Below are 55,172 nucleotides of genomic sequence, written 5' to 3'. Positions count from 1 at the left end.
CCATGCCTATTCGGCTGCCGAACGCCTCGTTGGCAACTCGCGCAGGCGGCCGAGACAAAAGCTTTCCCAACGAGAGCGTGAAATCCTGCAGTGGGTCGCGGGAGGAAAAACCGCATGGGAGGTTTCCCGAATACTTGGCATCTCGGAAAACACTGTGACGACCCACCTGCGCAACATCAAGCAGAAACTCAGCACCGCCAACGTTGTGCACGCGATCGTGGAGGCGTTTCGCAGGCACGAAATCGAACTTTGATCCATCCCCAGATCTGGGTATTTCCCGGGCAATCGTCGCGTGGTCGGATGGGGTTCCATCGCGAGGAACCGCAATGATTCAGGTCCATGTCGTTGACGCGTCAAACAGCTTTGCCTATCGAGGGGATCTCGACAGCTACTTCCGCCTGCGGCATGAAATCTATGTCGATGAACGTGGATGGCAGGACCTGAGACGCCCCGACGGTCGCGAGATCGACGCGTTCGATACTCCAGAAGCGATTCATCTGCTCGGCATCCAGCCAGGAAGAGGCGTCGTTGCCGGATCCCGTTTCGTGCCGAGCCTTCGGCCACATCTGATGAGCGAAACCTTTCCGCAACTCGCCGACGGCGGCGTTCCGCGCCGACCCAATATCTTTGAATGGACCAGGTTCTTCGTGGCGCGGGATCTTCGTGAGCCCGGCCGACCTTGCCAGGCAGCCGGCGTGATCTACTGCGGAATTTTGGAATTCTGTATCCAGCGACATATCAGCAATCTGACAATCGTGTGCGAGGAGTACTGGTTCGACCGCCTCGCATCGATTGGCTGGAATCCGAAGCAGCTTGGGCCTGCGCTCGCACATGGTGATATGACGATCATCGGTCTGATGGTTGATGTCAGCCCGTCAGCCTTGATCGCGACGCGACAATTCTACCGCATAACGGAGCCTGTGATTTGGGCCGAAACGCCATTCAAGCGGCTGGCCTGACCGCGGGCCGTCCGCTTTTGGGCGTCACGCCTCGAACGAACATGCTGCCTGGCACTCGCAGAGGGCGGCGAGGTACTATCGCGTGCAAATCGGCTGTCTGCCTCGCGCCATAACAGCCATTCAAAGGCGGAGGTGTCCAAAGACGGGCGCTCCGGGGCAAGCGGTACCAGCCTTGGCATCGAAATCGAAGAAGAAGGTCTGGGAAAAGGACACACCGGATCTTGGAGCGTACGACTTCTCCTTCGATCCAATTTCTTTTTTTGGGCAGTTCACGCCCGAGAGCCTGGTGAAGGCGACGGACACAATTCTTGAGGGCCTGGCCAAATTTCCCGATGCGTCGCTGTGATCGTGCGGACTGGCTTGGGACCCACTGGCCGCATCCTCGCAGGCCTCCACGTGACCGCCAAGGGTCGCGGTGCGGCAGTGCTCGATCGCCATGATGGACAACACAGACATCAAGGCAGGTGAAGCCAAGATCGGCGAGCTGAAGCGCAACATGGACGCGATCAACGCAGCCCGACGAAAGGGCGGCTGTGTTGCCGGCACTCTGTAAGCCGCTCCAACGTTAAAATTGTCGGCTTGCTTCCCGCCCTCGCGACTGCGGAGTGGTCGTTCCATCGATTGACTCCCGTAATGCACAGGCAGTTAATCTCCCCGCAAGGGCAAAAGAGGGGCTATGAAACTGGGAGAAAACGATGACTGTCCAAAAAGAAGACTATCGAACCAACAGAGCCGACTTCGCCATAGCTGCCATGCATAGCCGAGCGACCCCTGAGGGCGATCGTGACGATTTGGTGGCGAGGAAAAAGTCCCTGTGGGTAACAGATCGGCGATCTGCAAAATTGGCTGCAAACCCGTCCGAAAGCTCGCCAGAACCCAAGGCAAAGGCGCGCGGTAAGTGAATCGTGCCAGTCAATTTCTTGCCGCCGAGTACTTCGTTCACATTGTTCGATTACATTACATTTATCTAATGTACTAACCAGCCAGTCGGGCATTCCCGAAGGCTCGCTGGTCAGGCTCAGCGGCCCCCCTAACCCAAGCTGCTGGGCCGCCTGCTAAGGAAGTGCGTGTATCGCTGATACGGTCGTCGGTGACCCCCCTCCGTACCGCGGCCGGGATCGCAACCACGTCACCGACCGGACTGGGCGCTCAGGACGCCTGCCGGCGCTCGCGGCATCACGTCGACATTGTCATGTACCTCCGCGCAATCCGTAGATCCATTCGATGAGTCCGTTTGCGTGACGCGGTTCGCGAACGAACCCAGTCCACCTTATATTCGGTCAGGCGCATACACCTGTTCCATGATCCCGCTTGCGGCGGATTCGGACCCAAGAGACGAAACCATTCTTCAGCGGCGGCTGTTTGAGGCCATGAGTTTCGTCGGTTCGTCTACCGAGGATCTGCCAGGCCTGATCGGTCCTGGAGATTGTTAGAATCGATTGGCGTCTACGCTGATGGTTCCGTCAGGAAAGCTCCTTCTATAACGACTCCGGCGTTCACGTATTTCCACAGCGCAACAAGCAGTTTCCGAGCGAGGGCGATGATGGCCACTGGCTGAGTGCGGAATTGGGTTGATGGCGCACCCAGAGCCACGCAACCTGGACAAGCGTCGACCGGAGCCTAGGATTGCCGGACTTCGAGACTCCCTGCTCGCAATTAATCTGCCCACTTTGCCAGGGCGTTGGCACCAAACCAGCGTAGGCGGCAACCTGTCGTCGATTGTCAAACTTGCGCGACAATCCCTCAGACCACAGGACGGCCGCGAACTCCGGACCTATTCCCTTGAGGCTGAGCAGCAGGGCCGGTGTTGGCTCATCTGCCGCGACGAGCAAGGCGTCGCGTGCCTCTTCAACATCCTTGATCTGCTGGATCAGCAACTCGATGCGATCAAGCTCGCGGCTGATCTGCGCCATGAGCGCTGGCGGCAGTGGACGCCCATCTGCGGTAATGAGCGCGTCGAGGCATTTGCGTCGATCGCCTTTCAACGGTTCGTATCCGGACACACCTTGGCTGAACAAAAGGCCCTTTCTCCTGTTGACGTGCCTGATCCGCTCGTTCGTCAGCGCCTTCCGCTCCCGCACCAACCGGCGACGGTCTTCCTCCTCCGGCGTTGGCACTCGCAACATCGCGCAAACCCGAGGCTCGCCGCGGTTGTAGGCCAACAACGCTCGAACCAGTGCTTCCCGTCAATCCTGTCGGTCTTGGCCCGCCGGCGGCGACGCGATGTGGCAGTGGATGCCGGGTCCACGACATAACTCTCGATGCCTTCGCGTTCGAGGACCCGATGTATCCAGAATCCATCCAGACCAGCTTCCTGGATTGATATGACCCGGAAACGCTGCCCTGTCCGCACTTCCGCCTTTCGTTGCAGCTCTGCGAAGTGATCGAGCAAACCCGGAATGTCGCCCCCGGCACGAGGTGTCTCGACATTCTCTCGCCCCCACCTGGCGAAAGCGAAGTCACGAGCCATTTTGAACGAGACAGTTCTAACGAGACAAATATTGCGGCAAGATCGACGCGGATAGCGGTCGGGGGCTTCCCCAAAATGTGCGCGGCGAGCATGCGTTGAGGGCGAGACGAGTCTATGTGCCTTGACGGGATGCAGAATATATTCCTATTTTGCGGGATGCCGCACCGTCGCCGCCATGAACAGATTTCCGAGTATCATGCTTGCCAAGATCGAACGGCAGGCTTGACTACTGACGAAGGAACTGTGGGTCGCGCAGTTGTCCCCAAGGCCGTTCTGTCCGCACTACGACGCCATCGACAATTTGCATCGGGACCTAAAGCGGGCGCTCAACTTGCTGCATGACCGCCCGGCGGATTACGAAGAACCGCATTTCGCGCCCATGTCGCGAGGGTGAAGAACTAGCCTGTCAGTTTAGTGAAGTCGTGGCGCCGCGCGCGAACATGTGCCAGCAAATTCGTTTCGTTTACGACCCCTGATTGAAAGAGATTCAGCGTGGTCGAGGCCAGAATCTGACCGTCTATCGGGGTGCTGTACCATTTCGCGTCGGCGGTTACCTGGTCGACAACCCGCTGGCAGATCGCCCGATCTTTAGGTCTAAGGAACTGACTTTTCAGTGCTCGTAGCATCTCGACGCCTTGAAACCGAGAGTCACCTGTCTCCGCGCGATACCCATGCGTGGTCTGCGAGCATGGACCCTAAACGCATTCAGACAGAAAATTGCCATTCGTTTGAGTGGTACCGATGTCGCGTGGATAAGCGGCGGTCCGCGAGCTAATCCACCATGTCGCGCAGCGGCTTCTTGCGCTTTGGCGTCCTGTACTTCTCGACCAGCCTGACCTTGTCGATGTCGATCGTCACCAGCGGTCCCAGATCGACAGTCACCCTGCCGCCTTCCTCGTCTACGCGCGTGATCTCTCCGGTAAGCTCGATCTGCTGCCCCTTCTTCACCTTGGTATGATCGATGACCGAATGCGGAAAGCTATAGCTCGGAATCGAGACGTTTACGCAATGCTGAGTGACCCGTTTGCGAAGGCGGCCGGGATCGCCACCTCGTCACGAATGGAAATTCCGCGCGCCGTTCCATGAGTCTGGTGCGCTCGGCGCCTTACTCAAGATATTGCTAATTATGGATGAGCCCGCTTCCTCCAATCGATGGATGAAGCCGATCGTGGGCCGGTGCTACTTGATGCATCGCGCGACTTACCCGACAAGAGCTGGCTCCAGGGGCAAAATATGAGCAAGACGACTCTCATTGCTATCGCAATCCTCGCGATCGGTGTCGGCTGTGCCGAAGCCAAGGACCGTAAGGTCGAAACCGCGACCGACCGTAAGGTCGAAACCGCGACCCTCGGCACGCACGCCAATTCGAAGAACCTGCCGGTTTGTACCGCGGCAAGCTCACTCTTCGAAGTCCTCGGTGATAAATGTTTTCTCGTCACAGGTTCGATGATCTATGGCGACATCGCCGAACTCTCCCGGACAATCACTTTGAGTTGGTAGCCGAAGCAACAACCTCCCAGCGCGGCCTCCATTCTCCGGTATGAAGTTGCGTCGCAGGGGCTGCCTTCGCCCAGATATCGACCCAGTCTTCGCGCGTCGCCAATACCGGCGCAATCCCCAGTCACCACGGGCCTCTTCAAAATTCTTATGCCGTCCGCACCTGCGGTCGAGCTTGTCGCGCCAACAGCAGCGCCTCTGCATCGTTTGGGCAACCCAACGCATAGCTTCCGGTCCGGAAACTCGCTTACGCGTTTCATCGTCCATTCGGCAGTGGAAATTTAGGCCGATTTGGCAGTGCTCAGAATCGCGTAGCTGTCCTGCGATCCGCTCGGAGAGGATGGCGAGTGGTTGCGGCAACTGCGCCTCAAGCTGGCTGGCGACCGCCGTCTGCAGCCGCTGCTGCGGAGCAGCGCTGACGCTGCGTTCGTCCGGACCGTCGCAAGACCGCTTGATTGTATCCGGCCTGGAGACAGACAAACGCCGGCGCAACCTCACCCTGAAACCAAAAGACAATATCGATGCCCTTCAACAGCTATGCTCCCAAGGGTTCAAGCGCCTGCAAACATTCACCATGCCAATTTCGCCATCGCCGCTTCGATAATGACGGCGCCATCAATTTCATGGAGCAACCTTTGCCGCCAAGGGGTTCTGCCCGATGGCGGCGACCAGGCTCGTGCATACCTTGATCACCATCACCAGGACCCTGCGAGACGCAGAAGAGGCGAGCCGCTTCATGAACCGGCTAGAAGCCCCAAACCCAAAAGCCGCTGATCGATTTGAGCCGCAGTAACGAAGTGTAACCGCGTTCGCACTACAAGAAGCTTAAACGGCGCAAGACCGCTGATCGATACGACCACGATGTTCAACGGTATTGCCCAATGGAAGCCGCCCCAATGGAAATCGCCAAGAACGGCCATACGACTAGCCATCTGATGACGTCACGGCGCTTTGCGCCTCTCTTCTGGACGCAGTTCCTTTCCGCCTTCAACGACAATTTCCTCAAGAACACGCTGGTGTTCCTTATTCTGTTCACCCTGGCGGCGGACAAGGCTGCATCACTGGTTACGCTGGCGGGTGCCGTCTTCATGGCTCCTTTCCTGCTCCTGTCCGCCGTTGGTGGCGAGATCGCCGACCGGTTCGACAAGGCGCTCATCGCCCGTCGGCTGAAATTCACCGAGATCGCCGCTGCGGCTGTCGCTGTCGTTGGAATCACCCTGTCGTCGATCCCGGTGCTGATGATCGCGTTGCTCATGTTCGGCATAATCTCGGCACTGTTCGGACCGATCAAGTACGGCATCCTGCCGGATCACCTCGAGCGCAAGGAATTGCCCCGCGCCAATGCCTGGATCGAATCGGCAACCTTCGCCGCCATCCTCGGCGGCACTATCGCCGGAGGCGTCGTCTCGGCCGATGGCATTGGGGTCTCGGTGTTCGGGCCGATCATGATGGTCCTTGCCGTGGCCTGTTGGTTTGTCAGCCGCTACATCCCGTCCACCGGTTCTGCGGCTCCCGACCTAGTCATCGACAAAAACATCTTTCGCTCGACCTGGCGACAGGTGAACGGTTTGCGTGCCGACAAGCGGATCTGGCGCGCCGGACTGATGACGTCGTGGTTCTGGCTGATCGGGGCCATTGTCCTTTCGATCCTGCCTACACTGGTCAAGGATTCGCTCGGTGGCGGAGAAATCGCGGTCACCGCCTATCTCGCGGTGTTCGCCGTGTCGATCGCCATTGGCTCTGCCATAGCCGCATGGATGTCGCAGGGCCGCATCGTGCTCTTGCCAGCCCCGGTTGGCACTGCGTTGATGGCACTGTTCGGCATGGACCTGGCCTGGACCATCTGGAGCATGCAGCCTTCGATCGGGGCCGAAACGCTCGCAATATTCTTAGCCAGGCCAAACACGGTCCATGTTGCGATCGACCTTGCCGGCATGGCTATTGCCAGCGCCTTTCTTGTCGTACCAACCTTCGCCGCCGTACAAGCCTGGGCGCCCGAAGCCAGCCGCGCTCGCGTCGTCGCCGCGGTGAGCATCGTCAATGCAGGCTTTATGACGGTGGGCGGCATACTTGTCGCCGCGATTCAAGCAGTGGGCGTCTCCACTGGAGGTATCCTGTTCGGCCTCGCCGCACTCAACGTGGTCGCCGCCTGGCTGATGCTGAGATATCTGCCAACCAACGCCTTCCGCGACTTCGTTTCCATTCTGTTCCGAGCCTTCCATCGTCTGGAGGTGGAGGGGCTGGAAAACCTTAAGGCGGCCGGCCCGGCACCCATCCTGGCGCTCAACCATGTCAGTTTCCTCGACGGCCCATTGGCTTTGACGCTGACGGATGAGGAGCCGGTGTTTGCCATCGACTACACCATCGCCCAAGCCTGGTGGATGAAGCCGTTCATGAAACTTGCGCGCGCCCTGCCGCTCAATCCGGCCAAGCCGATGTCGACCCGCACGCTTATCAAGGCCGTGCAAGGCGGCGATCCGCTTGTCATCTTCCCCGAAGGCCGGATCACCGTGACCGGCGGCCTAATGAAGGTCTATGACGGTGGCGCCATGGTGGCCGACAAGACCGGCTCGATGATCGTGCCAGTGCGCATCGACGGCCTGGAGAAGAGCTATTTTTCGCGGCTGAGTTCGCTGCATGTGCGCCGCCAGCTGTTCCCAAAGGTCAGGGTGACGATACTAGAACCGGCCAAACTTGAAGTACCGCCGGACCTCAAGGGCCGGAAGCGCCGCGCAGCGGCGGGTGCTGCCCTCTACCAGGTCATGTCGGATCTCGTCTTCCGCACCCAAGACATCGACAAGACTGTGCTGGAGAAGATCATCCAGACGGCGAGCGAACGCGGCATGAAGCAACTGGCCGTGCAGGACCCCGTCACCGGTTCGCTGAGCTACGGCAAGCTGCTGACAGCCGCCGCCGTGCTTGGAGAGAAATTCAAGAGCCTCTATTCCGGCCAGCAGACGCTCGGCATCATGCTGCCCAATGCCAACGGCGCCTGTGCGACGCTGCTCGGCGTCATGTCCGCCGGCAAGGTTCCGGCGATGATGAACTTCACTGCCGGTGCGGCCAACATCCTCTCCGCTTGCAAGGCCGCCGAGGTGCGCACCGTGCTGACTTCACGCGCCTTTGTCGAACAAGCGAAACTTGGCGCCGTGGTCGAGGAACTCGGCCGCTCGGTCGATATTGTGTGGCTTGATGATCTGAGGGCCACCATTGGCCTCAAGGACAAGCTGCTCGGCCTATTGCGCAAAAATACACCGCGGGTCGCCCGCAAGCCCGGCCAACCGGCGGTGATCCTGTTCACCTCAGGTTCTGAAGGCACGCCTAAGGGCGTGGTGCTCACCCATCGCAACATCCTGGCTAATGCCGCCCAGGCCGCCTCGCGTATCGACTTCCATTCGGGCGACAAGGTCTTCAACGTGCTGCCGATCTTCCACTCGTTCGGCATGACAGCAGGTACGGTGCTGCCGCTGATATCGGGCGTGCCGGTCTATTTCTATCCCTCCCCGCTGCACTATCGCATGGTGCCGGAGTTGGTCTACGCATCGAACGCGACGATCATCTTCGGCACCGATACGTTCCTCAGCGGCTATGCGCGTACGGCACACCCTTACGACTTCCGCTCAGTGCGCTATTGCTTTGCCGGCGCGGAACCGGTCAAGGCTTCTACGCGCGCGACCTATATGGAAAAGTTCGGCCTGCGCATCCTCGAAGGCTATGGCGTGACCGAAACCGCGCCCGTGATCTCCATCAACACGCCGATGTACAACCGCTCCGGCAGTGTCGGCAAAATCATGCCGGGTATGGAGTACCGCCTGGACCCGGTGCCTGGCGTCGAGGATGGCGGACGGCTTTTCGTGCGCGGGCCCAATGTCATGGCGGGCTATCTGCGCACCGAGAAGCCGGGCGTGCTCGAGCCGCTCGAAGACGGCTGGCATGACACCGGTGACGTGGTCGCCGTCGACGACGTCGGCTTCATCACCATTCGAGGCCGCGCGAAGCGCTTTGCCAAGATCGGTGGCGAGATGGTTTCGCTGGCCGCCGTCGAGGCACTGGCGGGCGAATTGTGGAAAGGCTCGCTCTCGGCAGTCGCCGCCGTGCCAGATGCGCGCAAGGGCGAAAAGCTGGTCCTCATTACCGAGGCGGTCAACGCCACGCGTGCCGAATTCCTGGCCTTCGCCAGGGCCAACGGCGCCATGGACCTGATGGTGCCGGCCGAAGTGCGCGTCGTTGCGAAAGTGCCTGTCCTCGGCTCAGGCAAGCTCGATTTCTCCGCTGTGACCAAAATGGTGAGCGGCGAAGACATGAAAACCCAAGCGGCTTGAACGGCTCGCTTTTACGGGTCGCTTTTGTGTATCTCGGTTGAGAACACGGGACCGCCGCGAAAGTTCGGTGCACGCAGCGCCATGCGAACGAGCTGCAGCTGGCGAAAAACGATGGTGCAGGGTCGATGCGCTCATTTGCACATGTGCCGCGAGCTCGTCGATGCTGAACTGTCGAGGCGGCGGTCATAGAACTGGCAAGCGAGGACCATTGGCTTGTCCGACTATCGTTGCGCCTTCAGCAGACGCTCGAGCGTTGAAAAGTCACTCATGTCGCGGTAGGGCGTCAGGTCAAGATCCTTGGGGATCTTCTTGAGCTTCTCTTCGGAGATCGGTTTTTCGTTCTTTTTGTTGAAGGCCTGGTAAGCGGACCAGCCAACACCCGCCGCCTTCACTGCATCGCGTTCGGCTCGAAGGGCGATTTGATGCGCGTGCAGATAATGAAGCCCGAGTTCGTCTAGGAGCGCCTTTTCAACGATTTCGTGCGTTAGCAGAAATGGGGCAAGCCGGACCTTGGCCGATTTCCAATCCATAGTGCGAGGCATATGGCGATCGATATAAATCGTCCTGCCATCTTTGCTGTATCCAGCAATGTAGGGGATATCGAAATCATGAACGATCTTCACCCGACGATGCAGCGCCCGCACAGCGTCACTCAGTACATCATCGTCCAAGTCTTCGGAAACGTGGCGGACTTCATCTTCAAGCTTCATTTTTTCCACACTGAGACCAGCGGCGCTTTGCTCCCATAGACCGGATCCTTGCGTTGACGGCCAACTTGGGAATCGCTCGTAATGCCCGCTCATGTTCCTGGGCTGTCGTGCATTCGTCATAAGCGTCGGATGCGGGATAAGCGCCGACTACCAGGAAACCAGCAGACTCGGAGAGACATTGGTGACCGGTGCCGGCCGGAAGAACTGCCATGTCGTCGGCCTTCAAGGACAATGTACGGCCCCTGTTGCCCCCGAACCGAACCTTGCCGGTTCCGCCCGAAACCCCAAGCACTTCATTTTTGCGGGAATGGTAATGGACGTAGTGGTAGATGCCGTCCCGCCAGCCGCTACTCCAGCCATTGGACTCGAAAAGCTCTTCCAGCACGGCTGCGGAATCAAATTGTTCCACCGACCTTACGGCGCCGCGATAGACGACAAACGGCCAGAAGGGGTGGTTCGGCACGAGGCCGTCATCCTTGAACCGAAATTCGAGTGGCTTCTTCATCTTCACGAATTCGGCGAGTTCTTGCTTTCTCGGTCGCGCGATACCCGTCGCCTGCTCGGTAGCTTTCTTCAGGCTCTCGAGAATGCCCACGGCGAATCCTTGCGCTGGATGAGACAGCGGCGAAAGCCTCCGCTCTGGTCTCAACAAATCTCAACCAGCGACACCGCACTTTGTTCCTTTTGCCGAATGGCCGCTATTAAGCTGCGGCCCGCGAGGAGAACTGAAACTCAGAGAAGCGCCCGCATGTCGGCCGCTCAGCTTGTGCCTGCCGGAGTTGACGAGAATTGCCTTGGCGGTGCTGCGCCAGAAGGCATTCGCGTCCTCCAGGTTTTTGGATTCTGGGACCCGGGCGATACCTTCGACCAATTTCCGCCGCCGATTCAGCGGAAACGCGCTTATGTTGAATGATCGATCACCTCACCCGGATCGCCCAAGCTTCGAAGGCCGCAACCTGTTGCTGATCGCTTTCCTGATCATCACCGTGCAAGGCAGCGACGTACTGCAATTTATCTTCGGCAAGCTGTTCGGCCGGCATCTTCTGGCGCGGTGGAGGAAGCGAAACTCACCGCCGTGCCGTACTTTACCTGGGACGATCGCGACCCCGGCGAGATGCTGGTCTGGCTCAGAAGCGCGCGGTAGCTCTATCGCCATCTGAGCCGCGTTGCATGCCTTGAATTCGCCCGGGCGCGCGTCATCTAGCTTTGAGTGGCGCCAGCCACTTGAACGGGTGGAGGCAGATTGTGGCGCTCGAAGCTGTCGCGCGTCCGAACGCCGGTGGCCGCTTTATTGCGGTCGTGGTGGTGCCGCTGCTATTCGTCGTCGGTGGACTGGCCATTCGCTATGCGGCATTTGCCTCGATCTCGGCGGAACCAGGCTTCGCAGCCTATGCCCACGCGCTCTGCCGGTGGGATTGCGCGTGGTATGTCGACATTTCCGAACACGGTTATGAGCGCTTTCCCATTCCAAACCAGAGCAATGTCGGACGCTGGGGCTTCTTCCCGCTCTATCCGATAGTGGTGGCGGCAATCCGGTCTGTTTTCCCTTTCCCGACGATACTGCTCGCATCGATCACATCGGTTGCGTGCAGCTACGCGGCCTGTCTGGTGGCGTGGCCGGTGCTCGAGAAGAACATGCGCGCTTATGTGCTATATTGCGCCTTTCTGCTCAGCGGCCCGTTCTCCTTTCATTTTACGACTTTCCTGACCGAACCTCTTTTCGTGCTCGTGACGTCGTGCGTTTTTCTGGCACTCAAACGCTCCAGCTATCTGACCGCGGGGCTGTCATCGGCTCTGCTGTCGGCAACCAGGCTCGTCGGAGTGCTTGTTGTATTTGCGACCGTCATTCAGATGTTCAGGGATTACCGCGCAAAGGGCGGATCAGCGCTTTCTTTCCCACGTTGGGTGCTTGGCCGACCGGATCTGCTCGTTGCAATTCTCATCTCGCCTGCCGGCTTGTTCGCCTACATCCTGTTCCTCTATCTGACGGTCGGGGACGGCTTTGCCTTCCTGCACGTCCAGCGCGCGTTTGGACGGGTGGTGGGCAATCCGCTCGCCTTCATATGGGATGGACTCTCGGCCGTTCCGACGACTGGATGGCTGCCTACGGCGCCGCAATGGAGCGCGCTCGCCGCACTCATAGGACTGGCACTATCGGCGGTTCTGGCGGTTCGCAGGCAATATGGCGCCGCGTTGTTCTGCGCCTGCTGCATCATCCTGCCGCTGATCACGAACCTGGCCTCGATGGTCAGATACGTCATTGGGCTTGCGCCTCTGACAATGTTGCTGACCACGTTGTTGTCGGCGTCGAAGCTGACTTTTCTTGCGGCTCTGGGTCTCTTCCTGGGCGCCTGCTATTTCATGACCGTCGCGTGGATCGGGGGCTATCTTGCCCTGGTCTAGCACTCCGGGCCCGCATCGGCGCGCGGCCTCGCTTGGCGGCTACACGCTGGCGGCGGTTCTGGCCGGGGCGGAAATCATGATCCTTGCGCTTGCTCTCAATCCAGACGTCAATTCCGACTATCGCGCCTATTACATCGGCCGGACGACGACCTGCCTCAATCGCGATGCGGTCGGCAGCTACACACTTGGCGAGACGGTGTCGTTCCGGTCCGATGGAGCCAAAAAGGCAACCGGCATGATGGTCTGTGGCTGGTCGGGGCCGGTAGCCGACGGCACCCATTCGCTGGGCGAGACCTCGCGGCTTCGCCTGGACATACCGCCGCTTCGCGACGGCCTGACTGCCACGCTGCAAATGGCCGCCGTCATTCGTCCGCCCCAGATCATGCAAAGGGTTGTGATCTCGGTGAACGGCGTTCGGGTGCATGCGGTGACGCTGTCCGGCAAAGAGCCACGCACCGTCTCGTTCGTCATCCCACCGGCTCTCGCCGAGGCCAAGACACTCGACATCGCCTTCGACTACCTCGACGGCATTCCGCAAACTCCTGCCGCCAGCAACATCTATAATCGCTCCATCAAATTGTTGTCGCTCCGGCTCGATCCCACTGATGCGGATTAGGGCGGGCGATCGCGCTGCCGGCCGCGTCTTCGCTGCGCAAAAACCCATCGGTCGAGCATGAGGAGATTGACCGCTGGAACAAGCAAGCATGTAACCAGGATGGCAATGATCGGCGGCAGACTGAGTTTCGCAGTCAAAAGCGCCGGCGCCGCGTAAGCCACCGCGAAGCCGGTTGCCGTCAGCAAGAGAAAACGCGGAGCCTCCGATCGATGCGATCCGCTCGACGCGAAGGTCACGAACTTATGCGCGAGATAAGAAAACAGGGCGGCGGCGGTATAAGCTGCGAGCGAGGCACCGACCGGCGAGAGGCCGAACCGTTGCCATTCGACCAAAGCGGTGGCCATCACTGCATATAGGATCGTTGCAGCGATGCCGACCGACCCGAAACGCACCAGCAGTTTCAGGCCGGCGTCGCTGGTCGAGGGGCCCTCAGACTTGCGCACTGCAGGCATACTGCGCTCCAAGCGGCAGCGACGCGAGCGCGCGCTCGACTCTTCTGGCGAAAGGCCTTGCCGACGGCAGCAGCAGGAAATGCTCGGATCGGATGTCCCGGAACCCGGTCTCCCGAAAGAGGGACGCTGCGTTGGCAGCGTTGAGGAGGACCGCGTCGTGGTCGAACGGACACCGGAACACCGCAAGACGCGTCAGCGGATTATAGGGATTGTGCTCGATGATGCAGGCGACGCCACCTGGCCGCACGACACGCCGCAATTCCAGCAAGAAATCGGACCAGGAGGAGGGCGGAACGTGATGGACGACGCAACTGGCGAAAGCCAGATCGAACGCGCCATCCTCATAGGGCAGACTCGGCGACGTGCAGGCCCTGTAGGTCACACCTGGATTGTCCTGGCCAGCGCGCAAAATTGATTGCTCCGACACGTCGCAGCCATCGAGGCTGTCAAAAGCGCCGTCGAGGTAGGGGTGGAGCGAACCGACGCCGCAGCCGATATCCAGCGCCCTTACAGCCGCCCCACCCCGCCGAAGCTTTCGCTCGACCACCAGACGCCGCAGCAGGTCCGCCTTGGCGACAAGGAAGAAGTCGTGCCCGAGTCCGGAAAATCGGATGGACCCTTCGACCGCCTCGCCATAGTTGGAATTATAGCTGTCGAAGAGTTCGGCCATTGGCGGGGACTCCACTCCTGGGCTTGTGAAACGATAGGCGGCGCTTACCAGAGACGGTACGCATCGCCTCGTCGAAGCCGGTGAGCCGATTAATCACATAAAGCGGGCGGCGTTTCACCTCGGCGTGGATGCTGCCAACGTAGAGCCCGACCACACCGGTCATGAAAAGATTGATGCCGCACAGGAGCGACACGATCACCACCGTGGATGTCCACCCGGCAATGATGCCGGTTTCAAAAAACGAGGCAAAGATGGCATAGGCGCCAAAGACCACCGCAAGCGCGGAAATGGCCAATCCGCCCCAGAGCGCCAGGCGTAAGGGCTTCTCGGAGAAACTGACGATGCCGTGAACCGCAAGGTGCACCATCTTCCAGAATGGGTATTTGGTCTGGCCCAGGGTTCGCGCGTGGCGCTCAAATGGCACGGTCGTTTGCTTGAAGCCCATCCAGCCGAACATGCCCCTGACGAAGCGGTCATGTTCGGGCATGCGCTTGAAGGTTTCTAGCGGCTTGCGGCCGACCAGGCGGAAGTCGCCGACGTCGCGCGGAATATCGACCGACGTCATTTTCTCCAGCAGGCGATAGAAAAGACTTGCCGTAAAGCGCTTGAACCAGGATTCGCCCTCGCGCTTGACCCGGCGGGCATAGACGATCTCGAAGCCTTCCTTCCACTTGGCCACCAGATCGAGAACGACTTCCGGCGGATCCTGCAGGTCGGCATCCATGACGATGACGGCATCGCCCGCAGCGGCGTCCATACCGGCGGTAATCGCCACTTGGTGGCCGAAATTGCGGGAAAATTCGATCAGCCGAAAGCGCGGCTCGGCGGCAACCACTTTTTGGAGGTATTCGACGCTTCCATCAAGGCTTCCGTCATCGACGAAGATGGCCTCGGTCTCGCCGTCCAGCCGGTCGATAAGCGAACTGATCCGCTCGATCAGCCGAGGCAGCACCTGTTCTTCATTGTATATGGGCAGGACGAGCGAGTAGCGAGGCGGTGATCTGTTCACCGTCATTCCAGGGCCGTGGACCACAGAGTCTCGCATGCGGTTGAAAATGTAACGAAAGCTACAAAGTTCCAAAGGTGTGCAAGAAAGTGCTAATTTAGCTAGTTCTTGATTGAATGCCGGTTCTCAGTGAGAGATGAGCGTCCGCACCGAGGCGCGAACTCGATAGGTCGCCAGCGAGGTTCGTCTGGCGATACGCCAGCACAAAGCTGTTTGACCGCCCTGAAGATCGCTGCACGCCCTCCTTCGCGCGCTCCACGTAGGCGCCATCCGCAGTCATCACCACGACGCGGGTGCCGGTGCTGATGTATAGCGGTACCAGGGTGCGCACGCCGTTGGACAGCGTTGCCGGTTTCGCGACGAACCTCTGCCGCTGTTTGCGGCCGCTGCTTGCCGTGAGAAGAAGACTTTGCCTGAGATCCACCAGCCTGTTGTTGCGTTCAGGCCCATGACGGCCGGCCGCGACGTTGTCGAGGATTATGGCCATGTTGGGCTGACCTTGCGCAGCCATCCGGCGTCGTTTCTGCGTGCCGATCTTCGCCGGCGCAGCATCGTGACCTGTCAGGAGACCATGCAGGCGCGAGACAGAAGCTGGCTCGAGGCTGCCGGCCTGGTTCTGGTCCGGCAACGGCCAGGCTCGGCCAAAGGCCTCATGTTCCTCACCGTGGAGGATGAGACGGGCGCCGCCAACGTCGTCGTCTGGGTCAAGCTATTCGAGAAATTCCGTCGCGTGCTTCTTTCGTCGGCCATGCTCGGCGTGCGCGGCCGCATCCAGCGGGAAGGGGAGGTGGTGCATCTCGTCTCCCATTAGTTGACCGACCTGTCGGCCGAGCTGGCCAGCCTGGGAAACCGCGAGACGCCGTTTCCCGTGCCGCATGGCCGCGGTGACGAAGCCCATCACGACGCGCCGGGTGTCGATCCAGCGGAGCCTGCCGAAGGGCCGAAACATCGTCGATCCATACGAGCACATCGACGGCATCAAGGTGAAGACGCGGGATTTCCGATAGAAGCTGCAGCGGATATACCGTCATCATGTGGTAGTCTGGCCCGCATGACGGCGCTTTATCTCAATTGACGCGGAAGACGGTGGATCCCTCAGCCGAATAAAACGCATCCGCCGAAATGGATCGAGCCTCAGCTGACGCGCCTGGTCGACGAAGCGCCCGACGGCGCCGATTGGCTTCACGAGATCACACGATGCTCGCCGGCCTGGCCCGAAGCGGCAGCCGGGCTCCAGTCGTCCGTGCCCGGCTGTGCCGGCCTGGCAAGCACCGGCGGCGCCATGAGCCGGTCCTTGAAACGGCGATCCTCGTAGCGCGCCTTCTTCGCGCGGATCGGCGGCGTGCCCGCCACCATGACGATCTCGTCGGCTGGCGGGAGCTGCATGATCTCGCCCGGGTTAGCAGCGGTCAGGCGGTCTCGGAGCGCGACACCATCAGATGGCCAAGCCAGGGCGAGAGCCGATGGCCCGCATAGTTGCGCATGGCGCGCATCTCGGGAGCACCTCGGCACGGTTCCGTTCGCGCGATAGAAGCAGCGGTTGGCGATTGAGCAGCATGGAATCGCCGAATTCATGCGCGCGGTATCGATACGCGATGAAGGCTGCGGAGGCCTTGGCGAGCAGAGCATCGTCGGCAAAGGCGCGCAAGAGCTCGAAATGGCTTTCGCCGGGCTGGTGGACGCCCGTGAGAACCGCATCGACCACGCGAAGCCGCGTGCCCCGCGCGATGCGCCCTGTCGCAATGCCATTTCCGGCACGCACATTGCCGCCGGGATTGGCAGCTGCCTCAAGTGCGCGCACTACGCTCGTGCCGATCGCAATGATGCGGCCGCCGCGCAGCTTCGCCCACGCGACCTGCGCCGCGGTGCGCCCAGGGATGCGGTATGGCTCGTCGAAGGGAAGGCGCGAGTCGAGCGCGGGATCGCCGGTAGAAGAGACGCCCGCAGCATGCGTGAGTGTTGCAAAGCCAATGTCGTGCCGACGCCAGGCTTGGAGCGTGCGCCAGTCGAGCGCGAAGCCTGCCGATGGCGCCTCGAACGCGACCGGCCCGGCGGCAATCTTCGTCCAAACATCCCACAGTGCCAACGGCTCGGGAACATGCGCGTATTGGATCGGCCGGCCGTGCTGCGCCAGTCCTGCAAGCACCGCTGCGCGATTGCCTGGGAAGTGCAATTCGAGAAGGCGTGGATGGTCGAGAAGGCGCTCGACGACGGCGTCAAGCGAGCCGAGCCGGAGGCGATCGCCTGGTGACAGCGGAGGTGGAGGCAGCCGGTCTTCCGTGCGCGTGCGGTGATCGCCCGAGCCGAAGGCAATCGCCACGAAACGGGTTGGATCGGGAAGTGATAGCCAGCCCGCCAGGCGGATCTCGATCGCCTCACCGCTTGGGACATGCGTGCCGTGCAAGCTGGCAGGCAAGGTCGCGGCGTCATTGGCGACGACCAGATCGCCGGGGTTGAACAGCGTCGCGAGTCCAGCTCGCGGCAGGTCGCGCATCGTGCCGTCCGCCTCGACGACGAACAGCCTGGCGGAGCGCTGATCGGGACGATCGGCGGCAATCATGCATGTGCTCCGGCGAGACGCGTAGAGCGGACCGGCAACGCGTCGAGCATCTTTTCGATGATCTCGGCAGCTGCCTCCTCGGGGCGCTTCAAGGTCGCCGGATCAGCATCAGGGATCGCGAGCGCGTGCAGTGGGGTGTCCATATCGCCGGGGTCAAGTGCGAGGAGCCGGATGCCGTCTGCTTTCGCCTCCTCGTCCCAAATCGCCGTCAGATGGGCAAGAGCGGCCTTGCTCGCGCCGTATGCTCCCCAGCCGGGATAGGCGTTCACCGCGGCGTCGCTGGAAATGTTGATCGCCATCGCGCCACGGCCGCCGCGCGCGGACGCCGCAAGCGCACCGAAAAGAGCCTTCGTCAGCCGGAACGCGCCGACCAGGTTGACGGCGAGCGCTGTTTCCAGCTCCTCGCACTCAGTATCGGCGAGGAGCGCCAGAGGGACAGGGCCGAGGCTCGAGGCATTGTTGATCAGGACGTCGAGCCCGCCGAGGCTCGCGGTTACCTGTAGCGCGATCGAGTAGGTGTCCTCCTTCTTGCCGACGTCGCCGACAACGCCGTGCGCGCCCGTCTCGTCAGCGATGCGTGCGACGTTCGCGGCGGTGCGGGCGACGAAGGCGACGCACGCATCCTGTGCGGCAAGCTGCCGCACAAGCGCCAGTCCGAGACCGGACGTGCCGCCCGTGACCGCCACGCGAAGTCCCTGAAGTTCGATATTCGTCTGCATTGCCAGTGCTCCCTTAATCCGTATGCCTCTTGCTACAAGTTAAAGTTAACTTGAAGTCAAGCGGGAATTGTGCTTTGGTTCGTGCATGGATTCCATGCTGACCATCACCGACGTGTCACGGCGCAGCGGCGTCGCCTCATCGGCCCTGCGCTTCTACGAGGAGCGCGGGCTGATCGCGTCCGAGCGGGCCGGCTCGGGACACAGACGCTACCCGCGATCCGTGCTGCGCCGGATAGCCTTCATCGTCTTCGCGCAGCGAATTGGGCTGACACTTGAGGAGATCGGCGCCGAGCTGGCCAAGTTGCCGGCCGATCGCGTGCCGTCGCGTCGGGATTGGTCGCGGTTGTCGGGCCAGTGGACCAAGCGCATCGACCAGCGCATCGCCGAGTTGCAGCGCCTGAGGTCGGGGCTTACCGAGTGCATCGGTTGCGGCTGCCTGTCGATGGACCGGTGTAGCCTTGCGAACCCTGCCGATATGGCAGGACGCAAGGGGCCGGGGCCGAGGTATTGGCTGGGGTGAGTTGACAGCCTGCCTGTCCCTATTGCAGAACTCGGCAGCGCAAGACTTCGCCAAGTGCGAGACGCTGCGGCCCCGGTAAGGTCAGGGCGCGGCGGCCCTGATGTCAATTCAGGAATCGCGCTGAACCGGACAGCTCCTGCATTTGTCTCAAAACCGCGGTCAACAAAGGGTCAGAACAAGAGCTGCTCAAAATCGATGCGATGGAAGGCTCCCGCTCCGCCGGGGTTGGCATCGTTAGGATGGACAAACCGGGAGCGTAAGACTCCTGCGGCGGATTTGATTCGTGATCGTCGCGCAGCCGTACCAGCAGTGCCGCCCGCAGGCCCGCTGCATCTCTTCCGGCGATCCGATCGCCTGTCGCGAGCGACTCAGGTGCTCTTCAGGGTCCCGTTCATCCCTTCCGGATAGAAGCCGCCCTTGCTTACGCCGTCCTTATCGGTGAGATAGACGATCCGCAGCACTTCCTGCGGCGTCCTGGTGAACGCGATCGCGTCGGGCGTCGAAGGAACGAAATTGGCCTTGCCATTCACCTGGATGCCCTGGTCCTTGTCTTCCGGCCCGTCGATCTTGTCTCGTGCATCGGAGACGGCGTTGGCGGCCTTCCAGGCTTTCTCTCCCTTCCGGTATAGAGTGGAGCGCGCCATTCCCATGTGATAGGCCTCGACCGCCAATATGCCGGCGGCGGCTGCGAGGAAGTCCTTGTCCTTCAGAACCGTCGCAGCACCGGCATAGGCGGTGACGCCGACATCCTCGAACAGCATGCCGCCCAGAACGAAGTTCGTTTCGTTGCCGAAGGGATCGAAGTCCCGCCCGAGGCCCGCTGCCTCCGCGACCGCCTTGAACCCCGCATCGAAATCGATGGCCGGCCTGTCGACTGCGTTCTTTGCAAGCGTCTTGCGGTAGAACCGGACATGCGCGAGTTCGTTTTCAGCAACCTCCTGCATGAATTCGCCGATGGCGGGTGTCTCGAAGGACACTTTCTTTCCGCCGACGACATCGCCGGGTTTGGAACCGGCATCGGCGGCGTCGATGCCTTTTCCGGTGGTGCCGCGAAGATAATATTCGGCCTCCATGTATTCCAGGTTGAGCGCAAAGCGGAAAATGTCCTCGTCCTGCACTTCTTCCTTGGCATAGGCGCGAGAAACCGGCGCCAGGCCCGTCGTGGCGGCGAGGCTGGCTCCCAGCCCAAATTGCAATGCGCGGCGACGGGAAAGGTGGAGTGAAGGGATGGCACGTATCATGGCTTCCTCCCAAAAGTCCGCCGGGACCACCGTTGGCACCTTATCGCGGGCAACGCGCCCAACTCCGCCATAGGCGAAATGTTCCTGTAAAGGTCGGACTTTGCAGGGGTCGTGCTCCGGATCAATGGCTTTTTGGGCGCGTAACGTCGGAGTTGGCATCGACTATTTGTGACCAAGCCTCGAGTCTAGACATTGAGGTGACACATTATGAGCCGGATAAGCTACGCCCGCGTCGGAACTGGGAGAAACGTCCGCTATCGAACGACCACTTTTCATTCGCGCGGTGAAGCTGCGGAACATCAAAAAGCTGCTCAAGCTCGATCGCAGAAAAGCGCTGCACTTGGTGCTGCACTTGGTTTGGACCGAACGAGATTGCCGGGTGTGATGCCAGATAAAGCGGGCAGAGGTGCAGTCGCCTCGACGCTGTTGTTTTCGTCGCGTTATCAAGCCGGTCCGCGATCCCGGTTGCACTCGCCGCCAAACCGGAACCCTGGCCACGGACGAGACAGGCAAGCCTAGCTGGCGGGCCGCCAAGGCAAGCGAAAACCGCCAAATAGAGCCGGATCTAATGTGGGTATCGAGTTTGACCCAGCTTCACAAAACCCAGAAAGGCCGGCGTATTCTGCAGATGATTGACCTCAGTCGCCGGCCCCCGATCCAGCTGTTCCAGTTCGTGAAGAATATCGACAGGAGGACCAACCGTGACGTTCATGATGACCGCCGTTCCGGCCGAGCTCGATAGAGGATGATCCGTCCCGTCGGCAGAACCTGGGTGAGGAAATCAAAATCGCGGACGTTGCCGGTCAGCACGCTCGCACCCAACTGACGCGCCTGCAGGAACACGAGGGCGTCATTTAGGAAGCGCCGCTCGTGCCCCTCCCTCTTGGGCAGATTGCTCAGCCGGAAGAGCAAGCCAGCCAAGACCCCGGCCTGTCCCCAGATCGCATCGTCCGGTGCATGAAGTCGGTAGTCCGGAATGTCCTCTACCGTGGCTTCAATCGTCTCGAGGACAGCTTTTGTGGATGCATGCTTAGGGTCCAGCCGACCAAAGGCTTGGGTCAGCTCAGACAGGCAGGCAGCGGAATGGTGGCATCGGCGATAGGTAAGCAGCGTATCGACTTCAACCGGCGATCGTCCCTGCAGGACATCCAGATAGACGCTCGTATCCAGAAACAGCGGTCCCCCGATCGCAGGTTCGTCAGCAACCCATGGGAGATCGTCGTCGGCCCTGCGCTTCAGCGTTCCGTTGTGCTTTTGGGGCTTTAGCGATCGGAGCGTTTCGGAAAGATCAAACCCCAAGATCTATGTCCGCCGGGATACTGCCCTTACGTCCGACCAGGCGGGCGCCAAAGTCATCTTCGAGGGCCAGGCGCGACAGCGCCAGTTCCAACAGCTCCGTGTCCGAGGTGACATGGGCGCGCTTCTTGGCCGCCTCGATCAACTCCGCGGGCACCCGCGCCGAAAGACGGGTATTCTTCGCGGCGCCGAGGAGGCCGGCGGCTTTCGCTTGCTCCAGTACAAGTTTATTGCGGGTCGATGCGACCGTTGCTTCGCTTTCTGCAGCCGTCCGTGTCTGCGCAGCCATGAGAACCTCCTGTGTTGAACAGAATATAGATTGCGTTGAACGCATAGGCAAGGCTTAGTAGCCGCTGGCCGTCGGGACCATCGCTCCGGCATGATCAAACGGACATCTGATGCTTTCGCACTTATCGCGCGCGGTCAGTATTCGGGGCTTGCGACCCAACCCGTGAAGGGCGGAGAAGTCCTCATCGCTTTGCAGCGCGACGGGCAGTCCAAGGTCGCCGACGCGCTCTCAAAGGGTGCGCGTTTTCAGCTCTAGCTGGCCCTGCGGCTTGCCGGATATTACGAGTTCGCCCAGTTTCGACCCCTCTGTGCCATTCATTGCCGACGAGATCATGACCTTCGACCATTTCCGGTCCGAGGAGGTTTTCAGGTTGTTTGGTCAGATGGCAAGCGCTGGCCAGGTGATTTATCTGACGCATCACCAGCACCTGTGCGAGATCGCCAAGACTGTTGTTCCCGGCGTTACAATTCACGAGCTCACGTAGTTGGCTGCTGCGGCGTGGGATGAGTTGAGGCTGCAAACTGAAGTAAACGGCCGGGCCGTCAGAAACACACCGCGAAAGGACGGCGAGTGCCCGGCGTCGGGGAACGCATTCCCATCCTCCGCCGGCAAGTCGAAAGCTCCAAGCTGGGCAGCCCGTGCGAAGCCTGGACGGCTCCGGCGCCGAAAAGCCGTTCAAAATGAGCGATGCCCCGCTGGCGCGGATTTGAAATCATTTCAGCTCTCCTCCTGGAGTTCCTTTTCCTGACGAAAATGGTTTGCAATGAAGAGGGCTTTGGCGCTCGCCGGCTCAAACGAGGAACGCGCCTGGCTGATGTCGGTAGGCCTCGTGCGTTCCGGGTGGACCAATCGGAAGCCGACAGCGAGACGGTCCCAGAGATTGGTGGTGCCGGTGAGAAAGGTCAGCTGGGCGAGCTCTTCGTCACTAAAGGGCCGCTGTCCAGGCGAGGGCGGCGTTCGCGCTCGCTGTACAGCGAATCTGCCCTGCGCCAGCCATCGAGCAGATAGAGCCCGCTCTTCCGTCTCGCCGAGCGCGCGAGCGTCCTTGTGTGCATATGAATGCAGTAGGCGCAGCCATTGATCTGGGATGCGTGCATCCTTACGAGCGCGATCAGACTCGGTTCGAGGCAACAGTTGCGGATCGCGTGTTCAAGCGCCCAAAGCGCATTCATAGCGTCAGAAGCTGCCTGTTTCGTTTTCTTGGGTTCAACTCGCATTGTCCTTGTCCCTTCCGGGTTGACGTTCCGCCGTCGCACCGGAAAGACGGCGTTCTTCGTTGCGCAAAATCTGCAGACCCCTCCAGTGCCATGGCGCGCTATGTCGAGCGGCACCGGCGCTTTTCTGATCGCCTCTGACCGGTTTTCCCGGAACAGGACCGCCACATGTGGACGTCCCGCGCCATTGCAGCCTGGTTGGCTTTGGCGGTCAGCCAGGTTCTTGAGCAATCCGCGCGGCGGCGGCTGATGCGCCGGAAGGCAGACGATGCTCGCCAGGCGCAACAAAAATTCTTTATCTAATCGCCGCAATCATGACGCATAAGCTCCAATTGCAGCCGGCGGAAATACCAGAAATCACAGTCAGTATTGAGGCGTGCCGAACCCATATTGCCCACTTGCTGCAAGACCTGCGACACGCGGGTCCGTCCAAAAAATCATGGCTCTACCGGCAACCGGTTCGATCGCTTGATCTGGGCAAGCGCGAAGCTGGACTCGATCGAGGAGACGCCATCGAGCCGCGTCAGCTTTTCCTTCAGGAAGCGCTCATAGGCGTGCAGGTCGCGCACCACCACACGCAGCAAATAATCGCGCTGGCCAGTCATCAGATAGCAATCGACCACCTCCGGCCAGCGCGCGATTGCCGCGTTGAACCGGTTCAGCTCGCTCTCGCGCTGGCGCTCAAGCTTGATCGAGGCAAACACCGAGATCGGCAGATCGACCATATCCTGGTCGATCAGTGCGGCATAGCCGGTGATCACCCCCATATCCTCCATCAGGCGGACCCGGCGGGCGCAGGGCGAGGCCGAAAGGCCGACCCGCTCGGCAAGCTGCTGCGCCGTCATCCTGCCATCGACCTGCAGCGCGGCAATGATCTTTCGGTCGATATTGTCCAGTCGACCTTTTGGCATCGAACGTTACTCCATTGGCTGATATTGGCACAACCAGCTAACGCGGCTGCCAATCTCATGCAAGTTTAGCGACAATTGGCTTTTGCTCAGCCCTAGGATTGAGACATCGCAACCGGGAGTCTTGCAGCATGGACAAACAAAAACTGGAGGCACTTTCGGCACTGGAGAAAAAGGTGCTCTGGCTGTCGACATGGATGATCCATAACGCCAATCACCTGCGGGAAAATACGGACGGCTTGAAGGTTGGCGGACACCAGGCATCCTCGGCGTCGCTGGTGACGATCATGACCGCGCTCTATTTCTCGGTGCTGAGGCCACACGACCGGGTCGCGGTGAAGCCGCATGCCTCGCCAGTGTTTCACGCCATCCAGTATCTTCTCGGCAATCAGACGAGGGAGAAGCTCGAAGGGTTTCGCGCCTTCGGTGGCGCGCAAAGCTATCCGTCGCGGACCAAGGATGTCGACGACGTCGATTTCTCCACCGGCTCAGTTGGCCTCGGCGTCGCGCAGACACTGTTTGCCTCGCTTGTGCAGGATTATCTCGGCGCCCGCGACGAAAGCATGCCCGAGGGCCGCATGGTGGCGCTGATCGGCGATGCCGAGATGGACGAAGGCAACATCTTCGAGGCGCTGCTCGAAGGGTGGAAACACGGCCTGCGCAACTGCTGGTGGATCGTCGACTACAACCGACAGAGCCTCGATGCCGTGGTTCGCGAAGGCCTTTGGGAACGCTTCGAAAACATTTTCCGGAATTTCGGCTGGAACGTCGTGATCCTGAAATATGGCTCGCTGCTCGAAGCCTCCTTCACCGAACCCGGCGGCGAGGCGCTAAAGGCCTGGATCGAGGCCTGCCCGAACCAGCTCTATGCGGCGCTGACGTTTCAAGGCGGCGGCGCCTGGCGCAAGCGCCTGGTCGCCGACATCGGAGACAAGCCGGGCCTGGCATCGCTTCTCGACCGGCGCTCCGATGCCGAGCTCGCCGGGCTGATGACCAATCTCGGCGGCCACGACCTGCCATGCCTGATCGAGGCCTTCGGGACGGCACGCGGCAACGATCGACCGACATGCTTCATTGCATATACGATCAAGGGCTTCGGCCTGCCGCTCGCCGGCCACAAGGACAACCACGCCGGCTTGATGACCAGGGATCAGATGGCGGTCCTTCGTGCCTCGATGTCGGTCGGCGACGGGCGGGAGTGGGACGCCTTCGAGGGATTGGCTGTTGGAGATCTGGAGCTGCAACGGTTCCTCGACGCCGTTCCGTTCGCGGCAAAGGGCCAGCGGCGCCGGCACGCCCAGCGCATCGTGGTCCCCGGTCGTCTCGTTGCGGAAGCCAAAGGCAGCGTCTCCACGCAGGTCGGCTTCGGCAGAATTCTGGATGAGATTGCGCGCGCTGGCGGGCCGCTCGCCGACGCGATCGTCACGGCATCGCCCGATGTCACGGTCTCGACCAATCTCGGTCCCTGGGTCAACCGGCGCGGCCTGTTCGCGCGTCAGTCACTTGCGGACACTTTCCGCAGCGAACGCATCGCCTCGGCGCAGAAATGGGAATTCGGCCCCTCCGGCCAGCACATCGAACTGGGTATCGCCGAGAACAATCTGTTCATCCTGCTGTCGGCACTTGGGCTGTCGCATTCGATTTTCGGCAAACGGCTGCTGCCGATCGGCACGCTCTACGATCCGTTCATCCAGCGCGGTCTCGATGCGCTCAACTATGCCTGCTATCAGGATGCGCGCTTCCTGCTGGTCGCCACGCCATCCGGGGTCACATTGGCTCCGGAAGGTGGAGCGCATCAGTCGATCGCCACACCGTTGATCGGGATGGCACAGGACGGGCTTGCGGCCTACGAGCCGGCCTTCGTCGACGAGCTCGCCGTCATCATGCGCTTTGCGCTGGATTATATGCAGCGCGACGGCGACGCCGTGCAGTCGGAGCGCACCTGGCTGCGCGACGAGACCGGCGGCTCGGTCTATCTGCGGCTCTCGACGCGCCCGGTCGAGCAGATCATTCGTCCCATGATGCCACAGCTCGAGCAGGACATCATCGACGGGGGCTACTGGCTGCGGGCTCCGGGTCCCAATGCCGAAGTGATTGTTGCCTATACCGGCGCGGTTGCGCCGGAGGCCATCGAAGCTATCGGCATGATGGCAGAGGACCGTCGCGACGTCGGTCTTTTGGCCGTGACTTCGGCCGATCGCTTGAACGCAGGCTGGACAGCGGCAAGTCGCGCGCGCGAACGCGGCCTCGTTCACGCCAGGAGTCATATCGAAAGGCTGTTTGCCGATCTCCCTGCGCATTGCACCATCGTCTCCGTCACCGACGGTCATCCGGCGGTACTCGGCTGGCTGGGTTCGGTGTACGGCCATCGCACGCGCAGTCTCGGCGTCGAGCATTTTGGCCAGTCAGGGACTATCGGCGACCTTTACCGCCACTTCGGCATCGACGCCAATTCCATAGCCACAGCCGCCGACCGGATTGCTGGTGGGCGCCCCATCCGCCATCTGCGCGCGCTGGATTGATGCTGACGACATTCTGTGGCCGAGGCCTGATCGTGGATCTGAAATCATGCCACTCGCTGCTCGGGTAACGCAATATCTGAACGGCGCGCCTCTGTCGGACCGGGCTAGTGCTGAAGCCCGGTGATCATGGCGACGATCTCGTTCTTGTCGGTCTCGCTGGTCTTGCGCACGCCGATCTGTTTGCCACGTCGCAGAACACAGATCCGATCTGAGAGCCTGAACACCTGGTCGAGGCTGTGGCTGATGATCAGCACGCCGATATTGCGCTGCTTCAGCGACAGAACAATCGTCTCGACCTTGGCGGTCTCGGCAACGCCGAGCGCGGCGGTTGGCTCGTCGAGCAGGATCAGCTTGCTTGCCCAGTGCGTGGCGCGCGCGATCGCCACGCCCTGGCGCTGGCCGCCCGAAAGATCGCGGATGGTGGCGTGAGCCGATGGGATGCGAACGTCGAGATCCTTCACCAGCTTTTCGGTGTCGTCGATCATCCGGCGTCGGTCGAGCAGGCCGAAGCGGTTCACCGGCTCGCGGCCAAGAAACATATTCATGTAGACGGTCTGCTGATCGGCGAGCGCCAAGTCCTGATAGACCACCTCAATTCCGTGGGCGCGCGCCATGGTGGCGCTCGACATTGCCACCGCCTGCCCCTCGATGATGATCGTCCCGGATGTCGGAGCATGCACCCCCGTCACGATCTTGACCAGCGTCGACTTGCCGGCACCGTTATCGCCGACCAACGCCACTATCTCGCCGGGATAGAGCTCGAGCGAGAAATTTTCGATTGCCGTGAGGCCACCGAAATTCTTGCGGATGTCGCGCAGCTGCAAAACAGGGGGCGTGCCGGTCGTGGTCGCGTTCATCACTTGCTCCTAGACAGGCCAGGCAGCGGTTTCGCCAAAACCGTTTTCGATCGTTTCGACCTGGGGCGCCCCCTTTGAGACACCGGAGATGCCGACCACGTAGGCGCGGGTCACGAACGCCTGGCCGCGAAAGCCGAACACCGCCGTGTCGCCGGGGCGTGGCGCATTGGCGCCGCTAGCGTCAATCATTGCGTAATAGTCGATTGCCGCAGGCGGCGGCACCTCGACGCTTCTGAGCGCGGCGGCAGCCGTGGTGGGTTCTGCGGACACGATTGCCTTCACCTCATAGTCCGGAAAGATCGGATCGATATAGAAGCCGCCACCCAGGCAGTAGGCTTTGCCGCCAGACAAATGCGAGACCTCAGTCAAATACAGAACGGCAGGGAGCTCCGGCAGATCCTCCATGACGTGCAGCGCGGTGGTGCCGGCCAACCCATTGCCCGGTTCACATTGCGTGGCGCCGGTTTCGGCCAGCGCGCCAAGCAGGACACTCGACGTTGTGCCGGGCGCGTTCACCTCTATGTCGCTGCGGCCGGACTTGGCGAGCGCTTCGGCAGCTCTGCCCAGTGTCGCCAGATTGTGTGTCGGCAGGACCGTTCGCGTGGTCTGGTCGAACAACAGCGCCGGGAAGGTGGTGATACCAGCGAACCGTGCGCCGTCGAGACCATCCAGTTTTTCGGCGACCGCGGCGATATCGGCCGCCTCAAAACCACCTTCGTGGCCGCGGTAGAAAACGTCACCATCGGCGCGGATGCGGGCAAGCAGGTTTTGCGTGTACCCGGCGAGCCTTGCGCCGGCAGCGGCTTCTTCAGCCTTGGTGTCGTTGAAGACGGTCCAATAGTCCGGCCTGAACGTTTTGGCCGCCGCATTGGCCTCGTGCCTTGCGATCTGCTGCAGGTGGCCAAGATGACCGAGCCTCAGGCCTGCTCTGTGCGTTGCCCGCGCGCAGGCCATGTCGACGGCGACGGCCTGATCGATGCCACCACGCTTGAGCGCATGGCAGAACGAACTGGCGCGGCCGACCTGCTTGGTCATGGCGAAAATCTTCAGGCCGAACCGGTCGGCCTCGCGCTTCAGGACCCGGGCATTGCTTTCGACGGCATCGAGGTCGAGCACATAGGAATTAGCCGGCAGCTTTCCTTCCTGGTGCAGGCGCATGGCGCTTTCTATAAAGCTCGGATTGCGGCGCCGCAGAACATCGAGGAACATGACAAAACTCCTTCAACGGGACTTTTCGCGCAGCGATACGGCGACGGCCGCAAGAATGATCAAGCCGCGCACGATCATCTGGTCGGAGACGGACAGGCCCATCAGGATGAGGCCGTTGTTCAGCATGCCCATCATCAGCGAGCCCACCAGCGCACCGACAATCGATCCCTTGCCGCCGTTAAGCAGGGTTCCGCCGACGATGACCGCCGCTATCACCGTCATAAGGTCGGTTTCGCCGAGCGTGTATTTCGCAGCCTGCAGCCGGCCCGCATAGAGCAGCCCGGCAAGGCCGGCGAGCCCGCCGCTTGTGGTCAGAACGGCAAGCCTTATCTGCGCCACGCTGATGCCGGAAACACTGGCGGCACGGCTGTTGTCGCCGGTGGCCAGCACATGGGCGCCGAAGCGCGTCTCGCGAAAGATGAGATGCGCGATCGCAACGGCAATTACCGTCCACCAGATCAAAGACGGAACACCCAGCAAAGAACCCGAGCCGAAGAAACCGGTGAAGGCGTCGTTGGTGACCGGGATCGACCGCAAATCGGTCATCGAGCGAGATACGCCGGCAAACAGCCCGAGCGTCGCCAGCGTTACCAGGAATGAAGGCAACTTGACGTAAGCCACGAGGGCGCCGTTGAGAAGGCCGATCAGCAGGCCGGCGCCGAGGCCGGCCAGCACCCCAGCCACCAAGCCGTAGGCGTTTATCGCCACCGCGGCGGCAAGGGCTGCCACGGCAACGATCGAACCTATCGAAAGATCAATCTCGCCAGCCGACATGACAAAGACAAGGCCGATCGCCATGATCGTCACGGGTGCCGTCTGCAGCACGATGTTCGACAGGTTGCGGACCGTCAGAAAACCGCTGTCCTTCAGTACGATCGCGAAGAACAGAAAGATCGCCAGAAATCCGAGATAGACGGCATATTGCTGCAGGTTGAAGCGGCTGACCAAGCTCGCTGCCCGGCCGGGGCTGGTGTTGACACTCGACATTCTCACTTCCTCCGGCGGGGCGCCATTGTCCGCCGCTATTTCATGGCGGCCGCGATGGTCGCGGGCACGTCCTTGTTGAGGGACCGCTTCCACCCGTCCTTGACAGTGTCCTTGGTGACGGCGAGGGAATCGACCACGATGAACGGCGCGGCTTTCTTGCCGATCAACGAGGCGGCCGTGGCGCGCGCCAGCGTCACGCCGATGTCGTAGGCTTCGTCTGCGATGAGTGCCGCAACGTTGCCGCCTTTCACCATGTCCAGTGCCGCCGGTTCGTTCAGGTCGAGCGTGACGATCTTGGTGTGGCTGTTGCCGGCCGCCCGCAAAGTGGACAGCACGCTAAGCGCCGGCTCAGCCCAGGTGACATAGATACCGTCGAGGTCCGGGTGCTGTGTGATCATCGCCTGCGCGATTTCCTCGCTGCGCGCGGGGTCGGCCATTCCGGCCTCGGCCACGATCTTCATGTCGGGATAGTCCTGCTCGATCGTGTGCTTGAATGCTCCGTCACGCTGGTTGGTGACGTAGAAATCGGCATCGTGAAAGATGTAGCCGACCTTGCCCTGCTTGCCGAGCGCGTCGGCCATTGCGATCCCGGCCTTGTTGCCCATCTGGAAAAGGTCGTCCGAAACGATGGTCACATAATCCTTGTCGTGAACGTAGCCTGCCGGCGAATTGTCGACGAATCCCAATTTCACGCCGGCCTGGCGCGCAGGATCATAGACGGTGGCCGCACTTGCGGGATCGACCGGTAGGGACAGTATAATAGAGGGCCTTTTGGCGAGTACTGTCTCGACGTCGGATTTCTGACGGGCCGCATCAAAGCCGGCGTCGGTCTGAGCGACGACCGTGATGCCGAGCCGCTTCAACTCGTCCTGGGCGCCGCTGTTCACCGCGTTGGTGTATTCGCTCATCTCATGCCAGACCAGCGCGGCGGTGTATTTGCCGTCCTTGATCTGCTGCTCCTCAGCTGGTGTGAGCACGACGCTCTTTGCCGGCGTCGGCTTTTCCCCGTTCGGTCCCGTGGTGGTGCCCTCGGCTGCGAAGGCGTTGGCAGCGACGAGTGCTACCAGTGCCGACAACATTCCAATTGCTATGCGCATGTCGGTTCCCCTTGTTTTTATGATGTCGGCGGCCCTGATTGGCCGCCGGGCATTGCCCTGTCATTTGGCCGCGTCGAGCACCGATTGCGGCGCGTCGCGGTTCAACGAATCCTTCCAGCCCTGCGCAACGTTCTGCTTGGTCACGGTAAGCGCCGGGGCAACGACGAAGGCCGGGGTCTCCTGGCCGAGCAGCGCCTTGACGCCGACAGCGGCCATGGCGCGGCCGAGCTCATAGGCCTTGTCGGCCACCAGTGCGGTCACATTGCCGCCCTTGACCATATCGAGCGCCACCGGTTCGGCGAGGTCGAGCGTGACAATCTTGGTCTTGGTGTTTCCGCTTGCCCGCAAGGCCGACAGCACGCCGTCGGCCGGTTCGGCCCAGGTGACGTAGATGCCGTCAAGATCGGGATGCTGCACGAGCATCGCGCTGGCCAGCTCTTCTGCCCGCGCCGGATCGGAGATCCCCTGCTCGGCGACGATCTTGATGCCGGGATAATCCTTCTCGATCGTTGTCTTGAAAGCCTGGTCGCGCTGGTTCGTCACATAGTAACTGGCGTCGTGGAAGATGTAGCCGACCTTGCCCTTGCCATCGAGCGCCTTGGCCAGTGCATCGGCCGCCTGCTTGCCCATCTGGAACAGGTCGTCAGTGACGATGGCTGCATAGTCGGTTCCGTGCTTGTAGCCTTTCGGCAGATTGGAAAGGAATACCAGCTTGGTGCCGTCGGTGAGCGCCTGACGGAACGCCTCGGCCGAAGTGACCGGATCGAGGGGCAGTGACAGGATGACGTTTGGCTTCGCCGCGAGCGCGGTTTCGATGTCGCTGCGCTGGCGCGCGGCGTCAAAGCCCGCGTCGGTGGTGGCGACGATTTGAATGCCGGCACGGGCAAATTCATCCTTGGCACCGGACGTGACCGCATTGGTGAAGTCGGAGGAGGTGTGCCACAGCAGCGCGGCCTTGTAGCCCTTCTCCTTTACTGCGGCCAGGTCTGCATCCGACAATCTAACCTCGGCGCTGGGTGTCGCCGTCTCGCCGCTCGGTCCCACTGTCTGTGCGCCGGCTCCACCGGCCATGAGCATCAGGCTACCTGCAAGTGCTGTAGCAACAAGTCTGTCTATCAGCATGATAGTTCTCCCATTTTCGCTCTCAGTTGTCCTTCATTCCGTAACGCCGCAATACTCCACCATGAACCGGGCGAAGCCGACGACGCCGGCCAGATATTCCTCGACATCGACGTGTTCGTTGAAGGTGTGGCAGTTGCGAATGTCGCCTGGCGCGCAGTACACGGCGGGGATGCCGAGCCGGTTGGTGAAAAATGATGACTCTGACCAGAATGGCGCGCCTTCGATGGCGCCGCGACCAGCCATCGATCGGGCCATGGCGGCAGCAAGAGCGCCGACCTCCGGCCTGTCAGGTGCAATCTCGGCGGCGTTACCCCCGAGCGGATGATCGCGACCGGCCGGATAGGCGAACGCCAACATGATTTCGGGATCGGTGACGGCGCCGCGCACCACTGCCTCGATTTCGGCGGCGGCCTCGTCCAGCGACTCGCCCGGCAACAGCTTGCGGATCAGCGACAACGTGCAGCGTTCGGGCACCGCGATGTAGCCGCCGCCCGCAAGCCCGGTGATCAGCAGGAAGCCACGCCCGATCAGCGGGTGCTCGGCTCTTGTTGCAACATCTTCCGAATGCTTCCACAGCGCGCTCATGACGGCGTGGCTTGCACGCAAGGCATCCTTGCCGAGTTCGGGTACGCCGAAATAGGCTGATCGTCCGGTGATGGTGATGTCGGTAATGAAGAAGCCAATTTGGGCCGGATAAACCGAAAGGCGGGTAGGCTCCACATAGACGACGAAATCGGGCGCCACGACTTCGCCTTTCTCGATGCGGCCGACGAAGTCCTTGATGCCGGCGGAGACGCCGGTTCCAGGCTGGCCGCTCTCCTCGTCGCCGACGAAGGCAAAGGCAACGTCGCCGGCCAGTTGGATGTCGGCGGTGTCGAGCAGAGAGAGTGCCGACAGCGCTGAGCAGATGCCGGCCTTGAGGTCGCCGGCGCCGCGGCCCCAGATCTGCCCGTCGATCATTGGCGCGGCAAACGGATCCTGCCTGGCGGTGCCAGCCCAGTGCTCGCGCCAGCCCTCGACATGGACCGTATCGGTGTGGCCGATGAAGAGCAGCCGCTTGCCGGCGCCGGCACCTTTGCGCTCACCCCAGACGTTGGGCCGGCCGGGCGCGAATTCCGCACGCCGAATTTCGCTCAAGCCAAGCACGCGCATGCGGTCTTCAAGGAAGGCGACAAAATTTTCTTCGTGACCGGTTATGCTTTCGCGGCCGATTGCCCCCTGCAGAAGCTCAACCGCTGCGTCCCAATCGAGGGCGGCGCGCAAGCGGGTGGTGATGTCCTTTGAGGCGGTCATAGCGTGGCCTCGCGCAGCACGGCCGAACTGGCTGGGGGAAGCGAAATGCGTCCGTCGGGCGCGTCGACGCCGAACAGTGTGTTGTGCAACTGGCCGAGCCCGATCGCGGCAGCGCCGATGAGCGCTGCCCGCGACCCGAGTTCGCTGGCCTCAACGGCGATAGGGTAGGGGAAGCAGCGCGGCAGCAGGTCCCTAACGCGCAACAGGATTTCCGGCCGCAGCCCGATCGAGCCGCCTAGGACGACCTTTTGCGGATTGGCAATTGCCGCTATGGCCACAATGCCTTGTGCGAGGTAGCGCGCGGTTTCGTCAAGTACCGTCGCGGCATGCCTGTCTCCAGCGGATGCACAGTGGAAAATCGTCGGCACGTTGACGATGTTGCCCGTCAGCGTTGCGTAGCGTTCAACCATGGCGCTGGTTGCGACCACGCGCTCGAAAGCGCCGGCGCGCAACGATGTCGGCGCGAATGGATCGGCGCCAATCGGCAAAAAGCCCATCTCGCCGGCTGCATTGCTGGCGCCCCGCACCAGATTGCCTCCAACCATGAGGCCGCTGCCGATACCGGTACCCAGCGCAATGAAGGCGAGGTTGTCGATACCCCGGCCGCACCCCTGCCAGTTTTCGCCGAGCACCGCCAGATTGACATCGTTCTCGATCACCACATGAAATCCGAATGCGTGCTCGAAAGCGCCAACGACATTCATCGTGCCAAAGCCGGCAATATTCGGGGCAAGCAGGACGCGGCCCGTCTTCTTGTCGGGTGCACCGGGAACACCAATCACCGCCAGCCTTATCTTTGTGCGCGAGATTCGGTGCCTCTCGGCCGCCTGAAGCGCTAGATCCACGATCTGGTCGACGATGAACTGTCCGCCCCGAGGATCGGTCGGCGCCGTTTCCTCCGCGAATATCTGGCAGGCAAGATCGGTGAGCGCGACCCGGACTTTGGCGCCGCCGAGGTCGACGGCCGCGATGTAGGCCGCGTCAAATACGAGTTCGTAAGTGACAGCCGTGCGTCCGACATGTCCGCTCGTGCGCCCTGTCTCCTGCACCCAGCCTTCCTGCTCGAGTGTCCTGACGATCTCGGAGATTGTCTGCTTGGACAAGCCGGTCTGCTTTGCGATCGAAGCGCGCGAGATCGGCCCACCTTGCACGATCGCCTCCATGACGGAGCGCTGCGAGAACTGACGAGAAATGCGGGGCAGGTCGTTCAACAGCAGCTCCGATTAATTCGTTCTATGACCGAACTTAATAATCATTTTCGACGGCCGTCAACTGGCCGCTCAAAAAGGGGGTTTGTACACCGGGGAAAAACAGCAGCGCTGGCGATCTAACGTCCCGCTGAAAAGCAGGTCTGTGGTTGCGTTGGTCTTGGTTTTGTATGTGCTCTCGCTACTACGATTGGCAGGGTACACGGTCGCTCGTTCGTATTTTCTATGACGCCCCGCCCCTAATGCGCCATCTCTATTTCGAATTTGATCCTAGCGTGTAGCAAAACCTGGCCCGTCTCGGTGCGAACGATCATCGTAAAGTCGCGGCTAGATCCGTCCGCCTTGTCTTTTACTATCGCCGCCAGAGCCTTTGCTGCCTCGAGCCTGGCGGAATCGACGTCCGGCAGATCGGTACCTTGATCGTCGGGGTACAGTTCGTTCGCATCTGCGAAGTCGAAAAAATATCGCGGCATTGCCGATAACGCCGATTTCAGTTGGTCGGTCTCGGTCGGAAATGTCCTCGTCTATGTGAGACGCCCCCGCCGCGACGCCTCATTCGCATCGAGTAAAGACTTGGCGGCTTGGGTCAGGCGAGTGCGATTATTTGCCGTAGGCCTTGATCGCTTGCTCACCTGGCTTGGCGAAGCGCCGTTTCCCGCGCGAAATATTCGACCTCGTAGCTACTCATCCGCCGACACGGTTGCGGTCACTGAAGTCTCGCTTGCTGTTGTCGTCGCCCATTTTGTGCCTCCAAAGGCTTGGCTCATTTGCAACGCGATGCTGAACGTTTTGTTGCTAGCGACGTGCGGAATCATCTTTGTTAGTTCTGGCTAATATAATCAGGTCGCCTAGAATCGAAGAAGTGCGTAAATTGTAAGTGCCGGCTCCGGCCCGCTCGGTTCATTCCGCCGATGGAACGCAAGCTCGTCGCCAAGCCGCCCGAAGGACGACGGGTGGTCTCACGAGGTCAAGTTCGACGGCTATCGCTCCAGATTGTTATAGACGCCGGCGGCGTTCGCATCTCCACCCGCCGCGACGTCGACTGGACGTCGAAATACCGCGACGTCGCCCGTAGTGCCAAAAAACGGTAGACGTCGAGAACGCCATCATCGTCGGCGAAATCATGGTGCTCAATGACAAGGGCCTATCGGGTGCAAGATCAGCGAGATCGACTGTCTCGTGCTCGAGCACGATACGCCAACAAACCGCCTCGACGATTTAGTGCGGGCCGGAGCCAGTCTCGCAAAGGCCCTTCAGCCTTTCTGATGCCGATTTGCGGCAATTCAGCCTGTCAGATTTGTAACACTGGAACCGTGAAGTCGCCGCGCAGAGGGCTAGGTCCATCCGCCATTTGCGACGAATTCTTGCGACGAACAGAGCGCACTATCATCACTGGCCAGGAACAGTGCCATCGCTGCAATATCTTCGGGCCGAATGCGCGCTCGAATGGACTGTATCGCGTCAATCTGGGCTTCTCCTTCCAGAGTCGGATGTGCGCGCCTCTGTTTCTCCGTCATCACCCATCCCGGAAGAAGCGTGTTGACCCGGATGTTGAAAGGACCAAGTTCTCGAGCCAGCCCCTTTGTCAGGCCGTGCACGCCAGCCTTGGCGGTCATGTATGTGGGGATGTTCGACGCTGTACGCGCGCTCAACGATCCAAAGTTGATGATCGACCCGCCTCCGAGACGCTTCATCTGCGGGATAATAGCCTGTGCAGCGAAGAACATCGGCCGCAGGTTGACTGCCATCCTGTTGTCGCGTCTGTCATTGGCGACATAGTTGATGAGAACTGAAATATCACCGAGGTCTCTCCTGATGCGCTCTATCGTCATCTGGAGCGCATCGATATTGCGGATGTCACATTCGATGAACACCGGGGGAAATACGTGCTCGCACAGGGACGTCACAAGCGCCTCAGCCAAAGATTTCTCGATATCCACGAAGGCTACCTTAGCTCCTTGCCAGGAAAATCCTTGGACCAGCGCTGCGCCAATACCAGAGCAGCCTCCGGTGACAAAGATGAGCTTGCCCTTGAGCGAAGGGTAGCAGGCTGAGTTTCTTCGAGAATGTCTTCCCTGCATGAGAATCCGCGTCCACTTTGTGGATGATGGAGAAGCGAAAGGACATGCTTGCCCCAAGCATGGCCAGTCATTCACACCGTCACTGTCATGCCACCGTCCACGTAGAGCGTGTGCCCGTTGACGAATGAGGAGGCGTCGCTGGCGAAAAACACTGCAGCCCCGATGAGTTCTTCAACATTGCCCCATCGACCGGCCGGCGTGCGCCGTTCCAGCCACGTGGAGAACTCGGGGTCCCGACCAAGTGCTTCGTTGAGCGGCGTCTTGAAATAGCCAGGCGCGATGGCATTGATCTGCAAACCATGTTTTGCCCAATCCGCACACATGCCTCGAGTCAGATTTCTGACAGCCCCTTTTGTCGCCGTGTAGGGCGCGATACCCGGACGAGCCAATTCGCTCTGAACAGAGGCGATGTTGATGATCTTTCCGCGACCGCGGCCTATCATGCCTTTGGCGACGGCTTTGCTCACATAGAAAATGCTGGAGAGATTGGTTCGAACAAGATCGTCCCATTTCTCTTCCGGGAAATCCTCCAATGCTGATCGATGCTGGATGCCGGCATTGTTGATGAGAATGTCAATCGAACCGATCGAGGTCTCAATCCGCTCGACCCCGTGTCGCGCAGACAGGGCATCCGTGACGTCGAAGGCCGCCACCTCCACCGACAGACCGTCCTTGAGCAGGTCTGTGGCAGCGTCCTTCAACAACTGTTCACGACGACCGTTCAGGACAACCAGGGCACCACACTCCGCCAGGCCACGGGCAAGCGCCAGGCCAATGCCCTGGCCCGAGCCTGTAACCAGGGCAATCTTGCCGTTGAGGTCGAAAAGCCATCGCATCTGCATTTCGCTCTTCGATCAGGAAGCGTAAGACACTGGCGTCGCATGCCAGCCGTCCTTCCGCTTGTCCCAAAAAGCTGTTCTCAGCCGCGCGGAAATCGGACCCGGTCGGTCGTTCCCCAGGATCCTTTTTCCAAGACGGCTTACCGGCATAATGCCGCCAGCCGTAGTCGAGAAAAAGATTTCGTCGGCGGCTTCGAATTCGTCGCGGCAGAGATCCCGGACCTCACAGCGAATTCCAAACTCGTCGCACAGTTCCAGAACTGTTCTTCGAGTGATACCTTCCAGCGCACCGCGTTTCGGCGTGATGACCTTGCCATCTATGACGGCGAAGACATTGAAGCCCGGTCCTTCCGTGACGTTTCCATCACGATCCAGTAAAATGCAGGTTTCGGCGCCTTGATCGTGCGCCTCGAAATTCCCGCGCGTCAGGTCGCCCCAATGGAAATTCTTGATTGTCGGGTCGAGTGATTCCGGCGCAATCCGTTGGGGGGACGCGATCATTGCGTGCACGCCGCGTTCCTGCTGCTCGGGGGTGAATACCCACACCCAAGGCATGACATGGCAAATCAGATAACTGCGGCCGTTTATGGGATGAAGCGGCACGCCGCGCGGCGGGCGGGAGCGGACACAGTCCATCGCCACATAAGCCTCGCGCAACCCGGTACGCCGCACCAGTTCGGCGAGAATATTCTTGATCTCTTCGTCGCTTTCCTTCGGATTCATCCGCAATTTCGTCATCGAGGTGCGAAAGCGTTTGACATGATCGTCGAGCCGGAAGAATGCGCCGTAGTAGACGCCCGCGACATCGTAGGTAACGTCGGACCGGCGGTAGCCCCATTCGGTGATACCGAGCTTGGCATCCTTGAGAGGCATGAATTCACCATCAATGTAGGCCGCGCCAGCGGACCAATCGACGTCTGTCATCGTAGTTCTCCTTGACCTGAAAATCGTGCCCGTTGTCGGGCAGCCTGACAAGAAACACCCGGCGTATCGGCCGGGCTAAACGGCCACCGCCAGTTCGCTCCGGCTGGCGCGCAGGATGCGTGTTTGGACGATGTCCAATTGAAGATTGTCGTCTTCGGGAGATCCCTTGACGGCTACTCCGTAGATGTCTCGTGCGCGCTGCACGCTGATCCACCCTTCTGCAAGATCGTGCAGCACGCGCGCGGGATCGCGTTCCCGTGGAGAACCATATCCACCGCCGCCTGCGGAGTGAGAGACCATGTGCTCACCCGGCTGCAGAGTGACCCCGTAGCAGGGGGGAAGATCGACGACCGAACCATCGGCCTTGCGCATTGCCGCTCTGGACAGACCGCCGGGGCCACCGCCGCGAGCGCCTGCGGCAGGCGTGATGGTACCATCTGCGGTATAGAGGACCGTCAAGGAGTTTCCGCCCCACGGGCCGTACTCACTGTAGACCGACGGCGCGCCGCGAAACGTGCCCGCTCCCTCGCTGTCGTCGAGAATATGGCGATCGTAGACGATAATTGGATGGTGGAGCTCATCGACTTCGACACTGTCGATATGGCACATGCCCGCGTTGCCGGCATGGATCATGGTCAGAAAGCCGTCGGTGACCGGCGTGCCGGCGCCACCGCTAATGCCGATGTGGACTTGATTGATGAAGGGCTCGTCATTGTTGTAGGGATCGCGCCCGGAGATGACACCCATTCCTGGTGGTTGGATTGGACCGGTCGCGGCTTGCCCAAAGCCAGCCGAAAGCTCGGCTATTGCGCGCTGTACCGGATTGGTGACATGGTCGGCGAGATTGGTGGTCGCCACCGAGCAAGAGGCCGGATGCCTCGGTATGCCGACGCAACAATTTTCGCGAACCCGAATGTCAATTCGTCGAAAGCTGCCCGCATTGGCGGTAACGCGGTGATCGAGGATGCCGTTGAAAATCCCGATCATCGCTGCGCTTTTGGCGGTTGCCTCAGTAAGATTGAGGCCACAGGGCTGGCAATCGGGATTATCGCGCAGATCGACAATGATCCTGGCCTCGTGCGTATCAACTTCAACGTCCACCTTGACGGGAATGCCCTCCGGGATACCGGGGAACGGGTCGTGAGCAGACACCAAAACGACATGTCCTGAAGACAATCTCCTGATTGCCTCAATCATCTTTTGTTCGGAATAGTCGAACCAGCGGTCGGCATAGCCTTCAAGCATATGCCAGCCGATCTCGCGGCCGAGGTTGAGCAGTTCGCGTTCGCCGATGCGGACGGATCCAAGGCTCGCAAGAAAATCGCCCCACCATTGGTCCGGAACCCGGATGCGGGCCTGACACATGCGCACGATGTCGTCGTTGGTCTTGTAGTCTTCCTGTATCTTCGTCGCAGAAAAAATCAGGGCACCCTCTTCATACAGATCCTTCACGTCCGCCAGATAGCTGGAAGGGCGGGAATTACCGCAGTCCGCCTGATGTGCTTTGGCCAGCACGAAGAAGCGCAGGATGCCTTCGTCGTCGATGACCGGGACGATCATGCAGTGGTCGGCCGCGTGGGAGTTTCCCTCGTATGGACTGTTGTGAAGGAAACAGTCGCCGCGCTTGAGCATCGGATGGTGTTTGAGGACCGCCCGGCACATCAAATCAGGGCCGATGAGCGTGTGGTTCGGCAGACTTTCCGCAGCCGCCAGAAGCTTGCAGTCAGCAGTCAGAACAACACATGAGAAATCATGGGCCGTGTTGAGGATACCGGAGCGGGCGGTTCGGAAAAGCGTGTTTTGCATCTTGCGTGCGATGGTCTCCATACGGCTGGAAATCATCGCCATCTGAACGCCGTCAGGCGCCTTTTTCAAAACTTGCTCAGACATGGGTAAGCGCCTCCTTAGAATGTCACACGCAGGCCACCGCTGGCCGTGCGTTCTGCGACTGTGCCCGGATCGACCACGACGGTGGTGAACGACGATTCGATGATGGCCGGGCCGGCAACCGGTTCGCCCGGCTGCATGGCTTCGTAGCGATGAACCGAGACGTCGCTCCAGCCGAGTTCGGTGAAGTAAACCGGCCGCTTTGCGCGACCACCGGCAAAATCACCCTCAGGAGGGAGCGTGCCGGTGGCCCGATCAGTCAGTCTGCATCTGACCTTGGCGCGCCAGGTCACGAATTCGACATTGGAATTGCGGTCGCTGATCTCGAAAATACGCTGGTGGGTGTCATGGAACGCATCCGTGACCTGCTTCAAATCGCCTTCGCTCTTCACCTGATCAAGCGGGAGAGGAACGTCGATTTCCCAGATCTGATGCGGATACCGCGCCTCTACGGAATACTCGATGTGGCAGTCGCGTGCCCCGGCGCCGGGCCCTTCCGCGAACTCAAGGCATCGCTTCCGTAGCTCTGCCAGAACCTCGTTGATCTTGTCAGCCGCAAATCTGTCGCTGGTTGTAAACTGCAGTTGCGCATAGTCCGACGAAAGCTCCGACATCAGGGCCCCGGCCGCGCTCATTACGGCACCTGCTTCGGGAATGAGGACACCAGCGCATTGAAGGCGCCTGGCAACTGCGACTGCATTAAGTCCTGCGGCGCCGCCGCCGCCGATCATGACGGCCGAGCGGGGATCAATGCCCTGATTGACCGTGATCTCCTCGATCGCTCCGACCATCTTTTCGGTTGAAAGCCTCAACACAGCGGCAGCGGCTTCCTCAACTTTGATGCCGAGCGGTTCGGCGACTTTCAATTGCAATTGCCGGGTCGCCCCCTCCCGGTCGAGGACCATGGCGCCGCCCAGGAAGAAGTCCGGATCGATATAACCCAGGATCAAGGCGCAGTCCGTGACGGTGGGCTCGGTTCCTCCGCGGCCGTAAGCGACGGGCCCCGGCGTCGAGCCCGCGCTCTGCGGACCGACCTGCAGAATTCCGCCATTGTCGACCCATGCGATCGAGCCGCCTCCGGCGCCGATACTCTTGATATCGACAGATGGAAAGCCGGTCATATGGCCACGTGTGCGCTGGCCAATCCATGTTTCGCGGCTCCAGGGGATGCGCCCGTCACGCACCAGGCTGACATCAAAGGTGGTCCCACCCGTGTCCGCGACAATCGCGATGGCATTGCCAAAATCGCGCTCTGCGTAGTAGCGGCCGGCGACGGGCGCCATCGCCGGTCCCGAATTGATCGAGTGGATCGGAGCCCGTGCAACTGCCGTCGCATCCATGATGCCGCCACTTGAGGTAACCATCAGTGTTCGACCGTTGAAACCGGCGTCTTGCAACCTGTTGGTCAAGCCATCGAGATACTTAAACATCAGCGGTTTCAGCGAGGCGTCAATGACGGTCGCGGAAGCTCGACGATACTCGCGCAGGGTTGGATTCAACTGATGCGAGAGCGTGTATGGAACATCCGGTAGATGCTCCTTAAGCAGTTCTGCGATACGCCGCTCATGAACCGGGTTGACAACCGACCACAGAAGGCAAACGCCAACGGCTTCGATTTTCAGCGCCTGCAGTTTTTTGATTGTCGCGATGAAGTCGGTTTCGTGTAGTCCCTCGACGATCTTGCCGCGAGCATCGACGCGTTCATCCACTTCGAACGTATACCGCCGAGGCACATAGGGTTCAGGGTAGGCGACCGTAAAGTTGAAAGGCTCAATGCGCCCGCCCTCGCGCATGACCAGGATGTCACGATGACCTTTGGTCGTGATGAAGGCTGTTTTCGCCGTCTTGCCGGTGATGATCGCGTTGATAGCCCGGGTGGTGCCGTGGACGAACATGGCGCCACGGCTCAGGAAATCTCCGAGTCTCATTCTGTAGTGCCTGGCAGCGAGATCCAAGGCATCGAGCACGCCGCGCACTGGGTCATCAGGCGTCGTCGATGCTTTGAACAGCCTTATCTCGTTGCCATCTTCAACGACAAGGTCGGTGAAAGTACCGCCGGTGTCGCACGCCATCCTGATATGATTTGCGCTTGGTTTGATCTGGGTGGCGTGGGTATTCATAAGGCAAGCCTCTTTCGTGCCAGCGCGGATGTATCCGGCCGGATATTCTGGGGTTGTTGGCAGAAGGGCGCTGTTTGGCGCTACTGTTCTAAGTGTCGTTTCCGGACATGCGTGGCGGCATCTTCCTGTGGCTTCGCACATGTGTCTCGAATGACGAGTTCGGGCAGAAAAATCGCGTCGGAGCCGGCGTTGGCCGGCTCCGCATTCGGTTTGAGAACACGCTCGACGGCAGCGCTGGCCATCGCCTCGATAGGCTGACGTATGGTCGTCAGTGCAGGAAATGACAGCTGGCTGATCCAGGCATCGTCCACGCCAATAATCGACATGTCCTTTGGAACGGCAATGCCGGCGGAACGGAAAGTCGCCAGCAGGCCCAACGCGATCATGTCGTTGAACGCGATAATGGCCGTGGGCCTGGGCGACAGCGCCGCCACATCGGAAGCGGCATCACGACCGACCTCGACCATCTGAGCGTCTGCGATATCAAGTGCGCTCTGGTGACGCTCGAGCACGACAGCCTGACTGTCGTCGAGTTCGTGATCCTTCATTGCTTTCTTGAAACCGGACAACCTCATCACCCGGCTGTGGGTGATGAGGGGATCGGTCACATAGGCTATCCGCCGATGACCGAGAGCAAACAGATGCTCCACAGCCATCCCGATTGCCGCCTCATGATCGAGATTGACCGTATCGAGCCGAGCAAGCTTCAAATCGAGCCTGTTGGCGTCCACGGCAACGATCGAAAGATCGCTCCACGCCGAGTAGTAACCGCGCCTGGTGTTCAGGGGTGCAATGGTGATGAGGTCGGCAACGCCGATGGCAGCCAGATTGTCCAAAAACTCTTTCTCGAGCTTCGGATCGCGCATGGTGTTGCACAGATGAACCCTGTAACCCGCCTTCACCGCAGCCTGTTCTATCGAGAACACCATTTGGCCATTGAACGGGTTGACAATGCTGGGCACGACCAGGGCGATTACCCGGGCCTTGCCAGTCTTTAGTTGGCGCGCTGCCTGGTTTGGTCGGAAGTCAAGCTCGGCAATTGCCGTCGCAATCCGCGTCCGGGTCTCCGTCCCGAGCCGATGGAATCGATTGTTCATGTAATTCGAGACGCTGCTCACCGATACGCTCGCCGCTTTCGCAACGTCCTGAATGGTGGCGCGGTCCGCAGCATCTGTGGGCGATCCACTCTTCGGCGGCATGACGTTCAAATCTCCCAAGGTCCCAGAGACCCTCATTCTACGACTCCCGAAGGAGAACGAAACCTCGATGGTCGCGAGTCCGGCCCCGCAGCTGTGCGATCGAGAAAGTCGGTAAAACGGTACACTAAAAATCGTCTGTGTCAATCGAGGGTCGATCTGAGGCTATCGGAGGTAATGCCGCTGGTATTATGGGGTTTGCAGGAATCACCTGACTCTGATGGGAGGCAAACTCCTCAAGTGGCAGTTGACAGATGAAAAAAATCTAGTGTATCGTTTTACCTACTGTAAGCAAGCCGAAGAGCTTCGCAGCAGGCTGAACGGCGCCGAACATGTTTGGCAAAGGGCAACGCGACGCCTGAAACTTGCACGATCGTTTTTTGCGATGCCGCCGCTAGTCCGACGGGTACCGGGGCGAAGTCGGCAATGACAAACTTTCAATCATCAAAAACCGACGGAGACGGAACATGAAAAAGATTTTGCTAGCTGCCGCTTGTCTAACGTTACTCGGTGTCCCTGCTCACGCCGAAACGATCGGCTTCAGCATGCAGCGGTTCGACGACAATTTTCTTGCGATTCTTCGCAGCGGCCTGGAGGCACACGCCAAAGACCTTGGGAATGTGACGTTGTTGATCGAGGATGCGCAGGGCGACATCGCCCGGCAGCAAAGCCAGATCGAAAACTTTATTGCCGCCAAGGTCGATGGGATGATCGTGATCCCGGTAGAGGCCGATGCCGGCGTCGCGATGTCCAAGACGGCCGACAAAGCCGGAATCCCTCTGGTCTTCGCCAACAATCAGCCTTCCAACGTCGATCAGTTGCCGGAGAAGCAGGCGTTCGTCGGCTCGGACCAGATCCAGGCAGGCAGCCTGGAGGCGCGCGAGGTCTGTCGTTTGCTGGATGGCAAGGGCAAGGCCGTGATTCTGATGGGTGAACTCGGAACGCTGGTTGCGCGTGGCCGCACCGAGGCGGTGCACGAGGTCTTCAAGTCCGACGAATGCAAGGGCATCGAAATCGTCGAAGAGCAGACGGCGACCTGGTCTCGCACGCAGGCGCTCGACCTGACCACAAACTGGATGTCAGCTGGTCTCAACTTCAACGCTGTCATTGCTAACAACGACGAGATGGCACTGGGTGCGCTTCAGGCCATCAAGGCAAGCGGGGGATCAACCGGCGATTATGTCGTTGCCGGCATCGATGCAACGCAGGACGCCCTGACAGCCATGAAATCAGGCGACCTCAAGGTGACCGTTTTCCAGGACGCCATCAGCCAAGGAAAAGGCGCGCTCGACACAGTTCTGAAGCTGGCGCGAGGCGAGAAGACCGACAAGAAGGTCTTCACCACGCTCGAACTCGTCACCAAGGACAACATGGACAAATACCTGAAAAGGAATTGATCGCCAGCATCGCGCGCCGGTCGACGATCGGCGCGCGAACTGTTCCGTTCGATCTGGATTTGGGACGACTTCGATGCAGACCACAGTCGCCGCTACCTCAACCCCACCTTGTCTTGAGGACAAGCGTCAGCCCTGCCTGCTGAGCGTGACCGGGGTCAGCAAGTCGTTTCCGGGCGTAGTGGCTCTCGACGACGTGAGCTTTCAACTCAGACGGGGTACCGTCCATGCACTGATGGGTGAGAACGGCGCGGGCAAATCCAGCCTGATGAAGATCCTGGCAGGGATATATCAACCCGATGCGGGAGAGATCCTCCTCGATGGCGTTTCCGCTCAGTTCAAAACGCCTCTCGATGCGCTGGCGCAGGGTGTCGGCATGATCCATCAGGAGTTGAACCTGATGCCCTCGATGACGGTCGCGGAGAACATCTGGATAGGCCGAGAGCCGCGCAACCGATTTGGGATCATCGACCATCGGCGCATGAATCGCCTATCTTATGATCTTCTGGCGGAGTTGAAAATCAACCTGAATCCAGAGGCGGAAGTTCGCCATCTGTCGATTGCCAACAGGCAGATGGTGGAAATCGCGAAAGCGGTTTCCTATCGCTCGCGCGTCCTCATCATGGACGAGCCCACCTCGGCACTGACAGAGCGCGAGTCGGCCCACCTCTTCGAGATAATAGGCGACCTGAGAAACCAGGGCATCGGCATCGTCTATATCTCACACAAGATGCACGAGATCTTCGAAATATCAGACGAGATCTCCGTTTTTCGTGACGGCAAATATATCGGCACCCACGCGGCGGCGGCCACCTGCAGGGATGAGATCATCCACATGATGGTCGGCAGAGACATCTCAACACTGTTTCCGAAGAAGAATGTTCCGACCGATGATGTTTTACTTTCGGTTCGGGACCTCACTTTGCGCGGCGTCTTCTCGGGGGTCTCTTTCGATCTGCGGGCGGGCGAGATACTGGGCCTCGCCGGCTTGATCGGGTCGGGGCGGTCCAACGTTGCCGAGACGATCTTCGGGGTGACGCCCGCCACCAGCGGCGAGACACGGATAAGGGGGCAACGCGTCGATCTGAGATCGCCACGCGATGCGATCGCCAATGGAATGGCCTTCCTGACAGAAGACAGAAAACAAAGCGGCTGTTTTCTCGTCCTCGACATTCTCGAGAACATGCAGATTGCGGCTCTTCAAAGCCAATTCGTCAAAGCCGGTTTCGTCCAAGCCAAGGTGATTGCCGCGGCATGCAACGAGATGAGCAAGGCGTTGCGCGTCAAGAGCTCCGGAATCCACACCACGGTCGAAAACCTATCGGGCGGCAATCAGCAGAAGGTGCTGATCGGACGCTGGCTTTTGACCAAACCGGGCATCCTAATCCTGGACGAGCCGACACGCGGCATTGACGTTGCTGCCAAAGCTGAGATTCACGCCCTTGTCTCATCACTCGCCAGCGCGGGCGCGGGCGTCATTCTGATCTCCTCGGAGATGCCGGAGATCCTTGGAATGAGCGATCGGATCATGGTGATGCATGAAGGAAAGATCACCGGCGTTCTGGACCGAGATGAGGCGACGCAGGTCAAAATAATGGAACTCGCTTCGAAATAAGCGAGGAATAGAGGAACTGCACGATGGGAAAAGACACAACAGCCGCCGCCATTCCTGATTACCGTGGCAGCTTTGACGGTTGGCGAAAACCTCAGGAGCTCAATATCTTCCTGGTCCTGGTGGGGATCGTTCTTCTCTGCGAGGTGTGCGGCTGGCTTTTGATCGGGCAGAGTTTCGTCTGGAATCCGCAACGCCTCACGATCACCATCCTCCAGGTGTCCGTGGTGGGGATCATCGCAATCGGCGTGACGCAGGTCATCATTACCGGCGGCATCGACCTTTCTTCGGGGTCCGTCGTGGCGGCAAGTGCGATGATGGCGGCTGGGTTTGCGCAATCCGCGGAATGGTCGAAAGCTCTCTATCCATCACTGACCGGTTTGCCGGCGATCGTCCCGATCGCCGTTGGTGTCTTGATCGGTTTGATTGCAGGCATAACCAACGGCGTTTTTGTTGCCTATGCCCGCATCCCGCCGTTCATCGCAACGCTCGGAATGATGGTTTCGGCTCGGGGTATTTCGAAATGGTATACAAAGGGCCAGCCCATTTCGGGGCTGACCGATCAATTCACCGCCATCGGCTCGGCTGCCTGGCCGGTGTTTGTCTTCATAGTCGTCGCAACAATTTTCCATGTTGCGCTTCGCTACACCCGGTACGGCAAGTACACCTATGCGATCGGCGCGAACGTCCAGGCAGCGCGGGTCTCCGGCATAGATGTCGAAAGGCATCTGGTTAAAGTCTACGCGATCGCCGGAATGCTTGCCGGGCTCGCCGGCATCGTCACCGCAGCGCGCGCGCAGACGGCTCAATCCGGCATGGGATACATGTATGAGCTCGATGCGATTGCCGCAGCCGTGATCGGCGGAACGTCGCTTGCCGGCGGGGTCGGCCGGATAGGGGGCACCGTAATCGGCGTGGTGATCCTGGGCGTGATGTCGTCAGGATTCACGTTTTTGCGGGTCGACGCCTACTATCAGGAAATCGTCAAGGGCCTGATCATCGTCACGGCCGTGACCATTGATGTCTACCGGAATCGGCAGAAGCGCTCCTAGATCGAGCTCGCGGTCGAAGGGCGTCTATTTCCAAAAAGGTACAATAAAAAGCCGTTCAGATGAAACCCACCAAGGCAAGGAGGTTCCGCAAGCACAAAAGGACTTTAGGTCAATTCTCAAAAATTCCATCGATGGAGATCGAAAATGCAAATCAAAGCGCTACACAGTTTGGAACTGCAGCATTTTGACGTCGGCTCATTAGTCGAATGCATATCTCAAAGGTGGCGATATTTGGCCAGGGTTCACGACTTTGCTCGTCGCCTCGTCGACAAGCATGGGGCGAGCCGTGCGTCGGATCTTACAAAACGGGCCGCTGCCAGAGCATCGGGGAGGCGCGGGGCGACCCTGAGGGCAGTTGCCGAGTCAGTGAACGATCTGATGCGGTTGGACATTTTCTACCATTGACTGGACGATTCGAGCCCACGGCAAGAACTGCCCACAGTCGCTCACCATACAACGATCAACTCAGCTGATCGGGTGCAGTTCGATAGCCAACCAAACCGCATCGGCGTCGGCGAAATAGCGATGCCACGGATATTTCCACTGGTTCGTTCCGCTGACCCGGCAAAACGCCTCATAGGTAAAGCCCGGCACCATGGGGACATCTCAATAAAGCGTTGCCTGGTCTTTCTCCCGGAATTTCTGCATGCGGCCGGTTCCCAATATCTGCGTGTGGACCTCGAGGAAGGGAGGGTTGTGGTGAATGAACCAGTCGGTTCCAGCGGGTGACCACCAGAGGTTCAGTTTGAGCACGAAGCGCTGCAATTGCCGTTCCACGGCGATCTCACCGGAAAAGAAACAGCGGGTCGAGCTCGACTTCGCCGACCGTGTGCTGCGGTGAGATGAAGAGCGGGATCTGGCGCGGGAAAGACCGGATGCGGTTGCCGAGCCAGTCCCAGCCGCGGAACATGACACCACTCAGGTCGACTGTCTTGCAAATTTTCGATCCGGCCGCTCTGTTCGATCATCGCCTTCGACAGCATGGCCGAGCGCCACGGCGCAATTGAAGTCTTGATCGCATCATCGAGGGCCAGCCGGGTGCTCGACAGGTTGACGACTATGCCGCTTTCGATGTGCAGGCCGGAGCCATTTTCAAAGAAATCGGCGGCGACAAAATCGTCCGTGAAATTCAGAGGTCGATGCTGCAGCAGGCCGCTACCCCGATGAATACTCATTCGATTCCCACATCTCTCGGGACCATGGGGCGATGCCGTCCTGCGATGGCAGTCGCGAAGAAGGCGCAACGACTGACGGTCAACAGGACAGAAAGAGGGGGCATCCGCAATTTCGCAGGCGCGCTTCGATCAGCGCGATCTGACGCAATACTCGCGTCGCCGGCCGGTATTGCACCATCCGCGACACCGGCTGAGTCGTCGATCCAACAGCGGACAGAGGGTCTGGCGTCGAAATTCAAGCGGCCGATCCGATTTCGTTGCGGAAACCGGGCACCGTCGCCGAACGCGGGTCAGCATGCACCGACAGCATCTTACGCACTGGGCGCTTCAGATTGCGTCACATTAGAAATCATTGAGAAATTGCGAGTTGTCTGTCGGCGAAGTCATATCGCAGGGCATTCAGCCGATCCGGGCCGACCTACCAGAGGAATGGTCGTGCACATGGAAGGCAAATCACAAAAGAGCGGAGCAAATGCATGCCTGCGCGTGAAGACGTGCCACGGCAGACCGCTGGCGAGGGGAGTTCTGCAGGCATGAAGCTTACTGGCGGCCAGGTCATCGCGACTGCGTTGAAGAAGTACGGCATAAAATATGTGGCAGCCATCCCCGCGCACGGATGCTGGGCGATGCTCGAGGCCTCTTGCATAAGGGCAGCGAAATCCCGGTTATCGAGGTGATGCACGAGCAATGCGCGGTGCATATGGCCGATGGTTACTGGCGCGCCTCGGACAAGCCGATGGCGGCGATGACTTCGATTGGCCCCGGCGCCGCCAACACCATCATCGGCCTCGCAACGGCCTACGCCGACTCGACGGCGGTCCCGCTCTTCACAGGCGGGCCGGCGACGCATATGCGAGGCCACGGGGTCATGCAGGAGCTCGATCGTCACCGCACCAATTTCTTCCCGCAGATCGCCAGCGGCGCCGTCAAACGATCTTTCGAGGCTGGTCGCGTCGATGAGTTGCCCTTTATAATGCATCGAGCCTTCAACGCCATGCTCAGCGGTCATCCGGGTCCGGTGCATGTCGAAGTGCCGATGGATATCCAGTCGGAAGCAGCCGAGGTGGACATCCACGACGTTGATCTCAGGATGGCGATGGGCCGCGCCCGACCTGACCAGCGGGCAGTCGAGGCTGCCGCCACGGCGTTGCTTTCGGCCGAGCGTCCGGTGATCGTGGTTGGCGGCGGCGCCATCACGGCGGAAGCAGCACCGGAAGTGAGGAAGCTGGCCGAAAAGACCGGCGCCGTGGTTGTCACGACCTGGAACGGCAAGAGTGCCTTCCCGGAAGGTCATGTCCTTTACGCAGGAGCAGTAGGCCAGACGGGAACTTCGGCCGGCAACAATATCGCTGCCGGGGCGGACCTCATTGTTTCCGTCGGCTGCCGCTTCACCGATCGGCGTCCAGTTGGCGCAAAGGCGTCAGTTTCTCTATCCCGCCGGCGAAGCTTGTCCATATCGACATCGACCATCAGGAGATTGGCAAGAACTGCCCGACGGCGGTCGGACTTGTTGCCGACGCCAAGATGGCGCTTGCCGATATCATCGATGCCATTTCGTCCGAGCAGTCAAACAAGGCACTTGCCCGGCGGGAAGCATTCCACAACGCGGTCGCTCGTGAGAAGACTGATTGGGAAACGCAGCTCGCCGCACGTCGCGACAGCAACCAGTTCCCTTTCACGATGCAGCGTCCGCTGAAGGAACTTCGCGAAATCATGGGTCGCGAGGACATTCTTCTCGTCGGCTCAGGCAACACGCAAGGCGTCGTGAAACAGACCTATCCGGTTTACGAGCCACGCACGCACATCACCTCCGGCAGCTACTCCTCGATGGGTTGGGCGCTGCCGGCTGCCCTCGGCGCCAAGCTCGCCTGCCCGGACCGAAAGGTCTGCGTCATCCTCGGTGACGGCGACTTCATGATGTCGATGCAAGAGATGGCGGTGGCAGCGATGCACAACATCCCGATCATCGTCGTCGTGCAAAACAATTCCGGCTACATGGCGATCCGCAGCGGACAGCGAAAGATCCTCGGCCGCCATGCCGCCAGCGAATTCAATATGGGCAATGGCGGCGCCTACTCGCCGCAATTCGCTGAAATTGCCAAGAGCTTCGGCATCGACTCCTGGCGCGTCGAGAGCGCCGACAAGCTGAAACCGGCCCTGGGCTGCATTTTCGGAACTGACCCTACAGGACGCCCCGCAACGTCAACGCGCCTTGGTAGGCCGGCAGGAGCTGCTTACTGACAAGATGGCCGGGTGGTCTTCGGCTAGCCGGTCCAACAGCTTACGCGAAGCTGCGATTACACGGCGGGTTTCGTCGATGGTCTGCCGAAGGTCTTCGATGTCTGCGCGCGCGCGGCGCTCATTCAATCGAGCAGCTACTATTTCAGACTTGTCCCAGGCCGAAAGCATTTTGAAGACGTCTAGCGCTCCCGCAGCTCAAACTTGAGCATTGCCTCTGCGAACCTGTGGCCGCTTTCGTCGCGTACCTTCATCACAAACTCTCGATAGAGACCATCCGGCAGCTTATCTTTGGTGATTTCGACCAAGGCTCTTACCGCCTCTTGGTTTGCAGCTTCGAGGTTGGGCAGATATGTGCCTTCCAGGTCTGGGAAGACTTGGCCGGTGTCGGTGAAGAAGAAAAAGCGAGGCATTCCTACAAACACACCATGGCGGGAATGGTTCACGCTTGCCTAGCAATTGGTTGGTCAGCAGGCCTTTTTCGCTCTAAATCACGCCGACCGATAACAACCGTGGACTGACCTCCAATGTCCGCGACATTTGGTTAAAAACGTACGCGCCAAGACTCATCGCCGCGATCGGCTTAGAATTACTTCCGAAAGGAGCGCTCTTATGCTGCCATTGCCCCACGCCGTCGATCCGAAGGTAGTTGCTGAGGTCAATAGTCTGCTAGACGATCACGCGGGGGCGGTGCCAGTGCCCGTTCACAAACTGGCGGCGGTTGTCCGGCTGCGCCTCAAAAGCCATCTTTCCATCGCGACTATCGAGGAGCTGATCGTGGACGAAGCCGAGTGTCGCCACCTGCCCATGCTGTTCGAACTGCCGGGAACGGAAGCGGCTGTAGTTTCATCTGCTCTGAGTCGCGCGACTTGAAGGTTTAGGGGCTCGGGCATTCGGCTCTGGCAGGAGAGCCCACCGCGCGTCCGCCCCAATGGTGACAGCCTATGACCAGCAGCAGCTCAACTAGTGGTACGGCCTATCCTGGCGACCTGATTCTGTTGAAGCAGGTCTTTGATCGTGTATGCGCCGAGCAAGACATTCCAGTAGGAAGCGAGCAGGCGGAGCGCCTGAGCGTGAGCGCAATGGCACTTTTCTCGGACGGCGAGTTCGACGAGGCCGTTCTCTACGAACACCTTCGGTTTGTTGCCCGGTCCCTGCCGAGAAGGGACCGAGCATGACCCACCATGATTCGGATGGTCGGCGGGTTCGTGCCGCCCTACTTACCCCCCATGGCAACCCATTGGTTCGTCCCTCCGGTGTTCGTGAAGACTGAAACCGGCGACAGGCGTGGCTGCAACAATGCCAAGGCAGCCCTTGAGCAGCTCAAGAGGTGGACCCGGAGAGGACCTCGCTGGCAAAAGGCGGTGACCCTCTGCCTGTCAGATCTGGAGGGCGATCCGATTGACCCTCAGGTCGTACGAAAGTCCTTCGAGGCTGCCGCTAAGGAAGCCAAGATGTATCTTTCCCCGTAGGAGGGGCTGAAATTTCTCCCAATATTCAGCCCTTTATTTCGTATGATTCGAAGATTGATTTTTCCGTGGAGTGACCCATAAGATGGCCGCTTGGGTTCTCGCCGAGGTGGGAGGCCTCGTATGAAGTTTTTGACGAAACCGCCGACCCGACATAATGACTGCACATGAGCTTGTTGAACAGCTGATCCTACAGGCCCGTCGCGGCCAAATCATCTCCATAAAAGACACTATTGCAGCGGTGCGCCGAGACGGGCCACATCTGGCGGAAACTGACTGCGAGTTGGTGGAGCTTATTGTCAATGTTGCCCCAGCCTTTGGCCTGTTTGTCGGGTTCGATCTTCGTGAATAGCCGCATGGCAAGCCATTGGTTGTCCCCTCCAGTCTACGGCAGGACCGACAGCACCCAGGTTGGGACGAAAGGCGAATCGGGGCGCGCTCTATAGGTCGAGAGGGGTACGGGGTTTTCGCGCGAGCCAATTACCCGATCATCCGATCAGAAACTCCAGCTAAAAAATGCTGACTATTGCGGCCTAGCACCGTGCCAATTTGTACGACTCGTACATGGCCTTGATGTCGCTCAGGCAGGGAGTAGAGTCCACTTCGGCGTGTGCCTGGGGAGGGCTGGATGAGCGTCGCGCAAAGGGTAGGTCCGCTTTTAGGGCAAGCAATCAACGTACTCCTCAACAGGGCGGACCGTGGCGACACGGTCTCGATCAAAGTGGCGCTACGCGAAGCGCGGGAGGCTGCGCCTTATTTGGTGGCCTCCGACGAAGAATTAACCGAGGCGATAGTCGAGGCAGCAACGGCCATGGGCCTCTACGTGGCTTTCGACGGTCGCGAGTAGCTGTCAGCCAAACTTCAGTCACTGCGGCATGGCGACGGAGGCGCGCCGCCCTGCGCCAATTCCAACGGTCAGAGGTAATCCGCAATTACCTTCGCAACCTGCTGAATCTGCCTGTACAACGGGAACTGCCGGCTGAGCAAAGGTATTTGCTGGAGGAACTTGATAAGGTCGACAAAGAGTGACCGCATGGCTCGCCACTGGTTCAACCCTCCGGTCCCGGTCAAGACCGAGCGTCCCGGGATCATCCGCAACGTCAACAACGCCGAGACGGCCGGCGAGGAGCTGATGAAGTGGACCAAGCGTGGCCCTTGGTGGCACCTCGCGGTGCGCGTTTGTATGGCCGTGATATTCGACGAGATGGAACCTGAGGAGGCTCGTAAGGCATTCCTGGCTGCTGCAAAAGAGGAGGGGACGTTACGGTCCTCAGATTAGAGCTGGTGATTGAAAGTTTATCAAAACTCGCGATCGGAAGCTGGTTACTGAGGGAGTCCCCTCCAATTTCCACCCAATGGCAACCCATTGGTTCTCCCCTCCGGTGTACGTCACCGACCGACGTGGGGCCACCTACGCGTGCAACAATGTCGAGGATGCCGCCGAGGAACTTATGAAGTGGACCAGGATGGGACCTAAGTGGAGGAAGGCTGTGCAACTATGCATAGAAGCCCTCCAGGACCGTGTGATTCCGGAAGAGGTCCGTCAGGCTTTCGAGGCTGCTGCCAAGGAGGAGGGGGTGTTACGCTCCTCTGGTTAGGTCTCCTGTGTCCCTGTGCCCCTCGGCTACACCCTGAGGAGAAGTTCAGGGGAGCCTTGGGGATACCGGCCTAATCGTCACTCCATGTCGGGCACGTCGTTCCGAACCAAAGAGCGTCGTCGGCTCGCCGTATTCGTCCAGCGCCGGGTTAGCATCACGCGACCACGCAATGACATCGGCATGTTTCGTCGCCAGAGCTTTGGCGGTCCTTATCGCTCGGTCTTCGGTCTGCTGCTCGGCTGGCCCATAGGCTGCCTGGAAGTCGCCGCTCTCATCGCGGGTCGAAGGCGGTGACGACAATCAGCTTGGGGGCCTTCTGCTGAAGAAGGAAGCTGTCTGACATGTTGGTGCCTTTCGGATTGGTGAAGCCTAAGCAGAGGGCATGAAAGTGACAGGCGAAACAAGCGCCGACTCGACATAGAGTAAATGCGGGATCATCGTCCTCACGCACCAACTAGGTGGGGAGAAAAAAGCGTTGCTGCCTCAGCCAACGATCTGCTGATCGCATTCGGGTGAATGAGGGTGCTACACCTGAAGGGAATCGGCCGCACACACGCGTGTCGCAGGCGATGACCAGCACAGTCGGCCTTGGAGTAATCTAGCGTCAAATAATCATTGTTTGCAATTGCGCAGGCCGAATTTTCCAAATAGGAACGCCGGAGATCAACAAGGGAACGATTTTGATGGATGAAGCAATTGGGCAGCGAAGGGCTGATCTGCTAGGGATGACAGCAGATATCGTCGCAGCCTATGTCCAGAGCAACGCAACGCCCGTGGCGGATCTGCCGAATTTGATCGCCAGTGTTAATTCTGCGTTGTCTGGCCTGGCTGAGCCGGTCGCTGCAGCATCGCCAATACTGACGCCCGCGGTAAATCCTAAGAAGTCGATCTTTCCCGATCACATTATAAGCCTTGAGAACGGGCGCAAGTTCAAGTCGATGAAGCGCCACCTGGGCTTGCTTGGCATGACACCTGATGAGTACAGAGCCAAGTGGGGTTTGGCGTGGGACTATCCTATGGTAGCGCCCAGCTATGCGGCTCAGCGGTCTGCACTTGCCAAAGCTGCCGGTCTCGGCCGCAAGGCGGTTGACAAAACGCCGCCAAAGAAAGCACCAGCAAAGCGCAAGGCCAAAGCCTGACAGTGCACGAATTCGGGCCATGCCATTAGGTCTAGATGGTCTAGGTGGCCTGGCTGAGAATGAGCTGCCTGGCTTCGCGGTTCAGTAAGCGCCGCTCACGCCACAACACAAGCTTCTGCACGGCTTGCGTCTTCACGTCCTCGTATCCTGACGGGGCAGGGGAGGTCGATCAATGTGCGATCGACAAGTCGAGCCGATAGATACCCTCCGGCGAAGGCCGCCTTGCGAGAGGACGGCACGGTAGCGAGGCTGCGCTCTTAAGGTCGCCCTTACGAGCGAAGTTAGCAGCACAGCATGAGCC

53 protein-coding genes and 8 pseudogenes (1 of these 61 running past the window's edge) are annotated in these 55,172 nt (G+C 60.0%); 26 read left to right on the top strand and 35 right to left on the bottom strand.

Annotated elements, in window-relative coordinates:
- The 3 genes from NKH30_RS21320 to NKH30_RS21310 form a co-directional block, all read left to right on the top strand.
- Positions 1-253, top strand: partial view of an autoinducer binding domain-containing protein gene (locus NKH30_RS21320; protein ID WP_352816227.1) — the 3' portion only. Its footprint begins 497 nt before the window's first position; the window shows 253 of its 750 coding nt (coding positions 498-750); its start codon lies beyond the left edge, outside the window; it ends in the stop codon at positions 251-253.
- A gap of 73 nt (positions 254-326) precedes the next feature.
- Positions 327-959, top strand: coding sequence for an acyl-homoserine-lactone synthase (locus NKH30_RS21315; protein ID WP_352542323.1), 633 nt, complete (start codon positions 327-329; stop codon positions 957-959).
- Positions 960-1,131: 172 nt separating this feature from the next.
- A complete protein-coding gene (locus tag NKH30_RS21310) occupies positions 1,132-1,305 on the top strand; it encodes a hypothetical protein (protein ID WP_352996932.1) in 174 nt (57 codons plus the stop codon).
- A gap of 1,100 nt (positions 1,306-2,405) precedes the next feature.
- Here NKH30_RS21310 and NKH30_RS21305 read toward each other — a convergent pair.
- Positions 2,406-3,521 (bottom strand): annotated as a pseudogene (locus NKH30_RS21305) (IS110 family RNA-guided transposase).
- Between the two features lie 679 nt (positions 3,522-4,200).
- Positions 4,201-4,377 (bottom strand): hypothetical protein, encoded by a 177-nt coding sequence (locus NKH30_RS21300; protein WP_023680685.1) that lies wholly within the window; start codon positions 4,375-4,377, stop codon positions 4,201-4,203.
- A 204-nt stretch (positions 4,378-4,581) separates the two neighbouring features.
- On the opposite strand from NKH30_RS21300, the gene NKH30_RS21295 reads away from it, so the two are divergent.
- Both NKH30_RS21295 and NKH30_RS21290 read left to right on the top strand, forming a co-directional pair.
- The gene (locus tag NKH30_RS21295) at positions 4,582-4,929 is read left to right on the top strand and encodes a hypothetical protein (RefSeq protein ID WP_352816230.1); all 348 of its coding nucleotides are present in this window, start codon (positions 4,582-4,584) and stop codon (positions 4,927-4,929) included.
- Between the two features lie 893 nt (positions 4,930-5,822).
- Positions 5,823-9,248 carry an acyl-[ACP]--phospholipid O-acyltransferase gene (locus NKH30_RS21290; protein WP_352996930.1) on the top strand — a complete coding sequence of 1,142 codons (3,426 nt, stop codon included), beginning with the start codon at positions 5,823-5,825 and terminating at the stop codon, positions 9,246-9,248.
- A gap of 221 nt (positions 9,249-9,469) precedes the next feature.
- On the opposite strand, the gene NKH30_RS21285 is transcribed toward NKH30_RS21290, so the two are convergent.
- The gene (locus NKH30_RS21285; protein ID WP_352503494.1) at positions 9,470-9,958 is read right to left on the bottom strand and encodes a hypothetical protein; all 489 of its coding nucleotides are present in this window, start codon (positions 9,956-9,958) and stop codon (positions 9,470-9,472) included.
- Positions 9,948-10,553 carry a cupin gene (locus NKH30_RS21280; RefSeq protein WP_352996928.1) on the bottom strand — a complete coding sequence of 202 codons (606 nt, stop codon included), beginning with the start codon at positions 10,551-10,553 and terminating at the stop codon, positions 9,948-9,950. The genes NKH30_RS21285 and NKH30_RS21280 overlap by 11 nt, the downstream gene beginning before the upstream one ends.
- A gap of 334 nt (positions 10,554-10,887) precedes the next feature.
- On the opposite strand from NKH30_RS21280, the pseudogene NKH30_RS21270 reads away from it, so the two are divergent.
- The 3 genes and pseudogenes from NKH30_RS21270 to NKH30_RS21255 all read left to right on the top strand — a co-directional run.
- Positions 10,888-11,007: pseudogene (locus NKH30_RS21270) on the top strand (phosphatidate cytidylyltransferase); the annotation flags it as partial.
- 196 nt (positions 11,008-11,203) lie between these two features.
- Positions 11,204-12,361, top strand: a complete 1,158-nt coding sequence (locus NKH30_RS21260; protein WP_352996924.1) for a putative hexosyltransferase — start codon at positions 11,204-11,206, stop codon at positions 12,359-12,361.
- Complete coding sequence (locus NKH30_RS21255; protein WP_352996922.1) at positions 12,348-12,977, top strand: hypothetical protein; 630 nt, start codon at positions 12,348-12,350, stop codon at positions 12,975-12,977. Before NKH30_RS21260 ends, NKH30_RS21255 begins: the two co-directional genes overlap by 14 nt.
- Here the strand turns inward: NKH30_RS21255 and NKH30_RS21250 are convergent.
- The 4 genes and pseudogenes from NKH30_RS21250 to NKH30_RS21235 form a co-directional block, all read right to left on the bottom strand.
- Positions 12,974-13,429 carry a GtrA family protein gene (locus tag NKH30_RS21250; RefSeq protein WP_352542315.1) on the bottom strand — a complete coding sequence of 152 codons (456 nt, stop codon included), beginning with the start codon at positions 13,427-13,429 and terminating at the stop codon, positions 12,974-12,976. The two genes, NKH30_RS21255 and NKH30_RS21250, sit on opposite strands and share 4 nt — an antisense overlap.
- Positions 13,407-14,099, bottom strand: a complete 693-nt coding sequence (locus tag NKH30_RS21245) for a class I SAM-dependent methyltransferase (protein WP_352996920.1) — start codon at positions 14,097-14,099, stop codon at positions 13,407-13,409. Before NKH30_RS21245 ends, NKH30_RS21250 begins: the two co-directional genes overlap by 23 nt.
- Positions 14,074-15,114: a glycosyltransferase family 2 protein gene (locus NKH30_RS21240; RefSeq protein WP_352816242.1), complete on the bottom strand. Its 1,041-nt coding sequence runs from the start codon at positions 15,112-15,114 to the stop codon at positions 14,074-14,076. The genes NKH30_RS21245 and NKH30_RS21240 overlap by 26 nt, the downstream gene beginning before the upstream one ends.
- 232 nt (positions 15,115-15,346) lie before the next feature.
- Positions 15,347-15,460 (bottom strand): annotated as a pseudogene (locus tag NKH30_RS21235) (elongation factor P); the annotation flags it as partial.
- Here NKH30_RS21235 and NKH30_RS21230 point away from each other — a divergent pair.
- Positions 15,461-16,112: pseudogene (locus tag NKH30_RS21230) on the top strand (OB-fold nucleic acid binding domain-containing protein); the annotation flags it as partial.
- Between the two features lie 223 nt (positions 16,113-16,335).
- Here NKH30_RS21230 and NKH30_RS21225 read toward each other — a convergent pair.
- The 3 genes and pseudogenes from NKH30_RS21225 to NKH30_RS21215 form a co-directional block, all read right to left on the bottom strand.
- Positions 16,336-16,607, bottom strand: a pseudogene (locus NKH30_RS21225) (type IV secretory system conjugative DNA transfer family protein); the annotation flags it as partial.
- On the bottom strand, positions 16,541-17,665 hold the full coding sequence (locus tag NKH30_RS21220) for an S-adenosylmethionine:tRNA ribosyltransferase-isomerase (RefSeq protein WP_352816244.1): 1,125 nt from the start codon (positions 17,663-17,665) through the stop codon (positions 16,541-16,543). The pseudogene NKH30_RS21225 and the gene NKH30_RS21220, both read right to left, overlap by 67 nt.
- Complete coding sequence (locus NKH30_RS21215; protein WP_352542311.1) at positions 17,662-18,384, bottom strand: SDR family NAD(P)-dependent oxidoreductase; 723 nt, start codon at positions 18,382-18,384, stop codon at positions 17,662-17,664. The genes NKH30_RS21220 and NKH30_RS21215 overlap by 4 nt, the downstream gene beginning before the upstream one ends.
- A gap of 94 nt (positions 18,385-18,478) precedes the next feature.
- Between NKH30_RS21215 and soxR the strand changes: the two genes are divergently transcribed.
- Positions 18,479-18,904 carry a redox-sensitive transcriptional activator SoxR gene (gene soxR / locus NKH30_RS21210; protein ID WP_502895522.1) on the top strand — a complete coding sequence of 142 codons (426 nt, stop codon included), beginning with the start codon at positions 18,479-18,481 and terminating at the stop codon, positions 18,902-18,904.
- Between the two features lie 368 nt (positions 18,905-19,272).
- Here soxR and NKH30_RS21205 read toward each other — a convergent pair whose 3' ends face one another.
- From NKH30_RS21205 to NKH30_RS21195, 3 genes are all read right to left on the bottom strand, one after another.
- Complete coding sequence (locus NKH30_RS21205; protein WP_352542310.1) at positions 19,273-20,145, bottom strand: ferritin-like domain-containing protein; 873 nt, start codon at positions 20,143-20,145, stop codon at positions 19,273-19,275.
- A 708-nt stretch (positions 20,146-20,853) separates the two neighbouring features.
- Positions 20,854-21,444, bottom strand: a complete 591-nt coding sequence (locus NKH30_RS21200; RefSeq protein WP_352542308.1) for a type II toxin-antitoxin system VapC family toxin — start codon at positions 21,442-21,444, stop codon at positions 20,854-20,856.
- Positions 21,434-21,730 (bottom strand): hypothetical protein, encoded by a 297-nt coding sequence (locus NKH30_RS21195; protein WP_352542307.1) that lies wholly within the window; start codon positions 21,728-21,730, stop codon positions 21,434-21,436. Before NKH30_RS21195 ends, NKH30_RS21200 begins: the two co-directional genes overlap by 11 nt.
- Positions 21,731-21,799: 69 nt before the next feature.
- Between NKH30_RS21195 and NKH30_RS21190 the strand changes: the two are divergent.
- Positions 21,800-22,214: pseudogene (locus NKH30_RS21190) on the top strand (ATP-binding protein); the annotation flags it as partial.
- 418 nt (positions 22,215-22,632) lie between these two features.
- Here NKH30_RS21190 and NKH30_RS21185 read toward each other — a convergent pair.
- Positions 22,633-22,902 carry a carboxymuconolactone decarboxylase family protein gene (locus tag NKH30_RS21185; protein ID WP_352996976.1) on the bottom strand — a complete coding sequence of 90 codons (270 nt, stop codon included), beginning with the start codon at positions 22,900-22,902 and terminating at the stop codon, positions 22,633-22,635.
- Positions 22,903-23,112: 210 nt separating this feature from the next.
- Here NKH30_RS21185 and NKH30_RS21180 point away from each other — a divergent pair, with 210 nt between their 5' ends.
- Entirely contained in the window at positions 23,113-23,247 is a 135-nt protein-coding gene (locus NKH30_RS21180; protein ID WP_352996916.1) for a hypothetical protein, read from the top strand.
- A 134-nt stretch (positions 23,248-23,381) separates the two neighbouring features.
- On the opposite strand, the gene NKH30_RS21175 is transcribed toward NKH30_RS21180, so the two are convergent.
- On the bottom strand, positions 23,382-23,855 hold the full coding sequence (locus NKH30_RS21175; protein ID WP_352542306.1) for an Lrp/AsnC family transcriptional regulator: 474 nt from the start codon (positions 23,853-23,855) through the stop codon (positions 23,382-23,384).
- A gap of 128 nt (positions 23,856-23,983) precedes the next feature.
- Between NKH30_RS21175 and NKH30_RS21170 the strand changes: the two genes are divergently transcribed.
- The gene (locus NKH30_RS21170) at positions 23,984-26,374 is read left to right on the top strand and encodes a thiamine pyrophosphate-binding protein (protein WP_352996914.1); all 2,391 of its coding nucleotides are present in this window, start codon (positions 23,984-23,986) and stop codon (positions 26,372-26,374) included.
- A gap of 104 nt (positions 26,375-26,478) precedes the next feature.
- Here NKH30_RS21170 and NKH30_RS21165 read toward each other — a convergent pair whose 3' ends face one another.
- The 14 genes from NKH30_RS21165 to NKH30_RS21100 all read right to left on the bottom strand — a co-directional run bounded on the left by NKH30_RS21165 (position 26,479) and on the right by NKH30_RS21100 (position 43,197).
- On the bottom strand, positions 26,479-27,231 hold the full coding sequence (locus tag NKH30_RS21165; RefSeq protein WP_352458022.1) for an ATP-binding cassette domain-containing protein: 753 nt from the start codon (positions 27,229-27,231) through the stop codon (positions 26,479-26,481).
- A gap of 9 nt (positions 27,232-27,240) precedes the next feature.
- Entirely contained in the window at positions 27,241-28,440 is a 1,200-nt protein-coding gene (locus NKH30_RS21160; protein ID WP_352980806.1) for an alanine racemase, read from the bottom strand.
- Between the two features lie 12 nt (positions 28,441-28,452).
- Positions 28,453-29,427, bottom strand: coding sequence for an ABC transporter permease (locus NKH30_RS21155; protein WP_352996912.1), 975 nt, complete (start codon positions 29,425-29,427; stop codon positions 28,453-28,455).
- 35 nt (positions 29,428-29,462) lie between these two features.
- Positions 29,463-30,524 carry a substrate-binding domain-containing protein gene (locus tag NKH30_RS21150; protein WP_352542302.1) on the bottom strand — a complete coding sequence of 354 codons (1,062 nt, stop codon included), beginning with the start codon at positions 30,522-30,524 and terminating at the stop codon, positions 29,463-29,465.
- 60 nt (positions 30,525-30,584) lie between these two features.
- Positions 30,585-31,646 (bottom strand): substrate-binding domain-containing protein, encoded by a 1,062-nt coding sequence (locus NKH30_RS21145; protein WP_352472940.1) that lies wholly within the window; start codon positions 31,644-31,646, stop codon positions 30,585-30,587.
- Positions 31,647-31,679: 33 nt separating this feature from the next.
- A complete protein-coding gene (locus tag NKH30_RS21140) occupies positions 31,680-32,939 on the bottom strand; it encodes a M20 family metallopeptidase (protein WP_352542301.1) in 1,260 nt (419 codons plus the stop codon).
- Positions 32,936-34,150, bottom strand: a complete 1,215-nt coding sequence (locus tag NKH30_RS21135; protein WP_352542300.1) for an ROK family transcriptional regulator — start codon at positions 34,148-34,150, stop codon at positions 32,936-32,938. Before NKH30_RS21135 ends, NKH30_RS21140 begins: the two co-directional genes overlap by 4 nt.
- Before the next feature lie 236 nt (positions 34,151-34,386).
- Complete coding sequence (locus NKH30_RS21130; RefSeq protein ID WP_352996910.1) at positions 34,387-34,620, bottom strand: DUF6894 family protein; 234 nt, start codon at positions 34,618-34,620, stop codon at positions 34,387-34,389.
- Positions 34,621-35,481: 861 nt separating this feature from the next.
- Positions 35,482-36,228, bottom strand: a complete 747-nt coding sequence (locus NKH30_RS21125; protein ID WP_352996908.1) for an SDR family NAD(P)-dependent oxidoreductase — start codon at positions 36,226-36,228, stop codon at positions 35,482-35,484.
- Between the two features lie 71 nt (positions 36,229-36,299).
- Positions 36,300-37,064 carry an SDR family oxidoreductase gene (locus NKH30_RS21120; protein ID WP_352542335.1) on the bottom strand — a complete coding sequence of 255 codons (765 nt, stop codon included), beginning with the start codon at positions 37,062-37,064 and terminating at the stop codon, positions 36,300-36,302.
- A gap of 18 nt (positions 37,065-37,082) precedes the next feature.
- Complete coding sequence (locus tag NKH30_RS21115) at positions 37,083-37,991, bottom strand: aminotransferase class IV (RefSeq protein WP_352542297.1); 909 nt, start codon at positions 37,989-37,991, stop codon at positions 37,083-37,085.
- Positions 37,992-38,066: 75 nt separating this feature from the next.
- A complete protein-coding gene (locus NKH30_RS21110) occupies positions 38,067-39,881 on the bottom strand; it encodes a hydantoinase B/oxoprolinase family protein (protein ID WP_352542296.1) in 1,815 nt (604 codons plus the stop codon).
- A gap of 14 nt (positions 39,882-39,895) precedes the next feature.
- Positions 39,896-41,998, bottom strand: coding sequence for a hydantoinase/oxoprolinase family protein (locus NKH30_RS21105; protein WP_352996906.1), 2,103 nt, complete (start codon positions 41,996-41,998; stop codon positions 39,896-39,898).
- Between the two features lie 80 nt (positions 41,999-42,078).
- Positions 42,079-43,197, bottom strand: coding sequence for a LacI family DNA-binding transcriptional regulator (locus NKH30_RS21100; protein ID WP_352816259.1), 1,119 nt, complete (start codon positions 43,195-43,197; stop codon positions 42,079-42,081).
- Between the two features lie 464 nt (positions 43,198-43,661).
- Between NKH30_RS21100 and NKH30_RS21095 the strand changes: the two genes are divergently transcribed.
- The 3 genes from NKH30_RS21095 (at position 43,662) to NKH30_RS21085 (ending at position 47,252) form a co-directional block, all read left to right on the top strand.
- Positions 43,662-44,591, top strand: a complete 930-nt coding sequence (locus NKH30_RS21095) for a sugar ABC transporter substrate-binding protein (RefSeq protein ID WP_352542293.1) — start codon at positions 43,662-43,664, stop codon at positions 44,589-44,591.
- Between the two features lie 73 nt (positions 44,592-44,664).
- On the top strand, positions 44,665-46,203 hold the full coding sequence (locus NKH30_RS21090) for a sugar ABC transporter ATP-binding protein (RefSeq protein ID WP_352996904.1): 1,539 nt from the start codon (positions 44,665-44,667) through the stop codon (positions 46,201-46,203).
- Between the two features lie 23 nt (positions 46,204-46,226).
- The gene (locus NKH30_RS21085; RefSeq protein ID WP_352542291.1) at positions 46,227-47,252 is read left to right on the top strand and encodes an ABC transporter permease; all 1,026 of its coding nucleotides are present in this window, start codon (positions 46,227-46,229) and stop codon (positions 47,250-47,252) included.
- Between the two features lie 465 nt (positions 47,253-47,717).
- Here NKH30_RS21085 and NKH30_RS21080 read toward each other — a convergent pair whose 3' ends face one another.
- Genes NKH30_RS21080 through NKH30_RS21070 form a run of 3 tightly spaced genes read right to left on the bottom strand, consistent with a single transcriptional unit; the run spans position 47,718 to position 48,427 of the window.
- On the bottom strand, positions 47,718-47,849 hold the full coding sequence (locus NKH30_RS21080; RefSeq protein ID WP_352996902.1) for a hypothetical protein: 132 nt from the start codon (positions 47,847-47,849) through the stop codon (positions 47,718-47,720).
- A 9-nt stretch (positions 47,850-47,858) separates the two neighbouring features.
- Positions 47,859-48,005, bottom strand: a complete 147-nt coding sequence (locus NKH30_RS21075; RefSeq protein ID WP_352996900.1) for a hypothetical protein — start codon at positions 48,003-48,005, stop codon at positions 47,859-47,861.
- Complete coding sequence (locus NKH30_RS21070; RefSeq protein ID WP_352996898.1) at positions 47,993-48,427, bottom strand: hypothetical protein; 435 nt, start codon at positions 48,425-48,427, stop codon at positions 47,993-47,995. Before NKH30_RS21070 ends, NKH30_RS21075 begins: the two co-directional genes overlap by 13 nt.
- A gap of 616 nt (positions 48,428-49,043) precedes the next feature.
- Here NKH30_RS21070 and NKH30_RS21065 point away from each other — a divergent pair.
- Together NKH30_RS21065 and NKH30_RS21060 are read left to right on the top strand one after the other, a co-directional pair.
- A pseudogene (locus NKH30_RS21065) lies at positions 49,044-49,787 on the top strand (thiamine pyrophosphate-binding protein); the annotation flags it as partial.
- Between the two features lie 164 nt (positions 49,788-49,951).
- Positions 49,952-50,668 (top strand): thiamine pyrophosphate-dependent enzyme, encoded by a 717-nt coding sequence (locus tag NKH30_RS21060; RefSeq protein WP_352996896.1) that lies wholly within the window; start codon positions 49,952-49,954, stop codon positions 50,666-50,668.
- 179 nt (positions 50,669-50,847) lie between these two features.
- Here NKH30_RS21060 and NKH30_RS21055 read toward each other — a convergent pair whose 3' ends face one another.
- The gene (locus NKH30_RS21055) at positions 50,848-51,111 is read right to left on the bottom strand and encodes a DUF6894 family protein (protein WP_352542287.1); all 264 of its coding nucleotides are present in this window, start codon (positions 51,109-51,111) and stop codon (positions 50,848-50,850) included.
- 166 nt (positions 51,112-51,277) lie between these two features.
- Here NKH30_RS21055 and NKH30_RS21050 point away from each other — a divergent pair, with 166 nt between their 5' ends.
- The 7 genes from NKH30_RS21050 (at position 51,278) to NKH30_RS21020 (ending at position 53,732) form a co-directional block, all read left to right on the top strand.
- Entirely contained in the window at positions 51,278-51,538 is a 261-nt protein-coding gene (locus NKH30_RS21050) for a hypothetical protein (RefSeq protein ID WP_352542286.1), read from the top strand.
- A gap of 71 nt (positions 51,539-51,609) precedes the next feature.
- A complete protein-coding gene (locus NKH30_RS21045) occupies positions 51,610-51,843 on the top strand; it encodes a hypothetical protein (protein ID WP_352542285.1) in 234 nt (77 codons plus the stop codon).
- A 6-nt stretch (positions 51,844-51,849) separates the two neighbouring features.
- A complete protein-coding gene (locus tag NKH30_RS21040) occupies positions 51,850-52,137 on the top strand; it encodes a DUF982 domain-containing protein (protein ID WP_352996894.1) in 288 nt (95 codons plus the stop codon).
- A gap of 154 nt (positions 52,138-52,291) precedes the next feature.
- A complete protein-coding gene (locus tag NKH30_RS21035) occupies positions 52,292-52,486 on the top strand; it encodes a hypothetical protein (protein WP_352542283.1) in 195 nt (64 codons plus the stop codon).
- Positions 52,487-52,762: 276 nt separating this feature from the next.
- Positions 52,763-52,981, top strand: a complete 219-nt coding sequence (locus NKH30_RS21030) for a hypothetical protein (RefSeq protein WP_352542282.1) — start codon at positions 52,763-52,765, stop codon at positions 52,979-52,981.
- Positions 52,982-53,167: 186 nt separating this feature from the next.
- Positions 53,168-53,413 (top strand): DUF982 domain-containing protein, encoded by a 246-nt coding sequence (locus NKH30_RS21025; protein ID WP_352542281.1) that lies wholly within the window; start codon positions 53,168-53,170, stop codon positions 53,411-53,413.
- Between the two features lie 76 nt (positions 53,414-53,489).
- Positions 53,490-53,732, top strand: coding sequence for a DUF982 domain-containing protein (locus NKH30_RS21020; RefSeq protein ID WP_352542280.1), 243 nt, complete (start codon positions 53,490-53,492; stop codon positions 53,730-53,732).
- A gap of 77 nt (positions 53,733-53,809) precedes the next feature.
- Here the strand turns inward: NKH30_RS21020 and NKH30_RS33220 are convergent.
- A pseudogene (locus tag NKH30_RS33220) lies at positions 53,810-54,075 on the bottom strand (hypothetical protein).
- A 340-nt stretch (positions 54,076-54,415) separates the two neighbouring features.
- On the opposite strand from NKH30_RS33220, the gene NKH30_RS21015 reads away from it, so the two are divergent.
- Positions 54,416-54,871, top strand: coding sequence for a Ros/MucR family transcriptional regulator (locus tag NKH30_RS21015; protein WP_352816273.1), 456 nt, complete (start codon positions 54,416-54,418; stop codon positions 54,869-54,871).
- Positions 54,872-55,172: the final 301 nt, after the last annotated feature.

It is taken from the genome of Mesorhizobium sp. M1273 (assembly GCF_040318195.1).
Lineage (GTDB): Bacteria > Pseudomonadota > Alphaproteobacteria > Rhizobiales > Rhizobiaceae > Mesorhizobium.
The sequence above is the reverse complement of the archived record's forward strand: the minus strand, read 5'-3'. Positions and strand labels throughout refer to the sequence as shown.

Excerpts from the sequence above, each read along its gene's own strand:
- soxR (WP_502895522.1), top strand. The coding sequence starts at position 18,479 with ATGCTGACCATCACCGACGTGTCACGGCGCAGCGGCGTCGCCTCATCG.
- NKH30_RS21140 (WP_352542301.1), bottom strand. The coding sequence starts at position 32,939 with ATGACCGCCTCAAAGGACATCACCACCCGCTTGCGCGCCGCCCTCGAT.
- NKH30_RS21070 (WP_352996898.1), bottom strand. The coding sequence starts at position 48,427 with ATGAGTATTCATCGGGGTAGCGGCCTGCTGCAGCATCGACCTCTGAAT.
- NKH30_RS21115 (WP_352542297.1), bottom strand. The coding sequence starts at position 37,991 with ATGACAGACGTCGATTGGTCCGCTGGCGCGGCCTACATTGATGGTGAA.
- NKH30_RS21130 (WP_352996910.1), bottom strand. The coding sequence starts at position 34,620 with ATGCCGCGATATTTTTTCGACTTCGCAGATGCGAACGAACTGTACCCC.
- NKH30_RS21295 (WP_352816230.1), top strand. The coding sequence starts at position 4,582 with ATGGATGAAGCCGATCGTGGGCCGGTGCTACTTGATGCATCGCGCGAC.
- NKH30_RS21125 (WP_352996908.1), bottom strand. The coding sequence starts at position 36,228 with ATGCAGGGAAGACATTCTCGAAGAAACTCAGCCTGCTACCCTTCGCTC.
- NKH30_RS21250 (WP_352542315.1), bottom strand. The coding sequence starts at position 13,429 with ATGCCTGCAGTGCGCAAGTCTGAGGGCCCCTCGACCAGCGACGCCGGC.
- NKH30_RS21175 (WP_352542306.1), bottom strand. The coding sequence starts at position 23,855 with ATGCCAAAAGGTCGACTGGACAATATCGACCGAAAGATCATTGCCGCG.
- NKH30_RS21090 (WP_352996904.1), top strand. The coding sequence starts at position 44,665 with ATGCAGACCACAGTCGCCGCTACCTCAACCCCACCTTGTCTTGAGGAC.
- NKH30_RS21085 (WP_352542291.1), top strand. The coding sequence starts at position 46,227 with ATGGGAAAAGACACAACAGCCGCCGCCATTCCTGATTACCGTGGCAGC.
- NKH30_RS21220 (WP_352816244.1), bottom strand. The coding sequence starts at position 17,665 with ATGATTGCCGCCGATCGTCCCGATCAGCGCTCCGCCAGGCTGTTCGTC.
- NKH30_RS21040 (WP_352996894.1), top strand. The coding sequence starts at position 51,850 with ATGATTCGGATGGTCGGCGGGTTCGTGCCGCCCTACTTACCCCCCATG.
- NKH30_RS21060 (WP_352996896.1), top strand. The coding sequence starts at position 49,952 with ATGGCGCTTGCCGATATCATCGATGCCATTTCGTCCGAGCAGTCAAAC.
- NKH30_RS21080 (WP_352996902.1), bottom strand. The coding sequence starts at position 47,849 with ATGGTGCCGGGCTTTACCTATGAGGCGTTTTGCCGGGTCAGCGGAACG.
- NKH30_RS21205 (WP_352542310.1), bottom strand. The coding sequence starts at position 20,145 with ATGATACGTGCCATCCCTTCACTCCACCTTTCCCGTCGCCGCGCATTG.
- NKH30_RS21045 (WP_352542285.1), top strand. The coding sequence starts at position 51,610 with ATGACCAGCAGCAGCTCAACTAGTGGTACGGCCTATCCTGGCGACCTG.
- NKH30_RS21035 (WP_352542283.1), top strand. The coding sequence starts at position 52,292 with ATGACTGCACATGAGCTTGTTGAACAGCTGATCCTACAGGCCCGTCGC.
- NKH30_RS21195 (WP_352542307.1), bottom strand. The coding sequence starts at position 21,730 with ATGGCTGCGCAGACACGGACGGCTGCAGAAAGCGAAGCAACGGTCGCA.
- NKH30_RS21145 (WP_352472940.1), bottom strand. The coding sequence starts at position 31,646 with ATGCTGATAGACAGACTTGTTGCTACAGCACTTGCAGGTAGCCTGATG.
- NKH30_RS21285 (WP_352503494.1), bottom strand. The coding sequence starts at position 9,958 with ATGAAGCTTGAAGATGAAGTCCGCCACGTTTCCGAAGACTTGGACGAT.
- NKH30_RS21095 (WP_352542293.1), top strand. The coding sequence starts at position 43,662 with ATGAAAAAGATTTTGCTAGCTGCCGCTTGTCTAACGTTACTCGGTGTC.
- NKH30_RS21050 (WP_352542286.1), top strand. The coding sequence starts at position 51,278 with ATGCTGCCATTGCCCCACGCCGTCGATCCGAAGGTAGTTGCTGAGGTC.
- NKH30_RS21215 (WP_352542311.1), bottom strand. The coding sequence starts at position 18,384 with ATGCAGACGAATATCGAACTTCAGGGACTTCGCGTGGCGGTCACGGGC.
- NKH30_RS21105 (WP_352996906.1), bottom strand. The coding sequence starts at position 41,998 with ATGAATACCCACGCCACCCAGATCAAACCAAGCGCAAATCATATCAGG.
- NKH30_RS21165 (WP_352458022.1), bottom strand. The coding sequence starts at position 27,231 with ATGAACGCGACCACGACCGGCACGCCCCCTGTTTTGCAGCTGCGCGAC.
- NKH30_RS21150 (WP_352542302.1), bottom strand. The coding sequence starts at position 30,524 with ATGCGCATAGCAATTGGAATGTTGTCGGCACTGGTAGCACTCGTCGCT.
- NKH30_RS21180 (WP_352996916.1), top strand. The coding sequence starts at position 23,113 with ATGTGGACGTCCCGCGCCATTGCAGCCTGGTTGGCTTTGGCGGTCAGC.
- NKH30_RS21015 (WP_352816273.1), top strand. The coding sequence starts at position 54,416 with ATGGATGAAGCAATTGGGCAGCGAAGGGCTGATCTGCTAGGGATGACA.
- NKH30_RS21020 (WP_352542280.1), top strand. The coding sequence starts at position 53,490 with ATGGCAACCCATTGGTTCTCCCCTCCGGTGTACGTCACCGACCGACGT.
- NKH30_RS21025 (WP_352542281.1), top strand. The coding sequence starts at position 53,168 with ATGGCTCGCCACTGGTTCAACCCTCCGGTCCCGGTCAAGACCGAGCGT.
- NKH30_RS21160 (WP_352980806.1), bottom strand. The coding sequence starts at position 28,440 with ATGTTCCTCGATGTTCTGCGGCGCCGCAATCCGAGCTTTATAGAAAGC.
- NKH30_RS21170 (WP_352996914.1), top strand. The coding sequence starts at position 23,984 with ATGGACAAACAAAAACTGGAGGCACTTTCGGCACTGGAGAAAAAGGTG.
- NKH30_RS21185 (WP_352996976.1), bottom strand. The coding sequence starts at position 22,902 with ATGAATGCGCTTTGGGCGCTTGAACACGCGATCCGCAACTGTTGCCTC.
- NKH30_RS21155 (WP_352996912.1), bottom strand. The coding sequence starts at position 29,427 with ATGTCGAGTGTCAACACCAGCCCCGGCCGGGCAGCGAGCTTGGTCAGC.
- NKH30_RS21315 (WP_352542323.1), top strand. The coding sequence starts at position 327 with ATGATTCAGGTCCATGTCGTTGACGCGTCAAACAGCTTTGCCTATCGA.
- NKH30_RS21240 (WP_352816242.1), bottom strand. The coding sequence starts at position 15,114 with ATGACGGTGAACAGATCACCGCCTCGCTACTCGCTCGTCCTGCCCATA.
- NKH30_RS21110 (WP_352542296.1), bottom strand. The coding sequence starts at position 39,881 with ATGTCTGAGCAAGTTTTGAAAAAGGCGCCTGACGGCGTTCAGATGGCG.
- NKH30_RS21290 (WP_352996930.1), top strand. The coding sequence starts at position 5,823 with ATGGAAATCGCCAAGAACGGCCATACGACTAGCCATCTGATGACGTCA.
- NKH30_RS21100 (WP_352816259.1), bottom strand. The coding sequence starts at position 43,197 with ATGCCGCCGAAGAGTGGATCGCCCACAGATGCTGCGGACCGCGCCACC.
- NKH30_RS21120 (WP_352542335.1), bottom strand. The coding sequence starts at position 37,064 with ATGCGATGGCTTTTCGACCTCAACGGCAAGATTGCCCTGGTTACAGGC.
- NKH30_RS21245 (WP_352996920.1), bottom strand. The coding sequence starts at position 14,099 with ATGGCCGAACTCTTCGACAGCTATAATTCCAACTATGGCGAGGCGGTC.
- NKH30_RS21030 (WP_352542282.1), top strand. The coding sequence starts at position 52,763 with ATGAGCGTCGCGCAAAGGGTAGGTCCGCTTTTAGGGCAAGCAATCAAC.